Annotated in this window: 49 protein-coding genes, 2 tRNA genes and 4 pseudogenes (2 of these 55 cut by a window edge); 26 read left to right on the top strand and 29 right to left on the bottom strand. The window is 66.1% G+C overall.

Going from position 1 to position 57,152, the window contains the following annotated elements; genetic code table 11:
• Together CKW46_RS24815 and CKW46_RS24810 are read left to right on the top strand one after the other, a co-directional pair.
• Positions 1-513: the 3' portion of a DUF5642 family protein gene (locus CKW46_RS24815; RefSeq protein WP_015356991.1), read on the top strand. The gene continues 165 nt to the left of window position 1, outside the view; 513 of the gene's 678 nt are visible here — the last part of the coding sequence; its start codon lies off the left edge, out of view; the stop codon is at positions 511-513.
• Between the two features lie 27 nt (positions 514-540).
• Positions 541-1,194, top strand: a complete 654-nt coding sequence (locus tag CKW46_RS24810) for a DUF5642 family protein (RefSeq protein ID WP_015356990.1) — start codon at positions 541-543, stop codon at positions 1,192-1,194.
• Between the two features lie 25 nt (positions 1,195-1,219).
• Here the strand turns inward: CKW46_RS24810 and CKW46_RS24805 are convergent, their stop codons facing one another.
• Positions 1,220-1,816, bottom strand: a complete 597-nt coding sequence (locus tag CKW46_RS24805) for an alpha-ketoglutarate-dependent dioxygenase AlkB (protein ID WP_179953042.1) — start codon at positions 1,814-1,816, stop codon at positions 1,220-1,222.
• A gap of 79 nt (positions 1,817-1,895) precedes the next feature.
• Between CKW46_RS24805 and arcA the strand changes: the two genes are divergently transcribed.
• The gene (arcA, locus tag CKW46_RS24800; RefSeq protein ID WP_015356988.1) at positions 1,896-3,104 is read left to right on the top strand and encodes an arginine deiminase; all 1,209 of its coding nucleotides are present in this window, start codon (positions 1,896-1,898) and stop codon (positions 3,102-3,104) included.
• On the opposite strand, the gene CKW46_RS24795 is transcribed toward arcA, so the two are convergent.
• Positions 3,101-4,657, bottom strand: coding sequence for a dolichyl-phosphate-mannose--protein mannosyltransferase (locus tag CKW46_RS24795; RefSeq protein WP_015356987.1), 1,557 nt, complete (start codon positions 4,655-4,657; stop codon positions 3,101-3,103). The two genes, arcA and CKW46_RS24795, sit on opposite strands and share 4 nt — an antisense overlap.
• Positions 4,658-4,682: 25 nt before the next feature.
• On the opposite strand from CKW46_RS24795, the gene rsmI reads away from it, so the two are divergent.
• A complete protein-coding gene (gene rsmI, locus CKW46_RS24790) occupies positions 4,683-5,537 on the top strand; it encodes a 16S rRNA (cytidine(1402)-2'-O)-methyltransferase (RefSeq protein WP_020786156.1) in 855 nt (284 codons plus the stop codon).
• Between the two features lie 7 nt (positions 5,538-5,544).
• On the opposite strand, the gene CKW46_RS24785 is transcribed toward rsmI, so the two are convergent.
• The 4 genes from CKW46_RS24785 to CKW46_RS24770 all read right to left on the bottom strand — a co-directional run bounded on the left by CKW46_RS24785 (position 5,545) and on the right by CKW46_RS24770 (position 10,444).
• Complete coding sequence (locus CKW46_RS24785) at positions 5,545-6,852, bottom strand: hypothetical protein (protein ID WP_252872298.1); 1,308 nt, start codon at positions 6,850-6,852, stop codon at positions 5,545-5,547.
• A gap of 124 nt (positions 6,853-6,976) precedes the next feature.
• Positions 6,977-8,251 carry an aminodeoxychorismate synthase component I gene (locus tag CKW46_RS24780; protein WP_015356984.1) on the bottom strand — a complete coding sequence of 425 codons (1,275 nt, stop codon included), beginning with the start codon at positions 8,249-8,251 and terminating at the stop codon, positions 6,977-6,979.
• A 100-nt stretch (positions 8,252-8,351) separates the two neighbouring features.
• The gene (locus tag CKW46_RS24775; protein ID WP_117435580.1) at positions 8,352-9,263 is read right to left on the bottom strand and encodes an RNA polymerase sigma-70 factor; all 912 of its coding nucleotides are present in this window, start codon (positions 9,261-9,263) and stop codon (positions 8,352-8,354) included.
• The gene (locus CKW46_RS24770; protein WP_117435581.1) at positions 9,260-10,444 is read right to left on the bottom strand and encodes an NAD(P)/FAD-dependent oxidoreductase; all 1,185 of its coding nucleotides are present in this window, start codon (positions 10,442-10,444) and stop codon (positions 9,260-9,262) included. Before CKW46_RS24770 ends, CKW46_RS24775 begins: the two co-directional genes overlap by 4 nt.
• Positions 10,445-10,941: 497 nt before the next feature.
• Here CKW46_RS24770 and CKW46_RS24765 point away from each other — a divergent pair, with 497 nt between their 5' ends.
• On the top strand, positions 10,942-12,645 hold the full coding sequence (locus tag CKW46_RS24765) for a hypothetical protein (RefSeq protein WP_015356982.1): 1,704 nt from the start codon (positions 10,942-10,944) through the stop codon (positions 12,643-12,645).
• Positions 12,646-12,712: 67 nt separating this feature from the next.
• On the opposite strand, the gene CKW46_RS24760 is transcribed toward CKW46_RS24765, so the two are convergent.
• Entirely contained in the window at positions 12,713-13,279 is a 567-nt protein-coding gene (locus CKW46_RS24760; RefSeq protein ID WP_015356981.1) for a serine acetyltransferase, read from the bottom strand.
• Positions 13,280-13,562: 283 nt separating this feature from the next.
• Positions 13,563-15,119, bottom strand: coding sequence for a methionine--tRNA ligase (gene metG / locus CKW46_RS24755; RefSeq protein WP_015356980.1), 1,557 nt, complete (start codon positions 15,117-15,119; stop codon positions 13,563-13,565).
• Positions 15,120-15,152: 33 nt separating this feature from the next.
• Here metG and CKW46_RS24750 point away from each other — a divergent pair, with 33 nt between their 5' ends.
• From CKW46_RS24750 to CKW46_RS24730, 5 genes are all read left to right on the top strand, one after another.
• The gene (locus CKW46_RS24750; RefSeq protein ID WP_117435582.1) at positions 15,153-16,001 is read left to right on the top strand and encodes a TatD family hydrolase; all 849 of its coding nucleotides are present in this window, start codon (positions 15,153-15,155) and stop codon (positions 15,999-16,001) included.
• Between the two features lie 170 nt (positions 16,002-16,171).
• The gene (locus CKW46_RS24745) at positions 16,172-17,299 is read left to right on the top strand and encodes a resuscitation-promoting factor (protein ID WP_036426310.1); all 1,128 of its coding nucleotides are present in this window, start codon (positions 16,172-16,174) and stop codon (positions 17,297-17,299) included.
• Positions 17,296-18,228 carry a 16S rRNA (adenine(1518)-N(6)/adenine(1519)-N(6))-dimethyltransferase RsmA gene (gene rsmA / locus CKW46_RS24740; protein ID WP_036426311.1) on the top strand — a complete coding sequence of 311 codons (933 nt, stop codon included), beginning with the start codon at positions 17,296-17,298 and terminating at the stop codon, positions 18,226-18,228. Before CKW46_RS24745 ends, rsmA begins: the two co-directional genes overlap by 4 nt.
• Before the next feature lie 58 nt (positions 18,229-18,286).
• Positions 18,287-19,249, top strand: coding sequence for a 4-(cytidine 5'-diphospho)-2-C-methyl-D-erythritol kinase (locus CKW46_RS24735; RefSeq protein WP_020729723.1), 963 nt, complete (start codon positions 18,287-18,289; stop codon positions 19,247-19,249).
• Positions 19,250-19,614: 365 nt separating this feature from the next.
• Entirely contained in the window at positions 19,615-21,249 is a 1,635-nt protein-coding gene (locus CKW46_RS24730) for a fatty acyl-AMP ligase (RefSeq protein WP_117435585.1), read from the top strand.
• Positions 21,250-21,335: 86 nt separating this feature from the next.
• Here the strand turns inward: CKW46_RS24730 and CKW46_RS24725 are convergent, their stop codons facing one another.
• Together CKW46_RS24725 and CKW46_RS24720 are read right to left on the bottom strand one after the other, a co-directional pair.
• Positions 21,336-21,581, bottom strand: coding sequence for a hypothetical protein (locus CKW46_RS24725; protein ID WP_499018435.1), 246 nt, complete (start codon positions 21,579-21,581; stop codon positions 21,336-21,338).
• Entirely contained in the window at positions 21,578-22,861 is a 1,284-nt protein-coding gene (locus CKW46_RS24720) for a PE family protein (RefSeq protein ID WP_499018433.1), read from the bottom strand. Before CKW46_RS24720 ends, CKW46_RS24725 begins: the two co-directional genes overlap by 4 nt.
• Here CKW46_RS24720 and CKW46_RS24715 point away from each other — a divergent pair.
• Entirely contained in the window at positions 22,809-24,119 is a 1,311-nt protein-coding gene (locus CKW46_RS24715; protein WP_238559435.1) for a DUF302 domain-containing protein, read from the top strand. The two genes, CKW46_RS24720 and CKW46_RS24715, sit on opposite strands and share 53 nt — an antisense overlap.
• 13 nt (positions 24,120-24,132) lie before the next feature.
• On the opposite strand, the pseudogene pth reads toward CKW46_RS24715, so the two are convergent.
• The 8 genes and pseudogenes from pth to CKW46_RS24675 form a co-directional block, all read right to left on the bottom strand.
• Positions 24,133-24,707, bottom strand: a pseudogene (gene pth, locus CKW46_RS24710) (aminoacyl-tRNA hydrolase).
• 12 nt (positions 24,708-24,719) lie between these two features.
• Positions 24,720-25,364, bottom strand: coding sequence for a 50S ribosomal protein L25/general stress protein Ctc (locus CKW46_RS24705; protein ID WP_482052525.1), 645 nt, complete (start codon positions 25,362-25,364; stop codon positions 24,720-24,722).
• 229 nt (positions 25,365-25,593) lie between these two features.
• Positions 25,594-26,475, bottom strand: a complete 882-nt coding sequence (locus tag CKW46_RS24700) for an oxidoreductase (protein ID WP_482052524.1) — start codon at positions 26,473-26,475, stop codon at positions 25,594-25,596.
• Positions 26,475-27,083: an LpqN/LpqT family lipoprotein gene (locus tag CKW46_RS24695; RefSeq protein ID WP_482052523.1), complete on the bottom strand. Its 609-nt coding sequence runs from the start codon at positions 27,081-27,083 to the stop codon at positions 26,475-26,477. Before CKW46_RS24695 ends, CKW46_RS24700 begins: the two co-directional genes overlap by 1 nt.
• Before the next feature lie 44 nt (positions 27,084-27,127).
• Positions 27,128-27,496, bottom strand: coding sequence for an arsenate reductase (glutaredoxin) (gene arsC, locus CKW46_RS24690; RefSeq protein WP_015356970.1), 369 nt, complete (start codon positions 27,494-27,496; stop codon positions 27,128-27,130).
• Positions 27,497-28,477 (bottom strand): ribose-phosphate diphosphokinase, encoded by a 981-nt coding sequence (locus CKW46_RS24685; protein ID WP_015356969.1) that lies wholly within the window; start codon positions 28,475-28,477, stop codon positions 27,497-27,499. It lies immediately after the preceding gene.
• Between the two features lie 112 nt (positions 28,478-28,589).
• Entirely contained in the window at positions 28,590-30,068 is a 1,479-nt protein-coding gene (gene glmU, locus CKW46_RS24680; RefSeq protein ID WP_020786173.1) for a bifunctional UDP-N-acetylglucosamine diphosphorylase/glucosamine-1-phosphate N-acetyltransferase GlmU, read from the bottom strand.
• Between the two features lie 111 nt (positions 30,069-30,179).
• Positions 30,180-30,251 (bottom strand) — tRNA-Gln (locus CKW46_RS24675).
• 293 nt (positions 30,252-30,544) lie between these two features.
• On the opposite strand from CKW46_RS24675, the gene CKW46_RS24670 reads away from it, so the two are divergent.
• The 9 genes from CKW46_RS24670 to CKW46_RS24630 all read left to right on the top strand — a co-directional run bounded on the left by CKW46_RS24670 (position 30,545) and on the right by CKW46_RS24630 (position 41,006).
• Positions 30,545-31,138, top strand: a complete 594-nt coding sequence (locus tag CKW46_RS24670; protein ID WP_011742173.1) for a TetR/AcrR family transcriptional regulator — start codon at positions 30,545-30,547, stop codon at positions 31,136-31,138.
• Positions 31,139-31,204: 66 nt separating this feature from the next.
• Entirely contained in the window at positions 31,205-34,873 is a 3,669-nt protein-coding gene (gene mfd / locus CKW46_RS24665; RefSeq protein ID WP_015356967.1) for a transcription-repair coupling factor, read from the top strand.
• Positions 34,870-35,970, top strand: a complete 1,101-nt coding sequence (locus tag CKW46_RS24660) for a nucleoside triphosphate pyrophosphohydrolase (RefSeq protein ID WP_482052522.1) — start codon at positions 34,870-34,872, stop codon at positions 35,968-35,970. The genes mfd and CKW46_RS24660 overlap by 4 nt, the downstream gene beginning before the upstream one ends.
• A gap of 354 nt (positions 35,971-36,324) precedes the next feature.
• Positions 36,325-37,056 carry a lytic transglycosylase domain-containing protein gene (locus CKW46_RS24655; RefSeq protein WP_482052521.1) on the top strand — a complete coding sequence of 244 codons (732 nt, stop codon included), beginning with the start codon at positions 36,325-36,327 and terminating at the stop codon, positions 37,054-37,056.
• Between the two features lie 80 nt (positions 37,057-37,136).
• Positions 37,137-38,423, top strand: coding sequence for a phosphopyruvate hydratase (eno, locus tag CKW46_RS24650; protein ID WP_015356965.1), 1,287 nt, complete (start codon positions 37,137-37,139; stop codon positions 38,421-38,423).
• 33 nt (positions 38,424-38,456) lie between these two features.
• Positions 38,457-39,158 (top strand): FtsB family cell division protein, encoded by a 702-nt coding sequence (locus CKW46_RS24645; RefSeq protein ID WP_482052520.1) that lies wholly within the window; start codon positions 38,457-38,459, stop codon positions 39,156-39,158.
• Entirely contained in the window at positions 39,151-39,642 is a 492-nt protein-coding gene (locus CKW46_RS24640; RefSeq protein WP_011742167.1) for a DUF501 domain-containing protein, read from the top strand. Before CKW46_RS24645 ends, CKW46_RS24640 begins: the two co-directional genes overlap by 8 nt.
• Positions 39,643-39,661: 19 nt before the next feature.
• Entirely contained in the window at positions 39,662-40,609 is a 948-nt protein-coding gene (locus tag CKW46_RS24635; RefSeq protein ID WP_482052519.1) for a Ppx/GppA phosphatase family protein, read from the top strand.
• A gap of 103 nt (positions 40,610-40,712) precedes the next feature.
• Positions 40,713-41,006 carry a hypothetical protein gene (locus CKW46_RS24630; protein WP_011742165.1) on the top strand — a complete coding sequence of 98 codons (294 nt, stop codon included), beginning with the start codon at positions 40,713-40,715 and terminating at the stop codon, positions 41,004-41,006.
• Between the two features lie 86 nt (positions 41,007-41,092).
• Here the strand turns inward: CKW46_RS24630 and CKW46_RS24625 are convergent.
• The 7 genes and pseudogenes from CKW46_RS24625 to CKW46_RS24595 all read right to left on the bottom strand — a co-directional run bounded on the left by CKW46_RS24625 (position 41,093) and on the right by CKW46_RS24595 (position 47,288).
• Positions 41,093-41,832 (bottom strand): annotated as a pseudogene (locus tag CKW46_RS24625) (aspartate/glutamate racemase family protein).
• Positions 41,833-41,869: 37 nt separating this feature from the next.
• A complete protein-coding gene (locus CKW46_RS24620) occupies positions 41,870-43,414 on the bottom strand; it encodes a sensor histidine kinase (RefSeq protein ID WP_015356961.1) in 1,545 nt (514 codons plus the stop codon).
• 7 nt (positions 43,415-43,421) lie between these two features.
• Positions 43,422-44,186 carry a response regulator transcription factor gene (locus tag CKW46_RS24615; protein WP_012396010.1) on the bottom strand — a complete coding sequence of 255 codons (765 nt, stop codon included), beginning with the start codon at positions 44,184-44,186 and terminating at the stop codon, positions 43,422-43,424.
• Positions 44,187-44,455: 269 nt separating this feature from the next.
• A complete protein-coding gene (locus tag CKW46_RS24610) occupies positions 44,456-44,740 on the bottom strand; it encodes a WXG100 family type VII secretion target (protein ID WP_015356960.1) in 285 nt (94 codons plus the stop codon).
• Between the two features lie 38 nt (positions 44,741-44,778).
• The gene (esxM, locus tag CKW46_RS24605) at positions 44,779-45,075 is read right to left on the bottom strand and encodes a type VII secretion system effector EsxM (RefSeq protein WP_139589385.1); all 297 of its coding nucleotides are present in this window, start codon (positions 45,073-45,075) and stop codon (positions 44,779-44,781) included.
• A 146-nt stretch (positions 45,076-45,221) separates the two neighbouring features.
• Positions 45,222-46,394, bottom strand: coding sequence for a PPE family protein (locus CKW46_RS24600; RefSeq protein WP_015356958.1), 1,173 nt, complete (start codon positions 46,392-46,394; stop codon positions 45,222-45,224).
• 69 nt (positions 46,395-46,463) lie between these two features.
• The gene (locus CKW46_RS24595) at positions 46,464-47,288 is read right to left on the bottom strand and encodes a PPE family protein, SVP subgroup (RefSeq protein WP_015356957.1); all 825 of its coding nucleotides are present in this window, start codon (positions 47,286-47,288) and stop codon (positions 46,464-46,466) included.
• A gap of 359 nt (positions 47,289-47,647) precedes the next feature.
• Here CKW46_RS24595 and CKW46_RS24590 point away from each other — a divergent pair.
• Positions 47,648-47,721, top strand: a tRNA-Leu gene (locus CKW46_RS24590).
• Positions 47,722-47,881: 160 nt separating this feature from the next.
• Positions 47,882-49,413 (top strand): annotated as a pseudogene (locus CKW46_RS24585) (adenylate/guanylate cyclase domain-containing protein).
• Positions 49,414-49,551: 138 nt separating this feature from the next.
• Here CKW46_RS24585 and CKW46_RS24580 read toward each other — a convergent pair.
• The 4 genes and pseudogenes from CKW46_RS24580 to CKW46_RS24565 all read right to left on the bottom strand — a co-directional run bounded on the left by CKW46_RS24580 (position 49,552) and on the right by CKW46_RS24565 (position 52,587).
• Positions 49,552-50,256, bottom strand: coding sequence for a hypothetical protein (locus CKW46_RS24580; RefSeq protein ID WP_015356955.1), 705 nt, complete (start codon positions 50,254-50,256; stop codon positions 49,552-49,554).
• A gap of 165 nt (positions 50,257-50,421) precedes the next feature.
• A complete protein-coding gene (locus tag CKW46_RS24575) occupies positions 50,422-50,925 on the bottom strand; it encodes a hypothetical protein (RefSeq protein ID WP_482052518.1) in 504 nt (167 codons plus the stop codon).
• 774 nt (positions 50,926-51,699) lie between these two features.
• Positions 51,700-51,930, bottom strand: a pseudogene (locus tag CKW46_RS24570) (IS1380 family transposase); the annotation flags it as partial.
• 249 nt (positions 51,931-52,179) lie between these two features.
• Positions 52,180-52,587 carry a hypothetical protein gene (locus tag CKW46_RS24565; protein ID WP_252872718.1) on the bottom strand — a complete coding sequence of 136 codons (408 nt, stop codon included), beginning with the start codon at positions 52,585-52,587 and terminating at the stop codon, positions 52,180-52,182.
• A gap of 355 nt (positions 52,588-52,942) precedes the next feature.
• On the opposite strand from CKW46_RS24565, the gene CKW46_RS24560 reads away from it, so the two are divergent.
• The 4 genes in view from CKW46_RS24560 to CKW46_RS24545 are tightly spaced (at most 48 nt apart) and all read left to right on the top strand, a layout consistent with a single transcriptional unit that may run on beyond the window.
• Positions 52,943-54,112, top strand: a complete 1,170-nt coding sequence (locus CKW46_RS24560; RefSeq protein ID WP_041299581.1) for a DUF3419 family protein — start codon at positions 52,943-52,945, stop codon at positions 54,110-54,112.
• Between the two features lie 48 nt (positions 54,113-54,160).
• Positions 54,161-54,859 (top strand): iron-containing redox enzyme family protein, encoded by a 699-nt coding sequence (locus CKW46_RS24555; protein WP_117438084.1) that lies wholly within the window; start codon positions 54,161-54,163, stop codon positions 54,857-54,859.
• 7 nt (positions 54,860-54,866) lie between these two features.
• Complete coding sequence (locus tag CKW46_RS24550; protein WP_499018427.1) at positions 54,867-55,832, top strand: GNAT family N-acetyltransferase; 966 nt, start codon at positions 54,867-54,869, stop codon at positions 55,830-55,832.
• A 33-nt stretch (positions 55,833-55,865) separates the two neighbouring features.
• Positions 55,866-57,152: the 5' portion of a cytochrome P450 gene (locus CKW46_RS24545; RefSeq protein ID WP_117438082.1), read on the top strand. It continues 84 nt past the right edge of the window; 1,287 of the gene's 1,371 nt are visible here — the first part of the coding sequence; the start codon lies at positions 55,866-55,868; its stop codon lies beyond the right edge, outside the window.

The following is a 57,152-nucleotide window of genomic DNA, read 5'->3' as shown; positions in this document are numbered from 1 at the left end:
GAAGTGGGCAGTGATGTCCCCGAAGGCGCGCCACCGCGCGCGCTCTGGCATCTGGGGGCCGGTGCGACCGCCACGCCGGCGCGATGCGCGACGCTTGCCGATCCGGGCGATGGGCGCGACCAGTTCGCCCAGGGGGTGTCCGGTTCGGGCGCCGGCGGCATCGTCAATGCGGTGGTGGTCTCGGTGCCGTCGGGCCCGGTGATCGTGGACGACAGCGTGGTCGCTGAGTGTGCGCAATGGACCATGTCCGACGGGAGCACCCGGGCCAACGTCGAGCTGGTCGAAGCTCCCCGCATCGAGGGCGCCCGAACGCTGGGCATGGTTGCCAGGGTTCGGACACCGGTGGAAGCCGGCACCGAAATCGACTCGCAGACATACACGTTCACCGCCTATCTGGGCGACTACTATGCGTTCACCGCAGTGACCACCGACCCGGGTTCGGTGCTGCCGCCGCTGCCGCCGCAGTTCGCCGCGGATCTGCTGGTCAAAACGGTGGCAATGTTACGAAGCTGACCTTTCGCGTTGGGTAGGGTAGCCACGATGTCGAAGGTGGCGCTGGCGCTCGGATTGGTGTGCTTGCTTGTCGGGTGTTCGCACGGAGCCGCGCCTTCGATGACCGCCGACATCTCCCGAGTTACGGAACTCAAATCGAGTTTCGGACCGGACTTCAAAGTCAGCGAGATCCCGCCCCGGGCTATCGATCCGCAGTTCTTTGCCGCCCGCAAATTGCCCGACGGACTGACCTTCGATCCGGCCATCTGCGCGACAGCGGCCGTGGGGCCACCGCTGCCACCCGGTTTGCAGGGCAATATGGCCGCTGTCACCGCCGAAGGCAATGGCAATCGATTCGTCGTCATCGCGGTGGAGACCTCGCAGACCCTGCCGACCAATGACCCGGGTAAGGAGTGCGCCAAGATCGCTTTCTCCGGTGCCGGGGTACGCGGCGGCATTGAGGTGGTCGAAGCCCCGCACATCGAGGGGGTGCACACACTCGGTGTGCATCGCGTGCTTCAGGCCCTGGTGGACGGATCGGCGCACACCGGCGAGCTTTACGATTTCTCCGCGCAATTCGGTGACTATCAGCTCAACGTCATCGCCAATCCGCTCGTCGTCCCGGGCCAGAACGTGGCGCCGGTAGACACCCACCGCGCCCGCGACCTACTCGTCAAAGCGGTGCAAGCGGTGCGTCGTTGAGGTTGTTGAGGTTTCGCCGGCGCCGCTAGCACACGCCGCGCGGCCGAAACTGGATGCTGACCCGCGGGCCCGCCGGGGTTGATGTCTTGGGTACCGAATGCTCCCAGGTGCGCTGACATGATCCGCCCATCACCAGCAGATCCCCATGCGCCAGTGGAAGCCGCAACGACGCTCCGCCGCCGCGCGGGCGCAGCGCGAAGATGCGGGTGGCGCCAAGGCTGACGATCGCGACCATGGTGTCCTCGGTGCTGCTGCGGCCGATCGTGTCGCCGTGCCAGGCGACGCTGTCGGAACCGTCTCGATAGCAACACAGTCCGACGGTGGTGAAGGGCTCGCCCAGTTCGCCACCGTAGATGTCGTTGAGCCGCCGCCGCATCCGGGCGAGCTCGGGGTGCGGCGGCTTTTCGATCATCAGGTCATGAAAACTGACCAGCCGGGGCACCTCCACCACCCGGTCATACATCTGGCGCCGCTCGGATCGCCAAGGAACGCGCGATATCAACGCCTCCAGCAGGTCATCGCCGGCTCTGAGCCAGTTCGCGCGGATATCGATGAAGGCGCCGTCGCCGAGTTGTCTTCGCTCGTTGTGCTCGAATAGCGAGCCCTGTACCGCGAACGCCACGGCACCGAGCTTATCGCACATCAGTTCGATGGCGACGTACGGCGCGACCGGTGAAGCCGGCACCGCTACGGTTTGAGTTGTGGTTGATGAGTTGGGCTCCAATTCCGAAGTGGGAACGCTGAAGGTCGTCATCCTGCACCGCCCGGGAACCGAATTGCGCAGGCTCACCCCGCGCAACAGCGACCAGCTGCTCTTTGATGGGCTGCCGTGGGTATCGCGGGCGCAGGAGGAGCATGACCAATTCGCCGAGCTGCTGCGCTCTCGTGGTGTGGAAGTGCTGTTGCTTTCCGAGCTGCTGACCGAGGCGCTGCACAGCGGCGCCGCCCGCATGCAGGGGGTCGCGGCCGCCGTGGATTCGCGTCGGCTTGGAATACCCTTGGCGCAAGAGCTTTCCGCTTACCTGCGTGGTCTGGACCCGGTTCGGCTGTCGCATGTCCTGACCGCCGGGATGACGTTCAACGAGCTTCCGGCCGATGCCCGCACCGACGTGTCGCTGGTGGTTCGGATGCACCATGACGCGGACTTTGTCATCGAGCCCCTGCCGAATCTGCTGTTCACCCGCGACTCGTCGATATGGATCGGGCCGCGGTTTGTCATCCCGTCGCTGGCGATGCGGGCGCGCGTACGCGAGGCGTCGCTGACCGACATCATCTACGCCCATCACCCGCGCTTCACCGGAATACGCCGCGCCTACGAGTCGCGCACCGCTCCCGTCGAGGGCGGTGACGTGCTGCTACTGGCTCCCGGCGTGGTTGCCGTCGGGGTGGGGGAGCGAACCACGCCGGCCGGTGCGGAAGCATTGGCGCGGAGCCTTTTTGATGACGACCTCGCCCACACGGTGCTGGCCGTGCCGATCGCTCAGCGGCGTGCCCAAATGCATTTGGATACCGTGTGCACGATGGTCGACGTCGACAAGGTGGTGATGTACGCGAACGTCGTCGATGAGCTCACGGCCTTCACCATCGAGCGCCAGCCCGATGGCGTCACCATCAGCGATGCGGCTCCGTTCGTGGAGGCGGCCGCCCGTGCGATGGGCATCGAAAAGCTGCAGGTCATCGGGACCGGTATCGATCCCGTTGTCGCCGAACGTGAGCAGTGGGACGACGGAAACAACACACTGGCGTTGGCGCCGGGTGTCGTCGTCGCCTACGAGCGCAATGCCCAGACCAACGCGCGCCTCGAGGCGGCGGGCATCGAAGTGCTCACCATCGGCGGATCCGAGTTGGGTACCGGCCGGGGCGGGCCGCGGTGCATGTCATGCCCGGTCGCCCGAGACCCCTTGCCCTAGCGCCAGCTGGGGAGCCACATCTGCATGTCCCAGGTCTGCTGTGAGATCGGCAGACCGGTGAGCACCGGAAACAACCACGCGAAGTTTGTCGCCACCAACGCGATGTAGCAGCAGACGAAGATCAGCCCCAAGGTGTGCCGCTCCTTGCCCTGGCCGGGCTGGTGGAGGATGTCACCGAGAATCAACGCGATGGCCATCACCAAAAATGGGGCCATGGTCGCCGCATAGAAGAAGTACATCTGTCGATCGATGTCGGCGAACCAGGGCAACCACCCGGCGCAGTAGCCAACCAGGACGACCGCGTAACGCCAGTCCCGGCGCACAAACATTCGCCACGCCGCGTAGAGCAACACCGGCACGGCCAGCCACCACATTGCGGGCGTGCCGACCAGCATCTCGGCCTTGACACAGGACTGTGGACCGCAGCCGGGAACGTTCTGCTGATCGATGGCATAAAGCACCGGGCGCAACGACATCGGCCAGCTCCACGGCTTGGACTCCCATGGGTGGTGATTGCCGGCGGAATTCGTCAGGGTGGCGTGGAAGTGAAACGCCTTGGCGGTGTAGTACCAGAGCGACCGAATGGCGTCGGGCAGCGGAACCACGCTATCGGGACCGATGGTCAGGCCCACCTGGTGGCGGTCAATCGCAGTCTCCGACGCGAACCACCCCGCATAGGAGGCCAGGTAGACCCCGAACGGGATGAGCGCCAGCGCATATCCGGTGGGGATGAGGTCGCGACGCAACATCCCCAGCCATGGCCGGGGCACCCGATACTGACGCCGCGCCGCCACGTCGAACGCCAGCGACATGGCGCCGAAGAACGCGATGAAATACAGACCAGACCACTTGGTGGCGAAGGCCAGGCCCAGCAGCACTCCGGCACCGAAGCGCCACCACCGCACCCCCAGCCGCGGGCCCCAGGCCGTCTCGCCGATACGTCCCTGCAGCATGGCGACGTGCATGCGCGCCCGCACCTGATCGCGATCGACGATGAGCGCGCCGAAGGCGGCCACCACGAAAAACGTCAGGAAGCCGTCGAGCAGCGCGGTGCGGGCGGCCACGAAGCTGACGCCGTCACAGATGAGCAGTAGTCCGGCAATGGCTCCGACCAGGGTTGACCGGGTGATGCGGCGCACTATCCGCACCACCAGCGCCACCATGACCACGCCCAGCAGCGCGCCGCTGAATCGCCACCCCAATCCGGTGTACCCGAACAGGGCCTCACCGATCGCAATCATCTGTTTGCCGACGGGAGGATGAACGACCAGGCCGAACCCCGGGTTGTCTTCGATGCCGTGGTTGTTGAGCACCTGCCAGGCTTGCGGTGCGTAGTGTTTCTCGTCGAAGATCGGCGTGCCGGCATCGGTCGGCGAACCCAGGTTCAGGAACCGGGTCACCGCGGCGAGCAGCGTGATTACGCCGGTCACCACCCAGCCGCGCAACCGGTCGACCGGCCCGAAATCCGCGATCGGCACCAGCGGTCCGGGACTGACAACGGGTACCGCGCGTTCCCCGGCGACGACGGAGGTTTCTTGAGGCGGTGCGGTCATCGGTGTCGATCGTAGGCTGTCGGTCATGACCGTTGGTCGTCTGCTGCTCGGGGCAACCCCATTGGGCCAGCCCTCGGATGCGTCCGCGCGCCTGATCGATGCGCTCACCAGTGCCGATGTGGTGGCGGCCGAGGACACGCGCCGCGTGCGAACCCTGGCCAAGGCGCTCGACATCTCGATTGGCGGCCGCGTGGTCAGCCTGTTCGATCGGGTTGAGGCCTTGCGGGTGGGCACCCTGGTCGAGGCGATTGAAGCCGGCGCGACGGTGTTGGTGGTCAGCGACGCCGGAATGCCGATCATCAACGACCCCGGCTATCGATTGGTGGCGGCGTGTATCGAGGCCGGGATCTCGGTGACTTGCCTGCCCGGGCCGTCCGCGGTAACGACGGCACTGGTGGTATCCGGTTTGGCGTCGGACAAGTTCTGCTTCGAGGGGTTTGCGCCACGCAAGAGCGGGGCGCGCCGGGCCTGGCTGGCCTCGCTGGCCGAAGAGCCGCGCACCTGCGTGTTCTTCGAGTCACCGCGCAGGCTGGCGGCGTGCCTGCGCGATGCCGTCGAGCAGCTCGGGGGTTCGCGTCCCGCCGCGGTCTGCCGGGAACTGACGAAGGTGCACGAGGAGGTGCGACGCGGATCGCTCGGCGAACTTGCCGACTGGGCGGCCGACGGCGTGCTCGGCGAAATCACCGTGGTACTGGCCGGTGCTGCCCCGTTGCACGTCGACCTGCAGTCGCTGGTGGCGGAGGTGGAGAACCTCGTCGCGGGCGGCATTCGGGTCAAAGACGCCTGCAGTGAGGTGGCTACGGGGCACCAGGGCATCCGTACGCGCGAACTCTACGATGCGGTCCAGCTGGCGCGCCGCGAAACGGATGCGGCGCCGTAGCTGCCGATCAGTTGGGTGTGCAGGTGCTCCCGATGGGGCCGATTGTCGGCGTACACAGGCGCGGGGGCGAGATCTTCGGAGGCGAGATCTTCGGAGGGGCCGGTGCCGGCAGCGCCGGCAGCTGTGGCAGCTGTGGCGGCGCCGGTGGACCGCCCAATGACGGTAGACCGACCTTGGGCGCGGGCAAACCGGCCGGCAGGGCGGGTAGGCCCGCGGCCGGGAGCGCGGGTAGGCCCGCGGCCGGCAGGGCGGGTAGGCCCGCGGCCGGCAGGGCCGGCAGACCGCCCGCTGCCAGCATCGTCGGATCGCCCCCGGGCAGAATGGCCTGAAGGTTTGGCAGGCCGCCCGGCAGCTGCGGCAGTCCGCCCGTCACCATCGCCATCACATCGGTGGCCGACATGCCCGGCAGCGCGGCCTGAAGCATGGGCAGCATGGAGGCCAGCTGCGGCGCTCCGCCCATCACGGCCACCGCCAGCAGGTCGGTGGTTGACACGCTCGCCAGACCCGGCAAGGCATTGGCCGCCTCGGTCAGCAGAGTTGCTGGAGACACTCTCGACAGGGCGGGCAGGCTAAGACCCGGTATTCCGCCCATTGACGCCAGCGTGACCAGACCTGCGGGGGTCAGGCCGGGCAAGGCGGCCAGGCCCGGCGCGGCCAAGGTGGGCAGCAGCGATGATGCCGTCGCCGTGGAGGGCAGCAGCATATTGGTCACGGAGCTGATCGGTACGCTGAGGTCCGGCAGGATTCCTGCCGAGCGCAGGGTGTTGTAGGCGAGCATGACGTAGGTGACTGCCAGTGCGCCGGAAGTCACGGCGCTCGTCACTGAGCCGGTGATGCCCAGCACCGAGCCGACCACGTTCGGCACCGAGGGCACACCGATCGTGGGGAAACCAACCGTCGGAACACCCACGCTGGGAAGACCGACACCGGGGATGCCAACGCCGGGAATGCCGACGTCAGGGACGCCGGCAGGGGGCGGCAACGCGGTCAGGGCCGAGCCGCCCGCGTCCAGGCCGCCCGGTAGGCCCGATCCGCCGGGAATGCGAGCTGCTGCAGGGACCGCGGGTGGCTGCTCCAAGCCCGGCAGCATGGCCTGCGGTGCCTCGGCGGGGGTTATCTCCGCCGGTCCGGCGGGCTGTGCTGCCTCTCCGGGCGGCTTCGGTATCAGGACCGATGCCAGCCGGTCGCATTGCTGCCCCGCGGTGCATGTCCCCTGGTTAGGCGCGTGCATCGGCCCGGACATGGTCAGTGGCGAAACCGCCACCGTCCCGCCCACCATGGCCGCGGCGGCAACGCCAACGACACCGACTCTCATGAAGGTCCCCTCTCGCATTCGACCGCGGCGCGCACACGGGTCGATGCTTAGGAGCTTAGGCGTCAGCGGCCCATTGCGTGGGCGTTGGCCGAAATTCGTTGGTTATCGGGGCCTGGTTTGCTGACTAGCCCACCCTGGTGGCGGTTGTGGGCGCCGGCAAGCCAACGACGGGCGCGGCCTTATGCAGGCATTCTTCCCATTCGGCGCCGGGATCGGAGTCGGCGGTGATGCCGCCTCCCACGCCCAGTACCGCGTTGCCTATCGTGTCGAATTCCACGGTGCGGATGGCGACGTTGAGCTCGCAACCGGCGATTGGAGAGGCCAAACCAACTGTGCCGCAGTAAATTCCACGACGGCGCTGTTCCCATTGCGAAATCAATTGGCGGGCGCGGAGTTTGGGTGTTCCGGTGACCGAGGCGGGTGGGAAGGTGGCGTCCAGGAGCGCCGAGGTCGGCAACTCAACCGGGACCTGGGCCGACACCGTGGACACCAGGTGCCACACCCCAGGGGCGCGCCGCACCACCAGCAGTTCGGGCACCGTCACGGTGCCGGTAATCGCAACCCGGCCAAGGTCGTTGCGGACCAAGTCCACGATCATGATGTTTTCGGCCACCTCTTTGGGCGATGCCCGCAACGCCGACGGCCAGGCGTCCAGGGGCAGGGTCCCCTTGATCGGGCTGGATGTCACCGTGTCGCCGCGACGCTGCAGGAAAAGCTCGGGGGACAGCGATGCGATCGCGCCCCAATCGCCGGCGACATAGGCGGCCCGGGCCGGGGAAGTGCGCGCGACTCCGTCGATGAAGAAATCCAGTGGGTCCCCGGCCACCGTTCCGGTGAACTGGGTGCATACGCACGCCTGGTAGACCTCGCCGGCCGCGATCGCATCCAAGCAGGCCAGCACGCCTTCGCGGTGTGCGTGCCGGTCGGCCGTTCCCCAGTCGATCAGGCAGGTCGCCGCCGGGCGGGCGGATAGCCCCGGGGTTGCTGATAGCGCGTTGCCCAGCCAGTCCGGCATGGGCGCACCGGACAGGTTTTCGTACCACCACCGCCCGTCGCGGTCCCGGCGCAGCACGCTGTCGGTCCAGCCGCCGGCCGCTTCCGGGATTCGGCCACCGTGTCCGTCGGCGCCAGGGTCTGGATAGGACAGGTAGCCCACCCAGCCGCCACCGACCGCGCCCGGCACCGACGCCGCCGCGGTATCGGCGCCGCGCCGGATCGGGAAGGTATCTGTGCTGGTCACCGGCCGCACCGACACACTGGGGGCGATGACTGCCAGCGCGCCGAACCATTCGCCAGTGAGGGCGGCCGGCGGCGGCAGATCCAGTTGCCGGGTGGCATGGCCGACGGCGCGCAGCACCTGGGGGGCGCTGCCAAGATCGCCGAGCCGGTCGATTAACACCGCTTTAGCTTGACAGAACGATGGGTTTTCGCACGCCACGAGTCCAGCCCGGCGACGGCAGGCGGTGCGGCGGTGCCGGTGAGCGGCCGGGCCGCGACGCCTAGCCGCGGCTGATTTCGTGGGCCCGCGCCACCGCCGTCAGCTTGTCCGGATTACGCATCACATAGAAGTTGGTGATCTTGTCGCCGACGATTTCCAGCGTGATCACTCCCTCCAACTGCCCGCCGAGATAGAACAGGACCGCGGGAGCACTGTTGCACGTCACCAGCTCGACCTGCAGTTCGGTTGCTGCTTTGCGGATGAGCCCGGTGATGGCCCTGGCCACCCGTTCGGCGCCGACCACCGGCTTGCGGGCCGCAGACACCTTGCCGCCACTGTCGGCCAGCCAGGTCGCATCCGGTGCCAGCATCGCCATCAACGCTTCCACGTCGCCGCTGGCAGCGGTCTGCAGAAACTGGGCGGTGAGCTGCGCATTGCGTTGCGGGTCGACATCGCCGTACTTCTTGCGCCGCGCCTGGATGTGCGCGCGGGCCCGGTGAGCGACCTGGCGCACCGTCGGAGCGGGCTTTCCCACCGCGTCGGCGATCTCCTCATAGTCGAATCCGAACACCTCGCGCAGTACGAACACCGCGCGCTCGTCGGGGGTCAGGGTCTCCAGCAGGACCAGCATGGCCATCGACACCGATTCCGCGAGTACCAGATCAGCCGACGGGTCGCTCTCGTCGAGTAGCAGCGGCTCGGGGAGCCACGGCCCCACGTACTCCTCCTCCTCGCGGCGGCGAGCGCCGGCCCGCAATGCGTTAAGCGACTGGCGAGTTACCAGTTGGGCCAGGTAGGACTTGGTGTCGCGGACGGCCGACAAGTCGACCGCCGCCCACCGCAAATAGCTCTCCTGCAGCACGTCGTCGGATTCGGTTGCTGAGCCCAGGATTTCGTAGGCAATGGTGAACAACAGCGGGCGCAGCAGGGTGAACCGTTCGGCATGCTCGTCACTGTGCGACGGTGGTGTCATGGGAGCACAACCGGTTGCTCGGCCGACGGTTGGACGGGTCGGCTGCCGCCCTTCAGCCAGAAGTACGAGCCGGGTTTGGCGGCCTCGCGCCGCAGCGCCCACAGGGTGCCCTTGCAGATGGCTTCCTTGACTGCCGCGCCGGCACGGCCGCCGATGATCACGTTCACCGGGGTGTCGTCGGTGTGCGCGAGTTGAATCGTGCCGTAGCTGCGGCCCACGCTGATGCATTGTCCGACGAACGCCTGGTTCAGCGCGACGGGTTGATCTCCAGCGATCCGGCTCAGCACCGTGTTTGCCGCCTGGGCCCCCAGCGGCCCGGCGGCTTGGCAGCTCATCCGCAAGGGCTGGCCCGACGGCGCGACGGCGTCGCGGGCGGCAACGATGCGGTCATCGCTGACGCTGGTCAGCGTCTCATCGGTGAGCAATCGGCCCAGATCGTCGGTGCGGAGCCCGCTGCGGGCGGCCAGATCCGGGACACCGAATCCCGCCGTCCACACGGTGGCGGCGCTGGCGAGCACCGTGTCATCGGCCAGCACCACCGCATTCCACCGGACTTCGCTGACGGCCGCCGATTCCAGCACGTTCACCCCGAGTTTGCCCAGTTGCCTGGCCACCGAGCGGCGGCCGCGGTTGCTCAATGACGGCCCCAGCCTGCCGCCGCAGACCAACGTGACGCGGCGGCCACGCTCGGCAAGCTCGGCCGCGGCCTCGATGCCGGTCAATCCGCCGCCGACCACGGTGATGGCGGCGTCGGCGGGCAGATCGGCCATCGCGTGCCGCAGCCGTGTCGCGCCGTCGAGGTCGGCCACCGAAAATGCGAACTCGGCGGCGCCTGCCACGGCGGGCATCGCCGCGGTGCTGCCGACGGCGTAGATCAGGTAGTCGTAGCCCAGCTCGGATCCCGATGTCAGTAGCAACCGGTGTTCATCGGCGTCGATCCGGTCGACGGCGTCGACCACCAGGTGAATGCCGTCGCCGAGCATCGAGTCGTAGTCGACGGTGGCGGTGCCGCTGCCCGCGGCCAACTGGTGCAACCGAATCCGCTCGACAAAGACAGGACGCGGGTTCACCACGGTGATCTCCAGGTCCGCACGCGACCTCAAGTGGTTGGCGGCCATGATTCCGGCGTAGCCGCCGCCGATCACGACGACATGGTTGCGGTCCTCGGTCATCTCGCTCATCTGCTGCCTCCGTGTTGTTGCCGTTGTTGCGGACTCTTGGGGAACGCAACGGACTTGTGCCCTCAAGACACCGCAGACCGGCCTGCCGTGACAGTAAGGGCCCCGATTGTGAGCTGTCTCACTTTCGGCACGCCCGGTCCCACGGCCGGGCCTGCTTGCGCTAACCACCTCCGGTTAGCTGACCGGGCGCATCGTCACCGCATTGGGCCGTCGCGCGCCGGCTCGGCGGCGCGGCTGGACCGGGCGTGCGTGTTAGGCTCGCTTAACTAGAATCGAGCCGTGACTTTCCCGGTAGACCCGGCGGAAAACCAGGCGAACTGGGGTTTATCAATGCGCACTGGCGTGCATTCGAAAATCTGGGCTTGAACAGGCCGCTCGTCAACTGAAGGTAGTCAGCAACGCGTTGGCGGCGTTGTTATCCGCTCGTTGGATGCCGATGCCGTTGCTCGCCGACCGCGAGGCGTCGATGCTCGGCGCGATCTGGCTCGAATGTGAGAATGGTTCGGACAATTAAGAAACACACATCGATCGTTGTTGCGTGCGTGGTTCTTCTACTGGGCGGGGCACTCGACGGCTGCAGCAGAAGCCACGAAAACAACAGCCCACTGGCCGCGATAGTCAGTCCCGCGATTCCGGCAGCTTCCCAGGAGCTCCCCAACCCGCTGCGCGGCCAGTACGAAGACCTCTTGGAACCGCTGTTCCCGCAACGCGATCCCGCCCAGCAGCGGTACCCGGCTTGGCCGGCGTCGTTCGACGCCAGCTTGCGTCTCCCGTGGCGCCAGCTGCAGCCGGTGGATCCGGCCACGCTGGGGCCCAACCCTCCCGATGAACTCAAGTACGACTTCGGCCTGATCGACGACGCGCTGAGCAAGCTGGCCGATCGTCGCATGCGCTTGACCCTGCGCATCTACGCCTACAACTCCTGCTGCAACGACTCCTACCCGAACAACACCAACATCGCCGTGCCCGACTGGTTGCGCGCGATTCCGGGAACCACCACCAGCTATCCGGGGCCGGCCCACGGCGTGGGTGCCGGAGTGACGCAGGTGGTGCCGAACTTCAACGATCCCACCTATCTGCGCAGCTTCGGCGAGTTGCTGGCAGCGCTGGGCCGCCGCTACGACGGCGACGAACGGCTCAGCGTGTTCGAGTTCTCCGGATACGGAGACTTCAGCGAAAACCACATCGCCTATCTGCGTGACTCGCTAGGTGCGCCCGGTCCGGCCCCCGATGCCAGCGCCGCCGCCCTTGGTTACTACAGCCAGTTCCGCGACCAGAACATCACCACCGATTCCATTCGGCAGCTGGTCGGGGCGAACGTCAGCGCCTTCCCCCGAACCCAATTGGTGACCAGTCCGGCCAACCCGGAGATCGTTCGCGAACTCCTTGCCGACGACGTCACCAAGAAGCTTTCCGCGCCGGTCGGTATCCGGTCGGACTGCCTTGGGGTCTATGCGCCAATGCCGGCCTGGGCGGACGGCAATGGCGCTCACTACGTGCAGACCCAAGATCCCGTGGTCGGGCAGCTGCGGCAACGACTGGCCACGGCGCCGGTGATCACCGAATGGTGCCAATTGCCCGAGGGCACCACGCGGCAGGCCTACTACGAGAAGGGCCTGCGCGACGTCATGAGATACCACGTCTCGATGACATCGAGCATCAACTTCCCCGACGAGGACTCGCGCTCACCGATGGATCCCAAGCTGTACTTGCTGTGGGCCCAGGCCAATGCGACCGCGGGATATCGCTATTCGGTCGAAGCCAAACCCGGATCCCAAGGGATGGACGGCAAGGCGGCGACCATCTCGGTGGTCTGGACCAACTCCGGCTCCGCCGCTGCGACCGAGAAATGGGTACCCGGCTTCCGGTTGGTGGACTTCACCGGACAGACGATTCGCACGCTGCCATCGAGCGTGGACCTCAAATCTCTGGTTCCCGAGGCGCCCGGCGATCGCAATGCCATTGCGCCGATACCGGCGTCGGCAACCGAGACGGTACGTATCGATCTGACTGGCCTGCCGGCCGGTCACTACACGCTACGGGCTGCGATCGATTGGCAACAGCACAAACCGAATGGTTCGCACCTGGTGGACTATCCGCCCATGCTGCTGGCTCGGGACGGCCGCGACGATTCCGGCTTTTACGCCATTGCAGCACTCGATGTGCCCCGCGACGCGCAGACCTCGGTCAGCGATCAATGACACCGTAGGTTTGCTGACGTTGTGCTGAACGAGTTTCCTGTGCCGGTCGGCGATCTGGGTGCCGGACCTAGGAGCCCGGCCTCTGGGGGCGCAGGCCGCCCGGACGACGGTCCCTGACGACTCGGGCGGGAATGCCGGCGACCTCGACATCGTCAGGTACCGGCTTGATGACGACCGCGCTCGCGTAGATGACCACACGGCTGCCGACATCGGCGCCGAGCACCGTGGCTCCGACCGAGATGAAAACGTCATCGCCGATCGTCGGGTATTCGCCGGCGCGTCCTTCACCTATTGTCACGCCATGGTGGATTCGGCAATTCGAGCCGACTTTGGCGTTGCAGTTCACGACAATCGAGCCGATATGGGCGATCGAGAGGCCCGGGCCGAATACGTTGCGCGGGATGTCGAAGCCGAGGCGTTCGCCGAGGAACTTGGTTCGTAGCCGAAGATATCCGGCAAGGAGTCGGCCGGCCGGCGTCCGAGCCGAATTCGTCCAATACTCGGACTTGCGTAGCAAACGCTGAAAATGCGCGGGGCGCTGCAAGATCCGGTGCCGGAGTCGCCAGCGATCCAGGCCGTAGGCGTGTAGATCCGCGGCCAGGTATGACTCCAGGTCCTTGCGATTCTCGATCACTGCGGAAACATCCTATTGGTCCGCTTGATGCCGGGATCTAGCCTGGCGCCTGGCCGTTCGCTCTGCGAGCCCGGGAGTCTGGACAAATCCGGAATCTTGGCGTTGAAACCCCCTGCTCACCTTGAAAGCATGCCCGGCAAAACCGTTGCGCGGGAAGCGTCCTTGGCGCCACGGCGTCGACCGGCCAAGCCGAAAGTGCGGCAGTGGGGTGGGCTCCCAAAAGTGGTGCGCTCAACCGCACTACTGCCGCAGCGGTACAGGCGATCGGCCGCGCTGGTAACGCTTACCCGGTTTCGGAAGGCGGCGGCTGGTAGCGCGGGAATACACCGGTGGGCGACGGCATCGCGGTGCCCGGGACCAGGCGGGCGCCGATGGCGTTGAACGACCGCTGATCTGGCCGCTGGCCCAGCAGGTCCAACAACTTGGCGGCCGACTCCGGCATGACCGGCGCAACCAGTAGCGCCGCGATGCGCACGGCCTCACATGTGGTGTAGAGCGTCGTGCGGAACCGGGCTTGGTCGGTCTCGGACTCGCTCTTGCGCAGCACCCACGGCTGCTGGTCGGAAAAGTATTTGTTCGCATGGCCGAGCATCAGCCAAATCGCTTCCAGAGCAAGGTGCATCGACTGATTGTCGAAGTGTTCGCGCACCCGTTCCAGCAGCCCGTCGGCGATCGCCAGCAGCTCCCTGTCGGCGGCGGAGAATTCGCCGGGCTCGGGTACCGCCCCGCCCAGGTTCTTGGCGATCATCGACAACGACCGCTGGGCCAGGTTTCCCAGCTCGTTGGCCAGATCGGTGTTGATCCGGTTGATGATGGCTTCTTCGCTGTAGCTGCCGTCCTGCCCGAATGGGACCTCGCGCAGTAAGAAGTAGCGAACCTGGTCCACTCCATACGTTTCGATCAGGCCCATCGGGTCGATGGTGTTGCCCAGCGACTTGCTCATCTTTTCGCCGCGGTTGTGCAAGAACCCGTGCGCGAAAACCCGGCGCGGCAGCTCGATGCCGGCCGACATCAAGAATGCCGGCCAGTAGACGGCGTGGAACCGGATGATGTCCTTGCCGATCATGTGCAGATCAGCCGGCCAGTAGCGCAGGAAGGCCTCCGAGCCGGTATCCGGGTAGCCGGCCCCGGTCAGATAGTTGGTCAGCGCGTCGACCCACACGTACATGACGTGGTCGGGATGTCCGGGTACCGGAACGCCCCAGTTGAACGACGTGCGGGAGACCGATAGGTCTTTGAGCCCACCGGAGACGAAGCTGACCACCTCGTTGCGCCGCACCTCGGGCGCGATGAAATCCGGGTTGGCTTCGTAGTGCGCCAGCAGTTTGTCGGCGTAGGCCGACAGCCGGAAGAAGTAGGTCTGCTCCTCGGTCCAGGTCACCGGGGTTCCGGTTTCGGTGGCTATCCGGGTGCCGTCGACAACTTGGGTCTCCGACTCGACGAAGAACCTTTCATCGCGCACCGAGTACCAGCCGGAATAGCTGTCCAGATAGATGTCGCCGGCAGCATCCATGCGCCGCCAGATCTCCTGGGAGGCCTCGTAGTGGTCGGAATCGGTGGTGCGAATGAACCGGTCGAAGGAGATGTTCAACGCTTCCTGCATGCGCTGGAACACATCCGAATTGCGCCGGGCCAGCTGCGCGGTCGGGATGTCCGCGGCCGCGGCGGCTTGCGCCACCTTCAGCCCGTGCTCGTCGGTCCCGGTCAAGAAGCGGACGTCGAAGCCGTCGAGCCGCTTGAACCGGGCAATCGCGTCGGTGGCGATGTATTCGTATGCATGACCCACGTGCGGTGCGGCGTTGGGATACGCGATCGCAGTGGTGACGTAATAGGGCTTCATCTCAGAACCCACCCTATTGGTTAGTCCTATTGTGTGCGCGTGAGCTCCAACCGCGCCGCCAAACGAGAAGCACCGCCCGCCCCGCAGCCCCTGGCACCGTTGATCGACGCGCATACCCATCTCGATGCCTGCGGCGCCGCCGATGCCGCGGGAGTGATCGCCATCGTCGACCGTGCCGCGGCGGTCGGGGTGGAGGCGGTGGTGACCATCGCTGACGATCTGGAATCGGCGCGATGGGTGACCCGTGCGGCCGAGTGGGATCCGCGGGTCTACGCCGCGGTGGCGCTGCACCCGACCCGGACCGACGCGCTGACCGAGGCCGCGCGCCGTGAAATCGAAGAACTGGTAGCTCATCGGCGGGTAGTGGCGGTGGGGGAGACCGGTATGGACATGTATTGGCCGGGCCGACTGGAAGGATGTGCGGACCCCGACGTGCAGCGGGAGGCTTTTGCCTGGCACATCGACCTGGCCAAGCGGACCGGCAAGCCGCTGATGATCCACAACCGGCAGGCCGATCGCGAGGTGCTCGACGTGCTGCGCGCCGAGGGCGCTCCCGACACCGTGATCTTCCACTGTTTCTCGTCGGACGCTGCGATGGCTCGCGAGTGTGTGGCGGCCGGATGGTTGCTGAGCCTGTCCGGGACGGTGAGCTTCCGCAACGCCCGCGAGCTGCGCGAAGCGGTCCCGCTGATACCGCTGGACCAGCTTCTGGTCGAAACCGATGCACCTTTTTTGACCCCGCACCCCTACCGCGGTGCAGCGAACGAACCGTATTGCCTGCCCTACACCGTTCGGGCGCTCGCTGAGCTGCTCAATGGTAGTGCTGAGGAATTGGTCCAGGTAACGGCCAGCAATGCTCGGCGAGTGTATGGACTAGGCTAGGCCAACAGGCGATTCCCGGTCCGCGGTTGTAACACCCCGCCGCCGGAGTTGCTCAACATTGGACGGTTCGTTACCGTCTTGTTATCGAACAGGTGGGCCTCTGGGCCCATTTTGTCATTTTCAGCTGAAAAGGTCGTTGGGTTGTTGCTGAGGTCGGGGATAGACGGACGTTGAATCTGATTACGAAACTTCATCAAACTGAATCGCCCATGTTGCGCGCTGTGGTTGGCGCTCTGCTGGTGGGACTGGCCCTGGCCGGCGGCTACGCAGTTTCTGCGTCCAAGACCGTGACATTGACCGTCGATGGAACCGCGATGCGGGTGACGACGATGAAGTCGCGGGTGATCGACATCGTTCAGGAGAACGGCTACTCCGTCGGAGACGGTGACGACCTGTATCCGGCCGCCGAAGTGGCGGTGCACAACGCGGAGACCATCGTGCTGCGGCGCAGCCGCCCGCTGGAGATCTCGCTGGACGGCCACCAGGTCAAGAAGGTGTGGACCACGGCCTCCACCGTGGATGAGGCGCTGGCCCAACTCGCGATGACCGACACGGCTCCGGCCACGGCCTCTCGTGGCAGCCGGGTGCCGCTGGCGGGGATGGCATTGCCCGTCGTCAGCGCCAAGAACGTGCAGATCAACGACGGCGGTGTGGTGCGCAGCGTGCACTTGCCGGCCGCCAACGTCGCGGCGTTGCTGAGCGCGGCCGGCGCCCCGTTGCAGGGCAACGACCAGGTGGCGCCCAGTGCGGCGACTCCGATCGTCGACGGCATGCAGATCGAGGTGACGCGTAACCGCATCGAGCGGGTCACCGAGCGGGTGGAGCTGCCCCCGCCGGCGCGGCGCATCGAGGACCCCGAGATGAACATCAGCCGGGAAGTGGTGGAGGACCCGGGTGCGCCGGGAACCCAGGACGTGACCTTCGCGGTCGCCGAGGTCAACGGCGTGGTGACCGGCAAGCTGCCGGTCGCCAACGTGGTGATCACTCCGGCGCGCGAAGCGGTGGTCCGGGTGGGCACCAAGCCGGGCACCGAAGTGCCCGTGGTGATCGACGGATCCGTCTGGGATGCCATCGCGGGTTGTGAGGCCGGCGGTAACTGGGCGATCAACACCGGGAACGGCTACTACGGCGGCGTGCAGTTCGATCAGGGCACCTGGGTGGCTAACGGCGGGCTGCGGTACGCCGAGCGGGCTGACCTGGCCACCCGCGAAGAACAGATCGCGGTGGCCGAGGTGACCCGCCAACGGCAGGGCTGGGGCGCCTGGCCCGTGTGTAGTGGGCGAGCGGGGGCACACTGACCATCCGGCTGCTCGGGCGTACCGAGATCCGGCGGCTGGCCAAAGAACTCGATATCCGGCCACGCAAATCCCTTGGACAGAACTTCGTCCACGACGCCAACACCGTGCGCAAGGTCGTTGCTGTCTCCGGTATCACCCGGTCTGACCAGGTGCTCGAAGTTGGTCCCGGGCTGGGCTCGCTGACGCTGGCCCTGCTGGAGCGCGGCGCCGCCGTGACGGCCGTCGAGATCGACCCGGTGCTTGCGGCTCGGCTACCCCAAACCGTGGCCGAGCACTCCGATAGCGAGATCGGGCGCTTGACCGTCGTCCATCACGACATCTTGACGCTGCGCAGGCAGGACGTGGCCGACCAGCCGACTGCGGTGGTCGCCAATCTGCCCTACAACGTCGCGGTTCCCGCGTTGCTGCATCTACTCGCCGAGTTCCCGTCCATCCGGGTCGTGACCGTGATGGTCCAGGCTGAGGTCGCCGAACGGCTTGCCGCCGAACCAGGTGGCAAGGAATACGGCGTGCCCAGCGTCAAGGTCGGCTTCTACGGACGGGTGCGCCGCTGCGGCATGGTGTCGCCCACGGTGTTCTGGCCGATCCCGCGCGTCTACTCCGGCTTGGTCCGCATCGACCGCCACGAGACCACGCCCTGGCCCACCGACGAGAACTTCCGCCGGCAGGTGTTCGAATTGGTGGACATCGCCTTCGCACAACGGCGCAAGACATCGCGAAACGCGTTCCTGGAGTGGGCGGGCTCGGGCAACGAATCGGCCAATCGGTTGCTCGCGGCCAGCATCGACCCAGCTCGTCGTGGTGAGACGCTGTCCATCGAGGACTTCGTGCGATTGCTCACCCGCTCTGCCGACACCTCCGGTGGGCCGCCCGACGCCGGTGTGGCAGGCGATGAGGGGCAGGTGCCGGGGCCGGTTTCGGCGACCTGATCGGTGGTGGACGCACGCCGGTAGGTGTGTTCGCAGGTTGCAGCGATAGTCTGCTGCGGTGTCGAGGACGTCGGACGGAAACACCGCTGAGTTGTGGGTGCCTACCGGGTCGGCGACCGTAAGGGTCCCCGGCAAGGTCAACCTGTACCTGGCGGTCGGCGATCGCCGCGATGACGGCTATCACGAGTTGACCACGGTGTTTCACGCGGTCTCCCTGGTCGACGAGGTGACGGTGCGCAACGCCGACCTGCTGTCGCTGGAGGTCGTCGGCGAGGGCGCCGACAAACTGCCCACCGACAAACGCAACCTCGCCTGGCAGGCGGCCGAGCTGATGGCCGAACACGTCGGCCGCGCACCGGACGTGTCGATCTTCATCGACAAGTCGATTCCGGTGGCCGGCGGCATGGCCGGGGGCAGCGCCGACGCGGCCGCGGTACTGGTGGCGATGAATTCGCTGTGGGAGCTCAACCTGCCCCGGCGTGACCTGCGCATGCTGGCCGCGCAGCTGGGCAGTGATGTGCCCTTTGCGCTGCACGGCGGTACCGCGCTGGGCACGGGCCGCGGCGAGGAACTGGCGACGGTCTTGTCCCGGAATACCTTCCACTGGGTGCTGGCGTTCGCACGCAGTGGCCTGTCCACCCCGGCGGTGTTCACCGAGCTGGACCGGCTCAGGGACGTGGGGAGTCCACCTCGGCTCGCCGAGCCCGGGCCGGTGCTGGCGGCTCTGGCGGCCGGCGATCCCGAGCAGCTGGCGCCCCTGCTGGGCAACGAGATGCAGGCCGCCGCGGTGAGCCTGGACCCGGCGCTGCGCCGGGCGCTGCGTGCCGGGGTGGAGGCCGGCGCCCTCGCCGGCATCGTCTCGGGCTCCGGTCCGACGTGTGCCTTCCTGTGCCGCACGGCCGAGTCCGCGCTGGATGTCAGCGCGCAGCTGTCGGGAGCGGGCGTCTGTCGTACCGTTCGAATCGCGACCGGACCGGTGCCGGGAGCCCGGGTGGTGCCGACGCCGGGAACCCCGGAGTAGCCGGGCACGATAGTTCGCAGAGCACCGTCTGAGAAGCGGATTGTGAAATCTGCCTCAATACGCGTGAGGGTTTGGCAGTTCTTTAAGAACTGCTTAAGATAATCCGCGGTGACGAGTAGTGATGAGCAAGATGGCGCGAGATTTTTGTCCGCCCAGCGCAGCGCTGGGCGGACGCCTAGTCACCGCCGGCTCGGCTCGCCGAGCCTTGCCCTTGCCCATCACGCGACCCGGTATCGGGTCGAGGATTCATCACTGATTCGAGACCTAACCGCTCCCCAATTGTGTGCGCGCGCCTGTCGCAATGTGACATCAAGCAGGCGGAACATGAAAACCCGGACCCTGGGGCCCGAACCGAGGAGGTTGCTTTGAGCAGGTTTACCGAAAAGATGTTCCGCAACGCTCGCGAGACCACCAAGGGCATGGTGACCGGTGAGCCGCACACCCCGGTTCGGCACACCTGGGGCGAGGTGCACGAGCGGGCCCGTCAGATCGCCGGAGGGCTTGCCGCCGCGGGCGTCGGCCCCGGCGACGCGGTCGGCGTGCTGGCCGGAGCCCCGGTGGAGATCGCTCCCACCGCCCAAGGGCTGTGGATCCGCGGCGCCAGCCTGACCATGCTGCACCAGCCCACCCCGCGCACCGACCTGGCGCTGTGGGCCGAGGACACCACGATCGTCGTCGACATGATCGAGGCCAAGGCCGTCGTCATCTCCGACCCGTTCATGGCCGCGGCTCCGGTGCTCGAGGAGCGCGGCATCAGGGTGCTCACCTTCGAGCAGCTGCTGGCATCCGAGCCCATCGACCCCGTCGAAGTCGGCGAAGACGAGCTGGCGCTGATGCAGCTGACATCGGGATCCACGGGTTCGCCCAAAGCCGTGCAGATCACCCACCGCAACCTGTTCGCAAACCTCGAGGCGATGTACATCAGCGCCGAGTACGACGCGGAAACCGACGTGATGGTCAGCTGGCTGCCGCTGTTCCATGACATGGGCATGATCGGGTTCCTGACCGTGCCGATGTACTTCGCCGGTGAGCTGGTCAAGGTCACCCCGATGGACTTCATGCGGGACACGCTGCTGTGGGCCAAGCTGATCGACAAGTACAAGGGCACGATGACGGCCGCCCCCAACTTCGCCTACTCGCTGTTCGCCAAGCGGCTGCGCAAACAAGCCAAGCCGGGCCAGTTCGACCTGTCCAGTCTGCGTTTCGCGCTCTCCGGTGCCGAGCCGGTAGAGCCGTCCGATGTCGAAGACCTGTGTGAAGCCGGCGCACCGTTCGGTCTGCGGCCGCAGGCGATCCTGCCGGCCTACGGGATGGCCGAAATCACCCTCGCGGTGGCCTTCTCCGAGTGCGGCGCCGGTCTGGTGGTCGACGAGGTTGACGCCGACCTGATGGCTGCGTTGCGGCGGGCGGTTCCTGCCGCCAAGGGCAACACCCGCCGGCTGGCCTCGCTGGGCCCGCTATTGCAGGGCATCGAGGCCCGCATCGTCGATGCGGACGGCAACGTGTTGCCCTCCCGGGGTGTCGGAGTGATCGAGTTGCGCGGCGAGTCCGTCACGCCCGGTTACCTCACCATGGGCGGATTCATCCCGGCTCAGGACCAGCTCGGCTGGTATGACACCGGCGACCTGGGCTACCAGATGGAAAACGGCCACGTTGTCGTGTGCGGGCGGGTCAAGGACGTCATCATCATGGCGGGTCGCAACATCTATCCCACCGACATCGAACGGGCCGCGGGCCGCGTCGAAGGGGTGCGTCCGGGTTGCGCGGTAGCGGTGCGCCTCGACGCCGGGCACTCGCGCGAGACCTTCGCCGTGGCCGTCGAGTCGAATGCCTTCGAGGATCCCGCCGAAGTGCGCCGCATCGAGCACCAGGTGGCCCATGAGGTGGTCGCCGAGGTCGACGTGCGTCCGCGCAATGTTGTGGTGCTGGGTCCGGGCACCATCCCGAAGACCCCGTCGGGCAAGCTGCGTCGGTCCAACTCACTGACTCTGGTCACGTAGCCGCCGCGAAGAGACGGATAAAGGCAAGAAACAGGTAGAGGCCCCCGCCGCTGGCGGGGCCTCTACCTGTTGCGCGCGCAGCCAGGTCAGCCGGATGCGCCGGGTTGCCCGGACGCACCGGTAGCACCGGTTACGCCGTCGCCACCAACCCCTCCGGTCCTGCCCCCTCCACCAGCACCCGTACCCCCGGTGCCACCAACCCCGCCGGTGCCGCCGGTGCCGCCGGCACTGCCCGCCCCCGCGGTGCCCCCGGCACCCGCGGCCCCGGACTGACCAAACAGGCCCCCGGCGCCGCCGTTGCCGCCGGCACCGCCGACCCCCGGCCTGGTCACGGAACTGGTGTTATCGCCGCCATGGCCGCCGGTGCCGCCGGTAAGGCCCATCGCGCCGGGGCCGCCATCGAGGCCGTCGCCGCCGGCACCGCCGGCCCCGCCGACCCCGAACAGCAGCCCACCCCGACCACCGGCACCGCCATCGCCGCCGTGGCCGCCGGCGCCGCCTGGGGCACCGATGCCGCCGGTGCCGCCGATGCCGCCGCCGCCAGCTTGGTTAGGGGAGGTGCTGATGCCGCCGGTGCCGCCGGTGCCGCCGCCGCCAGCTTGGTTAGGGGAGGTGCTGATGCCGCCGGTGCCGCCGGTGCCGCCGCCGCCAGCTTGGTTAGGGGAGGTGCTGATGCCGCCGGTGCCGCCGGTGCCGCCCGGGGCGCCGACGCTGCTGGCGCCGCCGGTGCCGCCCGTGCCCCCTTGTTGGCCGGGGTTGCGGCGGCACCAGCTCCACCGGTCTGGGCTGCGGGGCCGCTGAGGCCATCGGTGCCGCTCGCGGCCTGAAGGTAGGGCGCGGAGGGGTTGGTACCGGCCGCGCCGACAGAGCCGAGACCCCCGTGTCCGCCGGCGCCGCCGGTACCCAACAGGTAGGCGTCGCCGCCGGCGCCGCCACTACCACCGGGTTGGCCATTGCCGAACACGTAGGCGTCTCCGCCGTTGCCGCCGGCTCCACCATTGCCAAACAGCAGCCCGCCGTTGCCGCCGTTTCCGCCGGTTGGCCCGGGCCCACCGGGGATGCCGGGACCGCCGTTACTGCCGCTACCGCCGTTGCCCAACAGCCCAGCGCTCCCGCCGCCACCGCCGGCCTGGCCCGCCCCGCCGTTGCCGCCGTTTCCGCCGTTGCCGTAGAGCCACCCGCCGGCACCGCCGGCCTGGCCCGGTCCGCCGTCGGCCCCGTTGCCGATGAGCGGGCGCCCGGTGAGCGCGAGAGAGGGCGCGTTGACCGCGGACAACACGTTCTGCTCGACGGCGCTGAACGCGGCCTGCGTCTGTTGCAGGGGTGCGGCGCTGGCGGCCTCCGCGCCCGCATATGAGCTGCCGGCCGCTGCCAGGGCGTTTTCGAACTGCTGGTGAAGCCCCGAGGCCTGAGCCGCCAGCGCCTGATATGTCTGACCATAGGTGCCGAACAACGTCGCGACCGCCGCCGATACCTCATCGCCCGCGGCCGCCACCACGGATGTGGTCTGGGCCGCCGCTGCCGTGGTGGCCGCGTTGATGGCCGACCCAATTCGGGCCGTGTCCGCGGCCGCCGCGGACAATGCTTCGGGCGTTACGAGCACAAACGACATGGCGATTCCCTCTCTTGTACAGAGCCGCATTGTGGAGACTCGTCGGACTGCCGCCCCGGGCGACATCGTCGGTACCACAAGGGCATCCGGCCCCTACTGGCGCGCGCGCTTATGCTGGCGCGTTGGCTGCTGCCAGGACATGCACGCCTGGCCGACTGATCACGGTGTTCTCTGGGCAGCGAAGCAATGGTGGAATGTTCTTGCCAAAGTGACCGCTGCCACGGCTTTGCTAGCCGAACAGCCGGCCCCATCGCGGTGTCGAAGGGAGCAGTACCTGATGTTTCGCGGATCACGATCCCTAGCGGCGCGAGTCGCCGCACGCCTTTCTGTCGTTGCCGTTGTCGTGGCCTTTTCCGTGACCGGCTGTAGCGGCGGCAACAAGATCGCTACCGAATCGCCCAGCGCTTCGGTGACCACCGGTGCAGCAAACGGGCAGCGAACCGTTTCGACGACCTACATCACCTACACCTCGAGCCAGCCGTTCGAAGCCACCGCCGATGCGCTGCGCGCCGCCGCCGCCGACAACGGGATGCTCATCGTCGGTGACATCAACCAGGATGCTGAGCTGGCGGCCAACGGCCTGCGGTTGCCGGGCGCGCATAGCTTTTTTGTTGGTAACCCGCAGATCGGTAAGACGTTTTTCGATGCGACTCAAGCGATCGGCACGGTGGTTCCGGTACGGGTGCACGTCTGGGTGGATGGCGATGGCCCGGCGCATATCAGCTACATCGACCCGGCGCCGGAGTTCACCGCCGTCGATCCGGGCCTGGCCGACGCCGGTCAGAAGATCTCGCAAGCAATCCGCACCATCGCCGCGGCCGCGGCCGCGGCCGCGGGCGGCGGCACACCTCAGGAAACCAAGGTGGAGACCAGGTTCGTCACGGTCGACACATCGACCGCTTTCGAGGCGAGCATTGATGCGTTGCACTCGGCGGCCGACCAGAACGGGATGGTGATTCTCGGTGATGTGAATCAAGCTTCCAGGCTGGAAGCGATCGGAATGCAGCTACAGCGTTCACACAGCTTCTTCGTGGGTGATCCACGGATCGGCAAGACGCTGTTCGGTACCACTCAAGCGATCGGTGCGGTGGTTCCGGTGCGGGTCCATGTTTGGGCGGACGCCCGCGGTCCGGCGCACATCAGCTACTTCGATCCAGCTCCGCTGCTCACCGCCATCGACCCCGGTCGCGCCGAGGTGGGACAGCAGCTATCGCAGGCCATCCACGCCATCGCCGAAGCCGCGGCGGCCAAGCGCTAAACCCACACCGGCCTCACCAGGCGTGGACCCGGTTTTGGGCCGGCTCCAGGCCCATTTCGACGAGCAACTCGGTGGCGTCAGCGGCCTGTTCGCAGATCGTGGGTACTTCCGGACGCTCCGGTGAGCTGAAATTCTCCAGCACGAATGTCGCCGGATCCTTGCGGCCGGGCGGGCGGCCAATGCCGATGCGCACCCGCTGGAAGTCCTTGGTGCCCAGCGCCGCGGCCACCGAGCGCAATCCGTTGTGCCCGCCTTCGCCGCCCCGAATTTGAGCCTGATGCGGCCGAAATCGAGGTCGAGCTCGTCGTGAATGACGATAAGGTCCGCCGGTGGCACCGAGTAAAACTTCGCCAGAGGTGCCACCTGGCGGCCCGACTCGTTCATGTAGCAGCGCGGTTTGGCCAGGACCACCGAGCGCTGCGCCAATCGACCCGTCACCACTTCGGCGCCGGAGCGTTTGTGCACCTTGAACTTTGCGCCCAGCCTGGCAGCAAGGAGGTCGGCAACCATGAACCCGAGGTTGTGCCGGGTACGGGCGTAGTTTTCCCCCGGGTTGCCCAGGCCGACGACCAATAACGGCTCGGCCATACTGCGAACCGCTTACTCGGACTCGGCTTCGGCTTGACCGCCCTCGCCCTCGGCTGCCGCGGACTCGGCGCTTTCTCCGCCACCCGCTTGCTCGAGGTCCTCGGCGGTCGGTGCGGTCACCACGTTCACGACCAGCATCTCGGGGTCGGAAATCAGACCGACGCCGGCAGGCAGCTCGATCTGCCCCGCGGTGAACTGGGTGCCAGGCTCCGCGCCTTCGATCGACACCGTCAGCTGCTCGGGAATCGACATGGCCTCGGCCTCGATTTCGATGGTGTTGGCCTCCTGGGTAACCAGGGTGCCGGGCGCGGCGTCGCCTTCGACGGCAACCGAGACCTCGACGACGACCTTCTCGCCGCGGCGCACCACCACCAAGTCGGCGTGCTGGATGGTGCGGCGGATCGGGTGGATGTCCAGCGCCTTGGTCAGCGCCAGCTGCTCCTCGCCCGCGATGTCGAGGGTGAGCACCGCATTGGTGCCGGAGTTTCGAAGGACCGCCGCGTAGTCGTGGGCGGGTAGCTCCAAGTGCTGCGGCTCGGCGCCGTGGCCGTACATCACGGCCGGAACCTTGCCCTCACGGCGGGCTCGCCGGGAGGCGCCCTTGCCGGTCTCGGTGCGTACGGTAACCACTAGTTGGTTGACTGCAGCTTTGGCCATTGTGTCGCTCCTCTGGGCTTGGTGCCTGGTTCATGGCACGGGCGAGGATCGCGACAACCGTCGGTCTCCGTCGATAACGGTGCTCTGATCGGCACATACCCGTCAGCCACCCTCGCCGTGACACCCGGCAAGGTTAGCGCATCCGCACCTCGGAGTGGAAATTCGCGGCGGGCGGGGGTGCCCGCCGGCTACCCCAGCGACTGGTGGGGCTGGGCCGGTGTGGTGGCGCTCAGAACGGAAATTCGGTCCCCGTGAGCTGCTCGGACAGCTCCCATAGCGCGGCGGCCGTGACTGCGTTCTTGGCGCGCCGGCTGCGGCCCACCGATCGGGTGGGACCGACGTAGCCGAATCTGGGCCCGACATAGGTGTTGCCCGGCAGATCCTGAGAGGCGGCGTACAAAGTCTGGCGGGCCCCGAAATCGGCGTCGGTGGCGATCAGCCTGGTGCCGAACGACACGACCGCATCGCCGAGCTTGCGGCCCGAGGCCCCCTGCAGGTTGGTGTGGGAAAACCCCGGATGGGCGGCCAGCGCACGCAGCGGCGAGCCGGCCGCGTCCAGGCGCTTTTGCAGCTCGCTGGTGAACAGCAGGTTGGCGAGTTTGGACTGGCCGTAGGCCAGCCAGGGGGAGTACCGCCGGGACTGGTAGTTCAGGTCGGCCAAGTTGATCCGGCCCGTCCAGTGCGCCATGGACGACACCGTGACCACCCGGTCGGTGAGTTTGGGCAGCAACAGGTTGGTGAGCGCGAAATGGCCGAGGTGGTTGGTGCCGATCTGGCTCTCGAAGCCGTCCGCGGTCAGCGAGTAGGGCGTGGCCATGATGCCGGCGTTGTTGATCAGCAGGTCGGACTTGTCGACGCCGGCCGCGAATTCGCGAACCGATGACAGATCTTGCAGATCGAGGCGGCGGACCTCGACCGGGCCGGCATTGGGGCCGGTCATCTGTTGTGCGGCGGCCTCGCCCTTGCTCGTGTTGCGCACGGCCAGGATGACCCTGGCGCCATGGCGGGCCAGCTCGCGCGCGGTGACGGCGCCCAGCCCGCTGTTTGCGCCGGTCACGATGACCGTGCGCCCGGTGAACGACGGTAGATCCGCGGCGGTCCAGTCGGCCATCACTTCACCGCAACCACGAATCCGTTGATGATCGACTCGATGTCGGATGCGCTGCCGGCGGCCTGACTGGCCAGGCTGGTGATGGTCAGTTGGACCAGATACCGCTGGTTGTCCGGCGGCGGCCCGGTGGGAATGACGATCCGATTCCAGCTGTGCATGCGGGCACCCTCGAGGTCGTAGCTGCCCTGCATCATCGACGAGGGAAAACCGTGAAAGTCTGCCGATGAGGCGTCCAGCTGTTTGAAGTTCTCGAACAGTTGCGCGTCGTCGTTGCCGCGCCTGGCGACGTCGGCGGGGTCGAAGTTCCCGCGCAGCAAGAACACGACCAGTCTGGCCGTGGGGTAGTGGCCGCCCTTGGAGATGATCACCGTTTCCGGGTTGATCTTCGGGCCCTCGTAGGGGGACCAGCCCGGTGGTGTCGGGATCGACACGGTAAGGCCTTTGAGGTTGCTCGGCGCGATCTGCTTTCCGCTGACCCCGATGCTTTCCAGGTACTGCGACAGCGGCACGGGCGGGGCGGTGGTGGCGGTGGTGCTGGTTGTTGCGCTCGTGGTCCAGATGGATTTGTAGTCAGGGGGCTCGGGTGTGCTGCAGGCAACCGCGGCCATCGTGACCGCGAGTGAAACGACGGCCGCTGCGATCCGGCGAGCTGTCACAGGATCTCGCGAACGGCCTCGACCGGCCGAGCCAGCCGGGTGCCCTTCGGGGTGACCACAAACGGCCGTTCGATGAGCACGGGGTGCTCGGCCATCGCGTCGAGCAGTTGCGCATCGGTCGCGTTGGCGAGGTTCAGCTCCTCGTACAGCCGGTCGCGTTTGCGCACGGCGGTGCGCACCTCGATGCCGGCATCGCCGATCATGCGCACCAACTCGTCCCGCGTCGGTGGTGTCTTCAGATACTGGACGACGGTCGGCTCCAGGCCCTGCTCACGCAGCAATTCCAGGGTCTTGCGCGACGTGCTGCACTTGGGATTGTGGTAGATGACGGCCTCGGGTGTGGTCCCCGCGGTTCCGGCGGCCATCTACGCGTCTCCGTCGAATAGTCCTGTGACTGAGCCGTTTTCGAATACGGCGCGGATGGTGCTTGCCAGCAGCGGAGCGATGGACAAGACCGTGAGCTGCGGAAAGCGCTTGGCCTCGGTAATCGGGAGGGTGTTGGTGACGATCACCTCGCGGGCACCGCATGCGGCCAGCCGCTCGGCGGCGGGGTCAGACAACACACCGTGGGTCGCCGCGATGATCACGTCGCCGGCGCCGTCGTTGCGCAGCAACTGCACCGCACCCGCAATCGTGCGGCCGGTGTCAATCATGTCGTCGATCAGCACGCAGGTCCGGCCGGCGACGTCGCCCACCACGCGGTTGGAGACCACCTGGTTGGGCACTCGCGGGTCGCGGGTCTTGTGGATGAAGGCCAGCGGAACGCCGCCCAGCGCGTCGGCCCATTTCTCGGCGATGCGCACCCGGCCCGAGTCGGGGGAGACCACGACCATGTTGTTGTCGGAGTAGTTGTCCCTGATGTAGCCGGTCAGCAGGTTCTGCCCGCGCATGTGGTCGACGGGTCCGTCGAAAAAGCCCTGGATCTGATCGGTGTGCAGGTCGACGGTCACGATTCGGTCGGCACCGGCGGTCTTGAGTAGATCGGCCATCAGCCGCGCCGAGATCGGTTCGCGGCCGCGGTGCTTCTTGTCCTGCCGGGCATAGGGGTAGAACGGCATGACCGCGGTGATCCGCTTGGCGCTGCCGCGCTTGAGCGCGTCGATCATGATCAGCTGTTCCATCAGCCAGGTGTTCACCGGTGCCGGGCAGGACTGCAGAACAAAGGCGTCACATCCACGCACCGACTCCTGGAAGCACACGAAGATCTCGCCGTTGGCAAACTCACGCGCGGTCTGCGCGGTCACGTGAACGTCGAGTTCTTTGGCCACCTGTTCGGCCAGCTCCGGATGGGCGCGCCCGCTGAAGAGCATCAGGTTCTTGCGGTTATCGGTCCAGTCGTGGCTCAACGCGCTGCCCTCGCCGTTTCGGGATCAAAAGTGGGATCTGAATGGGAAATCGAACGCCTCATCGTACGTAGCGAAGGGCCTGCACATGTCGCCGGGTAGCCGAGAAGCGAATTCACGGTGTCTGATCGGCGTCGGGCGGCGGTGTGGATTGTTCGGCCGAGGCCTTGCGGGCGGCCTCAGCGGACGGGGTTCCCGGACGCTTCTGCTGCACCCAGTCTTCGATATTGCGCTGCGGCCCGCCGGACACCGCGAGCGCGCCCGGTGGAACATCGTCGCGGATCACGGTGCCGGCCCCGGTGTATGCGCCGTCGCCGACATTCACCGGTGCCACGAACCTGGTGCCGGCCCCGCTGCGCACGTGCGAGCCGATGGTGGCGCGGTTCTTGGTCATGCCGTCGTAGTTGACGAACACGCTGCCCGCACCGATGTTGCTGTCGTCGCCGATGTCGGCGTCGCCGACGTAGGTCAGGTGCGGCACCTTGGTGCCGGCGCCAATGGTCGAGTTCTTGGTCTCCACGAAGGCGCCCAGCTTGCCGCCGGTGCCCAGCACCGTGCCGGGCCGCAAGTAGGTGAAGGGGCCGACCGCGGCCGCTGCGCCGATCGATGACGAGCTGCCGTGGGTGCGTACCACCGAGGCGTTGTCCCCGACGGTGACGTCGGTCAGCGTCGTGTCGGGCCCGATTTCGCAGCGGTCGCCGATCTGGGTATGGCCCAGCAACTGGGTCCCCGGCTGGATAACGGTGTCGCGTCCGATCGCCACGTCCACGTCGATCCAGGTGGTTGCCGGGTCGATCACGGTGACGCCGGCCATCTGGTGGGCGGCCACTATCCGGCGGTTCAGCTCGGCGCCCAGCTGGGCCAGCTGGACCCGATCGTTGACGCCGGCCACCAGCGCGCTGTCGTCGATGTGGCGGGCGCTGACGGTTTGCCCGTCGCGGCGCAGGATGGCGATGACATCGGGCAGGTAGAGCTCCTGCTGGGCGTTGTCCGAGCTCAGCCTGCTCAACGCGGATTGCAGTGCGGTGATTTCGAAGGCGTAGACGCCGGCGTTGACCTCGCGGATTTCGCGCTGTGAGGGCGTCGCATCGGTCTGCTCGACAATGGCCATCACGGCGTTGTCCTGGGTGCGCAGGATGCGGCCGTAGCCGTGCGGGTCGCTCAACGTGGTGGTCAGCACCGTGACGGCGGACGACGTCGCGCTGTGGGTCTCGATCAGGTCGGCCAGCGTTTCGGCGTCCAACAGCGGGGTGTCGCCCGCGGTGACGACCACGATGCCGGAGTAGTCGGCGGGAAGCGCCGACAGGCCGCAGCGCACCGCGTCCCCGGTGCCCAGCGGCCGATCCTGCAACGTCACGTTGATGGTGCGACCGAGGGATTCGGCCAGCTCGTCGACCAGCGGGGAGATACGTTCGTGGCAGTGGCCGAGCACCACCACCAGGTGCTGCGGTGCGAGCTTGGCCATCGCGTGCAGTGAGTGGGACAGCATGCTGCGCCCGGCCAGGGTGTGCAGCACCTTGGGGGTGTCTGATCGCATCCGGGTGCCAGCCCCAGCCGCCAAGACCACGACCGCAGTGTCACCACGAAACGTCATCGACTCTCCTTTATTGGCTTTTTCTCACGCAAGCTAGGGGTCGGCGTGATGACACGCCCTCCAGGGTGTCATTTCACGTGGAGGTGGGCTAGATGGTGCCACCCAAACAAGCTCCGTCGCCAGGACTCGAACCTGAACTATCTGAACCAAAATCAGAGGTGCTGCCGATTACACCACGACGGACTGCCGGTCGACGGCGAGCATTTCGCCCGCTCGCCACTATGAAACTCTAACGGGTGGGTGGGCCGATTCCCGAGCCCGCCATATCCTGCCGACATCGTCGGCGCCCCATCCACGGTGCAATCCGGGCGCCCAGCGTGCGTGTGGGGCGCGAATATCGCCACCGAAGCGCACTGGAGACACAGTCGGCGCCCGGCCCACACGCTGGGCGCCGCGGGCCGGAAAACAGATACCCTGTTGGCGTGGCAGGGCCGGAGAAAATGCCGGAAAAAGAGGCAAAGGCGCCGCGCGCCCGGATGACGGGCAGCGAACGCCGGCATCAGCTGATCGGCATCGCGCGATCGTTGTTCGCCGAACGCGGCTACGACGGGACCTCGATCGAGGAGATCGCCCAGCGTGCCAACGTCTCCAAGCCGGTGGTCTACGAGCATTTTGGCGGCAAAGAGGGCCTGTACGCGGTGGTGGTCGACCGCGAAATGTCGGCCCTGCTGGACGGCATCACCTCGTCGTTGACCAACAACCGATCGCGAGTGCGCGTCGAGCGGGTCGCCCTGGCGTTGCTCACCTATGTCGAAGAACGCACCGACGGCTTTCGCATCATGATCCGCGACTCACCGGCGTCGATCAGCTCCGGAACCTATTCCAGCCTGCTCAACGACGCCGTCAGCCAGGTCAGCTCGATCTTGGCCGGCGACTTCGCCCGCAGGGGTCTGGACTCCGAGCTGGCCCCGCTGTATGCCCAGGCCTTGGTGGGTTCGGTGTCGATGACCGCGCAGTGGTGGCTCGACGCCCGCGAACCCAAAAAGGAAGTCGTCGCCGCGCACCTGGTCAACCTGGTCTGGAATGGGCTGACCCACTTGGAAGCCGATCCGCAGCTGCAAGACGAGTAGTCCGATCCGCCCATCGGCCGCCGGGCTCGATATCGAGAAACGACCGCGCCCTAGAATGGCCGCATCATGACCGCACCGGGGGCTGCTAGCCCAGATACCCCGATCGCGGGGCTCGTCGACTTGGCGCTTACCGCGCCGACTTTCCAGCAACTCATCGCGCGTGCCTCCGATCGCCCTGATGAATTGACGTTGGTCGGCCCGGCCAGCGCGCGCTCCTTCGTCGCCAGCGCACTGGCCCAACAGGGACCGCTGCTCGTGGTCACCGCCACCGGGCGTGAGGCCGACGACGTAACCGCGGAACTGCGGGGATTCTTCGGCGAAGCCGTGGCGTTGTTCCCGTCCTGGGAGACCCTTCCGCACGAGCGGCTCTCACCCGGTGTCGACACGGTCGGCGCCCGGGTGCTGCTGCTGCGCCGGCTGGCTCATCCCGACGACACCCGGCTGGGCCCGCCGTTGCGCGTGGTGGTGACCGCGGTGCGCTCGCTGTTGCAGCCGATGACGCCGCAACTGGGCCGGCAGGAACCGGTCAGTCTGAGTGTCGGACAAGAAATCGGATTCGATGAAGTCATCGCCCGGCTGGTCGAGCTGGCCTACACCCGGGTCGACATGGTGGGCCGGCGGGGCGAGTTCGCCGTCCGCGGGGGCATTCTGGACCTCTTCGCGCCGACCGCCGAGCACCCGGTGCGGGTCGAATTCTGGGGCGACGAGATCACCGAAATGCGCATGTTCTCGGTCGCCGACCAGCGCTCCATTCCCGAGATCGAGGTCAGCACGCTGGTCGCGGTGGCCTGCCGGGAGCTGCTTCTGACTGAAGACGTACGGGCGCGAGCCGCGGCGCTGGCCGCCCAGCACCCGGCTTCGGAGAACACCGTGACCGGCAGCGTCATCGACATGCTGGCCAAACTGGCCGAGGGCATCCCGACCGATGGGATGGAAGCGCTGCTGCCGGTGTTGCGCCCCGATGACCATGCGCTGTTGACCGATCAGCTTGCCGAGGGCACTCCGGTGCTGGTGTGCGACCCGGAGAAGGTGCGCACCCGGGCCGCCGATTTGATCAAGACGGGCCGCGAGTTCCTCGAGGCCTCATGGTCGGTCGCGGCGATGGGAACCGACGCGCCCGTCGACGTCGAAGCCCTGGGTGGGTCCGGCTTTGCCGAGCTGGAGCAGGTGCAGACCGCGGCGAGCAGTTCCGGGCACCCGTGGTGGACGTTGAGCCAGCTGTCCGAGGAATCGGCGACGGAGCTGGAGGTCCGCGCGGCGCCCTCGGCTCGTGGGCACCAGAAGGATATCGACGACATCTTTGCGATGCTGCGCGCGCACGTCTCGACCGGCGGGTACGCGGTGATGGTGGAGCCCGGGACCGGCACCGCCCATCGCATGGTGGAGCGGCTGGCCGAATCCGACATTCCCGCCGCCATGCTGGAACCCGGCGCCGCACCCAAGTTGGGCGTGGTGGGCGTGCTCAAGGGGCCGCTGCGCGACGGCGTCATCGTCCCCGGCGCCAACTTGGTCGTGGTCACCGAGACGAATCTGACCGGCAACCGGGCCACGGCGGTCGAGGGCAAGCGCCTGGCGGCCAAGCGGCGAAACACCGTCGATCCACTGGCCCTGACGGCCGGCGATCTGGTGGTGCACGATCAGCACGGCATCGGCCGGTTCGTGGAGATGGTCGAGCGCACCGTCGGGGGTGCCCGGCGCGAGTACCTGGTGCTCGAATACGCCTCCGCCAAGCGGGGCGGTGGTTCCGACAAGCTGTATGTCCCGATGGATTCGCTGGACCAGTTGTCGCGATATGTCGGTGGGCAGGCGCCAGCACTGAGCCGGCTCGGCGGCAGTGACTGGACCAACACCAAGACCAAGGCGCGCAAGGCGGTGCGGGAAATCGCCGGCGAACTGGTGGCGCTCTACGCCAAGCGGCAGGCCAGCCCCGGGCATGCGTTCGCCCCTGACACACCGTGGCAGGCCGAGATGGAGGACGCGTTCGGTTTCACCGAAACCGTCGACCAGCTCACCGCGATCACCGAGGTCAAGGGCGACATGGAAAAGTCCATCCCGATGGACCGGGTGATCTGCGGTGATGTCGGCTACGGCAAGACCGAAATCGCGGTGCGGGCGGCGTTCAAGGCCGTTCAGGACGGCAAACAGGTTGCCGTGCTGGTGCCCACCACGCTGTTGGCCGACCAGCATCTGCAAACCTTCACCGACCGGATGGCCGGGTTCCCGGTCACGGTCAAGGGTCTGTCCCGCTTCACCGACCCCGCCGAGTCACGCACGGTGATCGAGGGCATGGCCGACGGATCGGTCGACGTGGTGATCGGCACGCACCGGCTGCTGCAGACCGGCGTGCGCTGGAAAGACCTGGGCTTGGTCGTGGTCGACGAGGAACAGCGGTTCGGTGTCGAGCACAAGGAGCACATCAAGTCGTTGCGCAGCCACGTCGACGTCTTGACGATGAGCGCCACCCCCATTCCGCGCACGCTGGAGATGAGCCTGGCCGGTATTCGGGAGATGTCGACCATCCTGACGCCCCCCGAGGAGCGCTACCCGGTGCTGACCTACGTGGGACCCCATGACGACAAGCAGGTCGCCGCGGCGCTGCGGCGCGAGCTGCTGCGCGACGGGCAGGCGTTCTATGTGCACAACCGGGTCAGTTCCATCGACGACACCGCCGCGCGGATTCGCAAACTCGTGCCCGAGGCGCGGGTGGTCGTCGCGCATGGGCAGATGCCCGAGGATCTGCTGGAACGCACCGTCCAGGGATTCTGGCAGCGTGAATTCGACATCTTGGTCTGCACCACGATCGTGGAGACCGGCTTGGACATCTCCAACGCCAACACGCTGATCGTCGAACGGGCCGACACCTTCGGGTTGTCTCAGCTGCACCAGCTGCGCGGCCGAGTGGGCCGTAGCCGTGAGCGCGGTTACGCCTACTTCTTGTACCCGCCGCAGGCGCCGCTGACCGAGACCGCCTACGACCGGTTGGCGACCATCGCGCAAAACAACGAGCTTGGCGCGGGCATGGCGGTCGCGCTCAAGGACCTGGAGATCCGCGGCGCGGGCAACGTGCTCGGCGTCGAGCAGTCGGGGCACGTCGCCGGAGTCGGCTTCGACCTCTATGTGCGTTTGGTGGGCGAGGCCGTCGAGGCGTATCGGGCCGCCGCCGACGGCAAGATGGTGACCACTCCCGAGGAGCCCAAGGATGTGCGGATCGACCTGCCGGTCGACGCCCACCTGCCACCGGACTACATCGGCAGCGATCGCCTGCGGTTGGAGGCCTACCGGCGGCTCGCCACCGCCACCTCCGACAGTGCCGTCGCGGCCGTGGTGGACGAACTCATCGACCGCTACGGGGCTTTGCCGGAGCCGGCACTGCGGCTGGTCGCGGTGGCGCGGTTGCGGCTGCTGTGCCGGGCCTCGGGCATCACCGACGTGTCGGCGCCGTCTTCGGCGACAGTTCGGCTGGCACCGATGGATCTGCCCGATTCCGCCCAGGTGCGGCTCAAGCGGATGTATCCGGGAGGCCACTACCGGGCTACGACGTCCACCGTGCAGGTACCCATCCCGCGTGACGGTGGCGTCGGTGCGCCGCGCATCCGGGATGTGGAATTGGTGCAGATGGTGGCCAATCTGGTGACGGCATTGGCAGGCAAGCCGCAACAAGATATTGGTAGAACCAGTTTGTCCGAAGACGATGCGGGCGCCACCGCGTCGGGTAAGGAGCGGCAAGCGCGATGATTGTCGTCCTGGTCGACCCCCGCCGTCCGTCGCTGGTGCCTGTCGAAGCCATCGAGCTGCTCGGGGGCACCGTGCAATACACCGAGGAGATGCCGATCGCCGTGCCCTGGTCACTGCCCGACGCGCATCCGGTGCACGTGGGCGAGGAGGCGCCGGTGCTGTTGTCGTCCGACCCGAACCACCCCGCGGTGTTGGCGAGGCTGGCGGCAGGGGCCAGGCTGATCGCGGCGCCGGATCGCCGGCGCGGGGAACGCCTGCTCGATGCCGTGGCGATGATGGACAAACTGCGCACCGACGGGCCGTGGGAAAGTGAGCAGACCCACGACTCGTTGCGGCGCTACCTGCTCGAAGAGACCTACGAGCTGCTCGACGCGGTACACAGTGGCAGCGTCGACCAGTTGCGCGAGGAGCTTGGGGACCTGCTGCTTCAGGTGCTTTTCCATGCCCGCATCGCTGAAGATGCGGCATTGCTTCCGTTCACCATCGATGACGTCGCCGACACGCTGATGCGCAAGCTCGGCAACCGGGCACCGGGAGTACTTGCCGGCGAATCGATTTCGCTGCAAGAGCAGATGGCCCAGTGGGAGGAAGGCAAGGCGGCGGAAAAGGCGCGCAATCCACGCGAGTCGGTATTGGACGACGTTCCCACCGGTCAGCCCGCGTTAGCGTTGGCGCAGAAGGTGATTGCGCGGGTCTGCAATGCCGGCCTGCCGGTGCAGCTGATCCCCGCCGAAATCACCTCGATTGCCGTGTCGGCGGATATCGACGCGGAAAACTGCTTGCGCGCCGCGGTTTTGGACTTCTCGGATAACGTCCGCCGCGCCGAGCGGGCGATTGTGGCCGCCCGGCGCGGCGACGCCGTGGCAGAGGAACTCGACATGGCGCCGGTCGGGACGATCACCGAGCAGGAGTGGCTGGTGCACTGGCCGTCTGGCAGCGCGGGGGCCGATGTGGCGCCGGAGCCCGTGGTCGACGAAGAACCGCCGCAAGAACCAGCAGAGCCCGAAGAACAAGTCGAGGCGCCTGCCGAAGGCGAGACCCCCAAAGAATCCCGGGAATCCCGCGGCGGCAGCAAGAAGCGGAAGGGCAGGCGCTAGGACGAGTCGTCCGCGCACTAGCGGGGACTTCGGAGGCGCTTGAGCCGGTTCTCGCCAACTTTGCGGGGACTCAGAGCCGCTCCATATCAAGCGACCTTTATGAAGTTTGCTGAAATAGCTGTTTTCCAGATAGAAGCTAAAAATTGTGCTTGCTGGCCTGATCGTCGGCTAACCAATTCCAGTACCAGGATGCACTCCTGGCCGTGTGCTGGATGAGAACTGCGACGGGGTAACTCTCAAACCCATGGGACGATGATTTAGGTCGTAGCGGCCGCCAAGTCGGAACGTGAGCGCGCGGACGGCGAAGTGGCCCAACGGACGCGTAGAGCGCCAGCAGTAGCCAAAGGGAGGATTGTGTCGCCAAGACGTTGGTTGCGCGCGGCCGCCGTTATTGGCGCGACCGCGATGCTCTTGGCGTCAAGTTGCACCTGGCAGCTCAGCTTGTTCATCCCCGAAGGGGTGCCGCCGCCACCGGGTGATCCGGTGCCGACGGTGGACACCTACGCCAGCGGTCGGCCCGCCGATCAGCTGCGGGAATGGGCCGAGCAACGCGCCCCGGCGCTGGAGATGCCGGTGATTGCGCTGGAGGCCTACGCCTACGCCGCTCGGGTTGCGGAGGTCGAGAACCCGAAGTGCCATATCGCGTGGACCACGCTGGCGGGCATCGGGCAGGTGGAAAGTCACAACGGCACCTATCGGGGCGCGACCATAGCGCCCAACGGGGACGTGCGGCCTCCCATTCGCGGCGTGCGCCTGGACGGAACCGGCGGCACCCTGCGCATCGTCGATAGCGAGCGTGCCAACTTCGACGGTGACGACGGCGTGGAGCGTGCGATGGGGCCGATGCAGTTCATCTCCGAAACCTGGCGGCTCTACGGGGTGGATGCCAACAATGACGGCATCGTCAGTCCGGACAACATCGACGACGCCGCGCTTTCGGCGGCCGGATATTTATGCTGGCGCGGTAAAGATCTCGCGACTGCGCGGGGATGGATCACCGCTTTGCGCGCCTACAACAACTCCGGCGTCTACGCTCGGGCGGTGCGCGACTGGGCGACCGCTTACGCGGCGGGCCACCCGCTGTAGAAAGATGGAACGCTGACCCAGGCTTTACGCTAAAGGCTGCCGGGGACCTCAACGAACGCCAGGACACAAAGGAGAACCCAGTGCCGATAATCGAGCAGGTCGGGGCCCGCGAGATCCTCGATTCCCGCGGCAACCCGACCGTCGAGGTCGAGGTGGCTCTGATCGACGGAACCTTTGCCCGGGCCGCGGTGCCGTCGGGCGCGTCGACCGGTGAGCATGAGGCCGTCGAACTGCGCGACGGTGGCGATCGCTACGGCGGCAAGGGCGTCAAGAAGGCAGTGGAAGCCGTGCTCGATGAGATCGGCCCGGCGGTCATCGGACTCAACGCCGACGACCAGCGCTTGGTCGATCAGGCCCTGGTTGATCTCGATGGCACGCCCGACAAGTCCCGGTTGGGGGGCAACTCGATCCTCGGCGTCTCGCTGGCGGTGGCCAAGGCGGCTTCGGAATCGGCCGAACTGCCGCTGTTCCGCTACATCGGCGGGCCCAACGCCCACATCCTTCCGGTGCCGATGATGAACATCCTCAACGGCGGCGCACACGCGGACACGGGCGTGGACATTCAGGAGTTCATGGTGGCCCCGATCGGTGCGCCCAGCTTCAGTGAGGCATTGCGCTGGGGCGCGGAGGTGTACCACGCGCTCAAGGCGGTGCTCAAGAAGGCCGGGCTGTCCACCGGTTTGGGCGACGAGGGTGGTTTTGCTCCCGATGTGGCCAGCACCACCGCGGCACTCGATCTGATCAGCCAGGCCATCGAGGCGGCGGGCTTCAAGCCCGGTGTGGACGTGGCTTTGGCGCTCGATGCGGCCGCCAACGAATTCCACGCCGACGGCAGCTACACCTTCGAGGGCACGCCCCGCACCGCCGCGCAGATGACGGAGTTCTACGCCGGGCTGCTCGGCTCCTATCCGCTGGTCTCCATCGAAGATCCGCTCTACGAGAACGATTGGGACGGGTGGGCCGCACTGACGGCCGAGATCGGTGACCGGGTACAGATCGTCGGCGACGACGTGTTCGTCACCAATCCCGAGCGGCTCGAAGAGGGCATCGACCGGGGCGTGGCCAATGCGCTGCTGGTCAAGGTGAATCAGATCGGGACGCTGACCGAGACGCTCGACGCGGTCGCGCTGGCACACCACAGCGGCTACCGCACGATGATCAGCCACCGCAGCGGTGAGACGGAGGACACCATCATTGCCGACCTGGTGGTGGCCGTCGGCAGCGGCCAGATCAAGACGGGCGCACCCGCCCGCAGCGAGCGTGTGGCCAAGTACAACCAGCTGCTTCGGATCGAAGAGGCTCTCGGTGACGCGGCCCGCTACGCCGGCGATCTGGCCTTCCCCCGATTCGTTGCGGACCCGAAATAGGCCGACGGCCGACGGAAACGTGGCTGAAGCTTCATGGCCGACGCGAAACGTCCCGATCCGAAGCGCCGATCCCCGGCATCGCGCCCGGGTAAAGCCGGCGAGTCGGCGCGCGGGCGTCGCACCACTTCGGTGTCCAGGCCCACACAAGCGGCCAACACCGGGCCGGCCGCCAGTCGCAACACCGCCCGAACGCTGCGTGAACATGTCGTCGAACCCATCAAGCGCTCATTCACCGAATCGGTGGAGCAGCGATCCGACCAACGTTTGGGTTTCACCGCCCGGCGTGCGGCCGTGCTGGTCGCGGTCGTCTGCGTGTTGACCCTGACCATCGCCGGGCCGGTTCGGACCTACTTCGCCCAGCGCACCGAAATGGAGCAATTGTCCGCAACCGAAGCGGCGCTGCGCCGCCAGATCGCCGATCTCGAGCAGCGCAAGGGCCAACTGGCCGACCCGGCCTACATTGCGGCGCAGGCCCGTGAGCGCCTTGGCTTTGTGATGCCGGGGGACATTCCATTTCAGGTCCAGCTGCCGCCCGGGGCGGTGGTGGCCCCGCAACCGGGCACCGATGCCGCCATGCCCACGAAGGGTGACCCTTGGTATACGTCGCTTTGGCACACCATTGCCGACGCGCCGCACCTTCCGCCCGCCGCCGCTGAACCTCCCGCCCCGGAGCCCGAACCTGAGCCCGGACTGCCCGCACCCGTACGGCCCGAGCCGACGGCCCCCGTTGGTTGATCCCGCGGACCTGGAGGCGGTGGCGCGTCAGCTCGGCCGCGAGCCGCGTGGGGTGCTGGAGATCGCCTACCGATGCCCCAACGGCGAACCCGGCGTGGTCAAGACCGCGCCCAGACTGCCCGACGGCACACCGTTTCCCACGCTCTACTACCTGACGCATCCGGAGCTCACGGCGGCCGCCAGCAGGCTCGAGACCACCGGTCTGATGCGCGAGATGACCGAGCGGCTGGGCGACGATCCCGAACTGGCCGCGGCGTATCGGCGGGCGCACGAGTCCTATCTGGCCGAGCGTGACGCGATCGATCCACTGGGAACCAAGGTTTCGGCTGGCGGCATGCCCGATCGGGTCAAGTGCCTGCATGTGTTGATCGCGCATTCGTTGGCCAAGGGGCCCGGGGTTAACCCGTTTGGCGATGAGGCGGTGGCGTTGCTGGCCGCCGAGCCGGGCGCGGCGGCGAACCTGGTGGCGGGACAGTGGCTTTGAAGGGGACGATGGGGACGTGATGAGCCGGGTCGCCGCGATCGACTGCGGTACCAATTCGATTCGGTTGCTCATCGCGGACGCCGGCGGTGGGCAGCTCAATGACGTGCACCGAGAAACGCGGATAGTCAGGTTGGGCCAGGGTGTCGACGCGACCGGTCAGTTTGCGCCGGAAGCGATTGCCCGGACCCGGGCCGCGTTGACTGATTACGCGGCCCTGCTGAAGGTGCACGGCGTCGAACGGGTACGGATGGTCGCCACGTCGGCCACCCGTGACGCCGCCAACCGGGACAGCTTCTTTGCCATGACCGCCGAGGTGCTCGGTGCGGTGCTGCCCGGCGCGATCGCCGAGGTGATCACCGGGGCCGAAGAGGCGGAGCTGTCGTTTTCCGGCGCGGTCGGCGAACTGGACAGCGCCGGAGCGTCTTTCGTGGTCGTCGATCTCGGCGGCGGATCCACCGAGATCGTGCTCGGCAAGGCGGGCAACGAAGTCACCGCGAGTTACTCGGCCAACATCGGCTGTGTTCGGCTGACCGAACGCTGCCTGCACTCCGATCCGCCGACGCCCGATGAGGTGGCCGCCGCCCGCCTGGTGGTGCGCGAAGAGCTGGAACCCGCGTTGCGTGCGGTCCCCGTCGAGGAGGCCCGGACTTGGGTCGGCCTGGCCGGAACGATGACCACGTTGTCCGCCCTGGCCCACAACATGACTACCTATGATGCTGCGGCCATTCATGTTTCGCGAGTCGCCGGCGCTGATCTGCACGCGGTGTGTGACCGGCTGATAGCGATGACGCGCGAGCAGCGTGCCGCACTCCCACCGATGCATGAGGGCCGGGTCGACGTGATCGGCGGCGGCGCGATCGTGGTCGAAGAACTGGCTCGCGAGTTGCGCAGCCGCGCCGGCATCGACGAGCTGACCGTCAGCGAGCACGACATCCTGGACGGCATCGCCCTGGTGCTCTGCGACTAGGTCACATCTGCCACACCGGTCCCGGCGGGCGAGTGGCACTCTTTTTGCCCGCCTCGCAGCGACAAGCTCGGTTGATGTCATACCCGCGTGCGACCGTTCCGCAATGAGCTACCTACTTGCCGGCATCGAGCTTCGATACGTGCTGACTATGCAGTTGTCCCAACACGGGCCAGCGACCATCGCCGAAATGATCGACGCGCTGGACTGGCACCACTTTTCGGTCCGCGGCAGGGCATCCAAGGCGCTGTCAGATGCGTTGCGCTGGGAAATCGGACGCGGCAGGGTGCGCCGACTCGGACGCGGTCGCTATGGCCCGGCCGAAATTCCGCGGGGGACCGAACACCGGATCCACCGGCGGGTGCTGGCTTTGCGCGCGGCAGCCAGGCTGTCGCTGTGAGGCGGGCAAAAATTGTGTTGCCTCAAGCGGTGACTCCTGTGGCAGAAGTGGCGTACGCCTGCAGGCGGTAGCCACGTCGGCTCCGGTTATTTCTTTGGCGGGCTTGCGTATTCACCGTGCTTGGCCGTACGCAAACCCAATGTCACGAGTGACTGCACCAGCACCGTGGCGGCGCTGACCCCGTCCACCACGGGAACGCCGATCTCCTCGGAGATCGAATGGCATATGTCGGCCATTCCCGCGCAGCCCAGCACGATGCTGTCGGAGCGATCCACCTTGATGGCGGTGCGACACGCGTCGGTGACGATCGCGCGCGCCCGTGAGTCCGTCTCGAGGTCGAGCACCGGGATTTCGCAGGCGTGGACGCCCAGGCAGAACCGGTCCATGCCGTAGCGTTCGGCGAGCTCCGCGGCGCGTCCCGTGGTGCGAGCCAGGGTGGTGACCACCGAGAATCCCCGGCCGAGATGGCTGGCGGTATGCATAGCCGCTTCGGCGATCCCAATCACAGGCCCCGAGCCAGCTCCCGAGCGGCGTCGAGGCCGGGGTCGCCGAAGCAGGCGATCACGTAGCCGTCAGCTCCCGAATGCTCACCTTGCTCGATGGCCTGCAGTAGGCCGGGGACGCTCATGGCCTCGTCGTAGTGACTTTCAATCGACGGCGGACCAATCGGGGAGGTCACCGCCGTGATTTCGGTGCCGGGGCCGGCCACCGCCCGCGCGCAGCGGCCGATCGCGGTGGTCATTGATTCGGTGGTGTTCGGGTTGATCACCCAGATACGGAGCACAGCCAATCTTGCACCAAGGCACCGGATAGGGGTGATGCGCATCCCGGACCTATCGGGGCGAGCCGCCCTAGCTGTGCGTTCAGTAGTCGCTCGGCTGCCTCGGCCGGCCGGGGGCGGATGCATTGAGCGGCGCGTCGATCAGCGGCAGCCTGATCCGGAATACGGTTTGGCCAGCGGCGGATTCGGCGGTCACCGAGCCGTCATGAGCTTTCACGATCGAATTGACGATGGCCAGGCCCAATCCGTGGCCCGGCGCGCTGGATCGCGACTTGCTGGAACGGACAAATCGCTCGAACAAATGAGGCAAGACCTCGGGGTCGATGTCGGGGCCGTCGTTGCTGACCGTCAGCTCGGTGTAGGGACCGTTGGGGTCATCGGGGTAGTTGGTGATCCCGGTCTTCACCGTGACGCCGGGCGGCGTGTGCACCCAGGCATTGGTGAGCAGGTTGCTGACCAGCTGGTGCAGACGGGCGTGGTCACCGTTGACCCACACCGGTTCGTCGGGCAGGTCCTTGATCCAACGGTGGGTGGGCGCTGCCACGGCGGCGTCGTTCACGGCGTTCATCACCAGGTCGGTCAAGTCGAGGTGTTCGGTCTCCAGGTCCTCGCCTTCACCCAGGCGTGACAGCAGCAACAATTCGTCAACCAGGGAGGCCATCCGCCGCGCTTCTGACTCGATGCGGGCGAGCGCGTATTCGGTAGTCGGCGGTAGGTCCGAGCTGTCCTGGCGGGTGAGTTCGGCATACCCCTGAATGGCCGCAAGCGGGGTGCGCAGCTCATGGCTGGCGTCGGTGATGAATTGCCGCATCCGCAGATCGGAAGCCACCCGATGTTGCAGCGCGCTGTCGACGTTGTCCAGCAACCGGTTCAGCGTGTGCCCCACGATGCCGACTTCGTTGTCGGGGTCGGTGTCCTCGGGGCGAACCCGCACGCTGATCTGGTGGTCGTCGCCGGCGAGTGGCATCGCGGCGACGGTCGCGGCGGTTGCGGCGACCCGCCGCAGCGGGCGCAGGGTAATACCGACCACCCACACGGTCAGGGCCGCCGTGATCACCAGTGCGGTCGCGACAAGCACGCTGGTCGTGATTTGTTTTCGGGTGATGATGCGGTCCGCGATGCTCAGCGAAACCCCGACGATCAGGCGGTCGGATCCGGCGGCGCGGCTGTCGACTTGATAGGAACCCAGGCTGCCCAGCGTTTCGACACGTGACGGTTCGTCGGTCCAGTGTTGGGTCTCGATGGCGTGGATGACATCCGGTGGTGCCGGGCGGGGCGCGTCTTCGGAAAAGACCGCCGAACCGATGACGACACCATCGCGCATCACCGCGATGAGGTTCCCGGGCGTCTGGCCGGTGAACTCGAGCAGGGCTTGGGACACCGGGGGAGTGCCGGTGTGGATCGAGGTGTGTTCGCCGTTGCGGTAGCGGGCATAGGCGTGGCTGAACGCATGCATGGACTCGACGACTTCGGCGTCGTTCATCGCGGTCACGTAGCCGCGCAGGCTGAGCACCGAGACCCCGCCCACCGCGACCAGCACGATCGTCACCACGGCCAGCACGCCAAGCAGCAGCTGCCAGCGCAACGAACGAGGAAGCCGGCGAGGGGTGTTCCGGTGGCCCGTCATTTCGGGCTCATTCCGCTGGTCGTAGCATGTATCCAATCCCGCGGACCGTGTGAATCATCGGCTCTCGGTCCGCGTCGATTTTCTTTCTCAAGTACGAGATGTAGAGGTCGACGATGCTGGTGCGCCCGGCGAAGTCGTAGTTCCAGACCCGGTCGAGGATCTCGGTGCGGCTCAGCGCGCGGCGCGGGTTGCGCATCAGGAATCGAAGTAGCTCGAACTCGGTCGAGGAAAGCGAGATCGGGGTGCCGCCGCGAGTGACTTCCCGGCTGGCTGCGTCGAGCTTGAGGTCACCAACCTTCAGGGACTCGTCGGCGGGCGGCGCCAGATGACTGGAGCGGCGCAACAGTCCGCGCAGCCGCGCCACCAGCTCTTCGAGGCTGAACGGCTTGGTCATGTAGTCGTCGGCGCCGGCCGTCAGTCCGGTGACACGGTCCATCACCGAATCGCGTGCCGTGAGGAACAGCGTGGGTGTGTATGCGTCGGAGTCGCGCACCCGCTGCAGGATCTGCAGGCCGTCGACGTCGGGCAGCATGATGTCGAGGACCAACACGTCAGGACTGATCTTGTCGAACTTGGATATGGCCTCGCGCCCGTTGTGGGCGATCTCGACGTCCCAGCCTTCGTAGTGCAGGGCCATTTTGACCAGATTGGTCAGCGCAGGTTCGTCGTCGACAAGGAGCACCCGAATGGGTGATCCGTCGGCACGGTGAATTCGGGGCAGCTGCCCCAAAATCGCCTGCCGTGGACGTTGAGTGCGCGTGGATCCGGTCATTGCTTTCAATGGTCCTACACACCTCCCGGCGCATATGCAGTCGTCAGGGACCTCATATCAACCTCAAATGTAACCGTGAAGTGCGGCCCCGGCTATGACCGCTTGTTGCTGGGGGCTGTGGGCTGACCGCGCACGATTGAGTTGTTTTGGTCCGCAAGCGATTAGGGGGCAGAGGTCGCTGCCCCGCTATTGGTGCACAGCACGGACCGGCGCAAAGCGCAGTGGCCGCGCACCTTGCGGTGCGCGGCCACTGTTGTCCTGCTCTTGTATCAGGCCCAGCTGGAGCCGACGGCGCTGTCGGTCTGCGCCATGTTGTTGCCGGCGGCCTGAACCTTCTGGCCGTGCGAGTTGGCCTGCTCGTAGATCACCTGGAAGTTGCGACCCAACTGGGCGATGAACTCCTGGCAAGCCACCGAACCGGCGCCGCCCCAGAAGTCACCGGCAGCCAGCACATCGCGAACGATGGCCTGGTGCTCGGCCTCCAAGGAGGCGGCCTGGGCGCGGATGAGCGCGCCGTGGGCGTCGACATCGCCGAACTGGTAATTGATGGTCATTGGTTTTGTCCTCCTGAGTCGAAAGTGTCGGGCCGGTGCTAGCTGCTGAGGATCTGCTGGGAGGCCTGCTCTTGCTGCTCGTAGTTGTTCGCGTCGCGAACGAGCCCGTCGCGCACCCCGTGCAGCATGTTGACGATGTTGCGGAAGGCGGTGTTCATCTGGCCCATGGTGTCCAGTGAGGTTGCCGAGGCCATACCGCTCCAGCCCGCGCCGGCGATGTTCTGCGAGGACGCCCACATCCGGCGGGCCTCGTCCTCGACGGTCTGGGCGTGCATTTCGAAACGGCCCGCCATGTCCCGCATCGCGTGCGGGTCGGTCATAAAGCGTGTGGCCATGATTCCTGTCTCCTTATGTTGAAGTCCGCATTTGTATGATTTCTAGCACCTGGACTGCTTCGGTGGTAGCCGAATCGCGGATAGATTACGACCCGCCGGTTAATTGCTGTCCTCAAACGAGTGACATGTTCCCCCTTTTTCCGGCGTCACACGACGACCTGTTTGGGCATGACGATCGGCTTGAAGCCGTAACGCGGTCCCGCATACGCACCGGCGCCCTTGGCGGCTGCGGCCATGCCCGGCACCCCGGCCACTCCGGAAACCGGGGCAGCTTCCTCGGGAACCGTCCAGCCGCTTCCGCCCAGCGCACCGGTGGTCGCAGCTGTCTCCGGAAGGGCACTCGACCAGCTGGTGGGTACGGCCAGCTTGCCGACCAGGGTCGCCTCGCCCAAAGCCGCGCCAACGCCGGTGGGCGTCACCGTGTTCGCCAGCCCTGCGGTGGCGGCAGCCGCACCTTCGGCAGCCTCGATGGCGCCTTCGGCAGCAATTACCGGTGCACCGGTATCGAGAGCGTTTGCCAGGAAAATCGCGGTGGGAATAGTGGCCGTGGTGTACCAAGCCGCGGTGTTAACCGCACCGTTGATGACGTTGGCGACAAACGGAATGCCGAGGAAGTCCTCGATGTCCTGAATGATTCCGCCCAGTCCCGTCGCGTCGATAGCCGACGTTATCGGCGAGGCGAGTCCCATGATGGTGTTGGGCAGGTTGCTCAGCAGGCTGGTGATGCCGTCGGTTGCCGCGGCGGATGCGGCGGCCTGACTAACCGCCGCCGACTGTGCGGCGAGCCCGCCCGGGTTGCTGGTCTGCTGCGGTGTACTCAGCGGCTGCAGGGATCCCGAGGTCGAGGAAGCGGCCGCGTAGCCGTACATCGCCCCGGCGTCCTGCGCCCACATCTCGGCGTAGAGCGCCTCGGTTGCCATGATCGCCGGGGTGTTGATGCCCAGGAAGTTCGTCGCAACCAGTGCCGCCAGCAGCGATCGGTTGGCGGCGACCACCGGCGGCGGCACCGTCATCGCGAACGCTGCCTCGTAGGCGGCCGCCGATGCCGCGGCTTGCGCCCCGGCGTGCATCGCCGCTTCCGAGGTGTAGGTCAACCACGCCAGATACGGCTGAGCGGCGGCGATCATCGCCATCGACGCCGGGCCCATCCAAGACTCGGTGGTCAATCGGGTGATCACCGATTCGTAGGAGGCGGCCGTTGTGCCCAACTCGACGGCTAGGCCATTCCATGCGGCGGAGGCGGCCATCATGGGGCCTGCCCCGGCACCGGCGTACATGCGTGCGGAGTTGATTTCAGGAGGTAAGGCGCCAAAATCCATTGCTGTATCCCTCTTTTAGTGAAAGTTGTGGTGTTTTATCGATGTGGGAGACGTGTTGCCCAATGGCGCCTAGACCGCGGCCGGCTTTGGCATGACGATTGGCTTGACGCCGTAGCGTGGCGCACCAAATCCGGCGCTGTTGCGTGCGGCCGAACCCAACCCGGCCGGCACGCCCATGAACGTTCCCGGGGCGGCCGTCGGCGCGGCGGCTGTCCAGCCGGCGCCGGCCAGCGGGGTCGTGCTCGATACCAAGGTGGCCGATCCGGCCCAGGTCGGGGGCACCGAGAGCATGCCGACCGCGGATGCCCCGCCAATGCCAGCGGCGATGGGCGCACCCAGGGCGGCCTCGGCTCCTCCGAGCTCACTGAGCGCACCCAGCCCGGCTTCTGCTCCCAGGCTGACGTCGGCTTCGGCGGCTTCCTCGGCGGGAAGCAGACCGCCACCCGCCAGACCCATCAGAGTGGATGAGGCCGAGGCCCAGTTCCCAACGCCGATGTTGGTGAGGTTGCCGATGTTGCTCGACCAGGAGTCGGGAATTATCGAGCCGGTGTTTTGGATGAAGCCGCTGATTCCCGAGGTAATGCCGTCCAGAGGTGAAGCGGCCGCTGCGGAGTTGAGGTTTTCGGTTGCGCCGTATGTCCCGGCGCTGGCCCCCAGGGTGTTCACGAACATGTCGTGCATGGCCTGTGCATCCGCGCTGACCTGCTGGTAGTAGGTGCCATACGCGGTGAAGAGTGCGGCCTGCAGTGCCGATACTTCATCGAGGGCGGCCGGAGCGATTACGGTGGTCGGAGCTGCCGCGGCGGCATTTTGCGCCGACATAGAGCTACCGATGGTCCCCAGCTGCGCGGCCGCGGCCGTCAACTCTTCAGGCACTGTTTTAAGGAATGACATCCAATGCTCCTTGCTTATGAGCTCCCCGCCCCTGGCCACCCGAGCTGAATCTGTGGGTAGGCATAAGGGCCCCTGTGTGTTGGCGTAACGCTAGCCACCCACGTGTCCACATTCGCGATTGAATGACGTAGGGTGAAAGCTTGTTTACGGCTTTTTAACGAAGGCGCCGACAGTTTTTACAAGCTCTTGTCGGCCGACATAGTCGTGTCATCTGGCCTCAGACGGGCGACACAGTAGTCTGGCGCGCGGCGCGCGGATGTTACGCGCATCACGGCTGGGACGCACGTCGGTGTTGGGGGCGATTTCCACAGGGGAGGGGCGTCTCGAGCCCGGCGGGTACGCGATAGATTCGCCGGCGGGCCCCCATAGCCCAATTGGCAGAGGCAGCGGACTTAAAATCCGTCAAGTGTCGGTTCGAGTCCGACTGGGGGCACAGGCCCGTATGGCCAGTGGCGGCCATTTTTGCGATTGACACTGCGTTGATCAGGATTGCGGCTCGCCTAGGCGCAACGCTGCCTGCCCTTACCCGCTAGCGATGGCTCCGATCGGGCAAATATCCGCAGGTCGGTGGGCGTTGCGTCTACTGTCCCGCTATGGAACGCGTTTGGCAGTGGGCCTGGGATCGGTGCGGGGCAAGATATTCGTGGGCGATTTGTGTAGTCACGTTCGCCGTGGTGCTGCCGGTTTATCTTTTGCTGTCTTTTTGGGTCGTCGCCTTCGAGAACTCGGGTCACTACATTGAGGCGGCGGTGGTCACCGTTGCCGTCGTATCGCTCGGATTGTGGGTGATCTTTCTTCCCAGCGTCGTGCGGCGCCGCCTCCCAGAGAAGTGGGCCGCCGATCATGACGTCGATCGGCTCAGCGCATTGGAAGCGACCTATGTGTACGGCCGGGGTGCGGTGGTCCGGGGGCTGGGCAGCAATGTTGTCTTGGGAGCATTCAACCTGGTCGCTGTCGGCGCCGTCGCCGGAGCAAGTGGGTCGCGGCTGGTTCAGTACGGGATCGTGGGCGCCGCCACCGGGATTGGAATCCAGCTGATCGCTATTCACAGTTTCGTAGAGGCGGCGCTGCGCCCCGTCCGGGTGGCGATCATCGGCGATACGGCGATCGGCGACTCGCTGCCTCGTTCTCGCCCCACTTTCGCGGCGTGGTCGAACCTGTCCGTGTTTGGAGTCGCGTTCAATTTCGCCATTGTGGGCGCCATGTTGGCGGGTCTGATCAGCCAGGCGCATACGGTGCCGCTCGTTTCTCTGGTGATCGGTGCCGGTATGGCGGTTGTCTTTGGAGTGCCGGTCATCGTTGCTCCGTCGTTCTCGCCGTCGATGCAGCCGATTAGGGATCTTGCCGCCGGGACCGAACGTGTCGCGGCCGGTGACTACAGCCGGCGCCTCCCGGTGGTTCAAGACGATGACCTCGGCGCGCTGGCCGCGTCGTTCAACCACATGCAGGCCGGTTTGGTTGAGCGGCAACGACTTCAGGCAGCATTCGGGACGTATGTCGATCCCGGTCTGGCGGCGCGGCTACTGGAGCAAGGCGACGATGTCTTCACCGGTGAGCGTCGCCAGGTCACCGTGATGTTCGTCGATGTGCGTGACTTCACCCCGTTCGCCGAAGCCCACACCGCCGAGGACACCGTCTCGCGCCTCAACGAGTTGTTCGAGATCGTGGTGCCCACCGTCGTGGACGCTGGGGGCACGTCAACAAGTTCCTCGGTGACGGGGCGCTGGCCGTCTTTGGCGCCCCCAACGACCTTGCGGACCACGCCGATGCCGCTGTCGCCGCCGCTGTTCTGATTCACCGCCGTGTCGTTGAGCGATTCGGCGAGGAGTTTCGCATCGGCATCGGAATCAATACCGGGGTTGTGATCGCCGGAACCATCGGCGGCGGCGGCAAACTCGAGTTCACCCTCATCGGTGACACCGTCAACGTCGCAGCTCGGGTCGAGCAACTGACCAAGGCCACCGGTGACGCGATCCTTCTCACCCAGCAGTGCGTCGATGCGCAGGGGTCACGCCCCGCTGGACTCATCGACCGTGGACTGCATGTGCTGAAAGGAAAATCGGCCGCCATCCAGGTGTTCGGCCTTCACCAAGAGAGCGACATGCGGGCTGACCTCACCCACTAAGCAGCGGGCATATCAGGGTCTGTCGCCTCACCATCGAGGTCCGCCAATTCCGTTACTGCAGAACGTATTATCGGCCACCTCGATACGGAAAGCGGATGTGTGCACAAGTCTCCGTAACTCGCACAATCGCACCAACGCTTACGCGCAGGAGCGGTTTGATGTTGCCGCCGGGGCCGACTGACTGCCGATGCCGCGGGGGGTGAGTAGTTCGTCCAGCCCGTACTGGCTCACCAGATCGATGTGCTCCGGCGCGGCTTCGGGCGATGAGCGCCGCTCGGACCGGGGGGCCTGTCCGAGGTAGAGCTCCGTGGCGGCCTTGGCCTGAAACATTCCGATGACGGCCTCGTTGTGTCGGTCCGTGCCGAACTGTGTCAACGCGGTGGTGAGCTTGGCGTCGACGTAATCCAGCGTGTACTCGATCTGGTGCAGCGCTCTCGTCTCCTCGCGGGCATTTTCGCGCTGCGCCTGGGACTTGCGACGATCGGCCAGGAACCGCATGGTGGTGGCGCCGATCGCGGCCGACAGCATCGGGATGAACACCACTATGGACGCCACGCCGAGCGAGCCCTTGAAGGTCAGCGCGGCGACGATGCTCGATGCCAACAACACCGAGAGCAGCGCGAGCAGCAGCGTGGTGGGAGATGCTGCGGCCACCCGATCTCCGGCTCGGCGCACGACTGGGCTGAGCTTGGCCGACACCGTCGCCGCCTGCTGGGCCAGGGTGTGGCCCCACTGTTGTTTCGGGCGCGATGTCGCCGGTGTTGCCGCTGGCGCATCGGCCGCGGGCACCGACTCGGGGCGCGCTTCGTCAGCGGGTGGCGGGGTCTCGGAGGGTTGGGCCATGGGGCCATTGTGGCCTGAGTGGTCTGTGATTCGGGGGAAGTGATCCGGCCCGTCCAGATCTTCTTCCAGCCCCGTCCTGTTGAGCGAACACCACCAGCGCGAAGCTACGGCAGGCTGTCGCAGTGTGAACGCGACGCCAAGTCGGGCAGGGGTGGGTTCGCGCTTTCAGTGTCCGGCCAGAACGTTCTTCACCACCGCGATGGCGGTCGCGAGAATGAGCACCACCAGTCCGTAGACGGTTGCCCGGAGGCGGCCCGCGCCGCCGCGGCGCGCTACCGCGTAGCCGCTGACCGCGATGAACCCGGACAGGCCGAACTCGGCGGCGTGGTACTCCAGATGAGCTGGCAACACGAGGATGGTGACCGACGCCAGGGCGGCGACCACGGCGGCGCCGACCAATTGTGCGCCGGCCGCCTCGATGTCGCGAGCCTGGACTTTGCCGGCCCCGATGAGGCGCGCCGAGATTTTGAAGGCGAAGAAGTGGGCGGCAGCCAGCCCGATGGTGATGCCCCAGATGAGACTGATCAGGTGGTGGCGGGCGGCCTCGGGCAGCGCCAACAGCGCGGCAAGCAGGCAGACGGCCACATACAGGGCCATCGTGTAGCTCTCCTTGCGCAGTTCGGCGGCGTCCTCGCCGCTTTTCGCCCTCGCGGAAGCACCTTCGGCCATGTTGCTCATCGTGACACAACGGCCGACGGTGGTCTGCGCCGAAACAGCCCGGCCCGATGCCGGTCGATCCGCGGGGGCGATACCCGAGGCGGGTAGCGCCAAGCACCCTCTTTCGACGATGACGACACCGCGCATTCCTTTTACCGAATCGAATGGTGCGGGACAGGAGCGGTGAAATCGCGAACGGCCTAGCGGGAATATCGGAGATTCCTACCGAACGTGCCACTTGAGGAGTACATCTTTTTACTACGCGATGTCTACTTGACGCGCGATTTGGTGCCGTGCTTGGAGTGGCTGGCGGTGTGCGAAGTGTTGTCTAACGCGGGCGTGGTTCAGTTTCGGGTGCTGGCAATTACGTGTGTAATGGGGCTTCTCTTCGCGCCAGCAGTAAACGCCGAACCGGGCGTTGCGCCGATCCCGCGACAACCAAGCTCATCGTGTGACCCGAACTACTCCGGTGCCTGCGTCCCGATCGCCAGTGATGTCGACTGCGCTGGCGGTAGCGGAAATGGTCCGGCCTATGTGGAGGGCCCGGTAATTGTCATCGGACGCGACATCTACGGCCTTGATCGAGACGGCAATGGAATTGGGTGCGAATAAAGCCCGTGAACTGGCGGGCCAAGAGTCTGCGTCAGGCAGTTTGGGGAATACGTACTAGCCTCGATTCTTCGTGCCGGCGGGGTTCGGTGGTGTTGGATCATGAAAATCGCTCAGTGATAGCGATTTTGGGTTTGGGGTGTGTTTGACTGCCCCGTGGCGCCCGGGTTGGGCGGGCTTTCCCGGGGCCGGTGGGCAGTCCGCTCCGTCGGCTACCGCCGCGGCCAGATCGGTGAACACCGCACCCGGGGCATACACTCACGACCCCTTGTAGGTGTCGGCCAATGCCGCGGTGACCTGCTCAGACAACCCGGTCTGATCGGCGAGCTCGCGCAACAGCCCCATCCCGGAATGCGACACCACACCATGGCCGTCCGCCGATACTTTCGCCCGCGAGGCGCCTTCCAGTCGAGATGGTTGAACCGTAGAGAAGTCCAATCATTCTTTACAGGACAGGCACTTTCGCGCTTCAACACCCAGATGCATCGGCATCCCGCGAAGAATCGAGGCTAGTGCCTGAAGAGCCGTATTGGCCATGCCCGATCTCATTTCGGCCCCCGGCTGGGCCCCATTGAAGCATTGGCAACATCGGCAATGAAACCGAAATTGGGGCTAGTTGCTGACACTCCTAATACGTTGGTATGACGAAACATTCGGTTAGGTCGATACTTCGACACAGTTCTTCGAAGCGGGGTCATCCCCACGCGGGCGGCTAGTACCGTTGCGCCTGGCCTCGACGAACAATATGCGGCTGTAGGCGAAGTTGCTTGCGATGCCAATGATAAGACTCGGTGCGATTGTCACCAGGATATTCGATGTGCCCGCTATCAGGTGGCCGATGACCAGCCAGGATGCCGTGAGCATGGAATTCACCACCGCGGCCATCCAAAAGCCCCGTCGGGGGTTTGCTGGCCAGCGGACTAATCGTCCGAGCGTCAGTGCCAGCACGAGAGTCGCAGACAGGCTGAGTGCCGCTTGGGTCAAGCCGGCGTGCAGGGCGACGATCACGCCGGAGCGATAGTGCGTGACGGCAGCCGAACATCCGTAGCTCATGGCCGCCCACATTGCGAGCAATGCTGGCCGTGCATTGGTCCGTAGCCACCGAAAGTCGGCGCTGTTGCGTATTGGTCTCATCGGAAGCATCCGCGTTAACTTATGGCAATGAGAAATCTAAGTGAATCCGATGGCTAGGGGACATCTCTTGTCCCCTAATCGGGGGACAAGAGATCTTCGTGACGGGACAGCGGACGTACGGATAGCACCCCTACAACGACGCAGCATGCAATCATAGATATGGGTTATTGATCGTTAAAATTTCTTTATGATTCTAAATTTGCACAGCTCAAACCCCTTGTAGTAGACGATATGTTCGAACTCCCCCCTCGGAGTCGAGGTGGTTTGGAGCCGACATGGGTGTTACGTGCTAGCAAGAATTGAGATTGAGGAATCAATTATTTCTGAGATTGAGGAATTCATCATTTCTGAGGTGGCGGCGCCGCGGCTGGAATTGTTGGCGCAGGCGCACCATTTGTCGGTGGGATTTGCTCAGGTCCGTGAGGACGCGTTGCAGGACGTGTGGCTTGCGTCGCGGCAATACCGGACGCGGGGTAGGCCGTTGCGCGTCGCGTTGACGGCCTCCGGTGGGTGTACCGCCGCTGCCTTGGCGGCGACTGCGGGTGTGGGTTTGCTGCATCTGATCGACGCCAATCCGGCGCAACTGGCGTTGACGCGGCTCAAGTTGCACCTGCTGGAGACGGTCGGTAGCCCAGAGCGGATGTGTTTGCTGGGACACGAGTGGATGCCTGCGTCGGAACGTCACGCCGCATTGGAGCCGGTCTTTGCGGCATTGAACATCGCACCGGACGCAGTGGGCCCGGTACCGGAGGTTGCTACCTGGGGCCCGGATTTCTGCGGTCGCTACGAGTGGCTGTTCGCCGCGTTGCGTCATGAGCTTGCGGACTGGCAATACGAATTGAATGGTGTCCTAGGGCTGCGGAATCCGGCAGAGCAGTCGCGAAGGGTTGCTCGTGGCACGGCTCTCGGTGCGGCGTTGGATCGCGCCTTCGATGCGGCCTTCGACCTGGACATCCTGGTGAATTTGTTCGGTGAGGGGGCGACGGCCAACCGTGTCGAACCGTTCGCCCGGCACTTCGCCCGCCGGACCCGACACGTGCTCGCGACCCAACCCGCGGCCGACAATCCCTACCTGTGGCAACTATTGGCCGGGCGATACCCCGGCGTCACGGTGCCTTGGCTTGCCCACAAGGCGCCAGTAGTCGACTTACCGGAGATCACATTCACGCAAAACACAATGGACGCGGCCCTCGGAGTCCTGCCGCGCGGCGGGTTCGACATCGTTCACCTGTCGAACATCCTTGATTGGCTCACTCCCGAGGAGGCTCTTATCACGCTGGCGCGTGCTTACCACGCCCTGCGGCCGGGCGGCATTGTCGTTGTGCGCCAGCTGAACTCAACGTTGGATGTGCGCGGCTGCGGCCCGGATTTCCGATGGGATCCGGCTGCGGACGAACTACATAGCCGGGACCGCAGCTTCTTCTATCGAGCCTTGCACGTCGGTGTCAAGCCCTGATCGCTACCGAATCAACTTCCCTTCATCCACCACCCCGATTGGAGCACGATGTCTACTATCGTATGCCTCACCAAGGCCGCGCGTGTCACGAAAAGGGCCGAGCAGATTCTTGACGGCATCGGGATCATGGCTAACCCGTACCTCACCACACTGACCGACGGCAGCATGCCGCTGGAGCGCTTCCGCGCCAGCCAGGAGCAGTTCGGCTTCGCCGTCACCTACTTCGCCCGGCCGATGGCCTCACTGATTTCCCGGATGGATCTACCCGGCCGGCGGCTCGGCATCTTGAGCAACATCGTCGAGGAGCATGGCGACTTCAAACCTCATTTCTTCCACCACGCGACCTTCCGGCAGTTCCTAGCCAGCATCGGCAGCGATGCCGAGCGACTGGACGCCCTGGCGCCAGCCCCCCAGGTGGATGCCTTCAACAGCGTTCTGACCTCCGTCTGCACGATGGAGGACATGGCGGTGGGGATCAGTTGTCTGGGCATCATCGAGCATGCTTTCGCCGGCATCTCGGCAACGATCGGTTCCGCGGTGGTGGAGCGGGGTTGGGTCGCCCAAGACGATCTGGTGCACTACGCGTTGCATGCCGAGATCGACGAGCAACACGCTGAGGACTTCTTCGTCCTCGTCGAGGACACCTGCGACGACTCGCGCACCAGCTGTGCGGTAGACCGCGGCCTGCGACTCGGCGGATACGTGTTTAACCGCCTGTACACCGACCTGTATCAGCTCGGCGGCTGAGCCAGGAGTGACAACCGTCCACATGCTTCAGGGCCCGCCGCCTTCCGGCCTGGCGCGAGCCTTGGAGACTTTCGAGCAGCAGTTCACCTACCCGCTGGGGCCCGGCCGTAGCTTCCGCATCTCCCATGGCGCCGACTACACGCGGTTCTACCGGGCGATGGGCGAGGTGGCCAGGGTGTTCGTGGCCGAGCGAGACGGCCAGGTGATGGGCACAGTGGCGGCTGCAGTGCGACCACTGCGGACCCCCGAGGGGCGCGAGCAGCACAGCGCCTACATCGGGGACTTGAAGATCCTGCCGGCCGAGCAGGGCGGACGGACCATTTTGAGGCTTGGCATCGCCTTTCTGAAAGAAGCAAGAAAGCATAGCCACGCCGAGAGCAGAGGGTTCGGCGTGGTGATGGATGGCACCGCCAAAACGCCGTCGGAGTATTCCGGGAGGCTGGGATTTCCCAACGGTACCGAGGTCGGCCACATCAGCGTGCTGCGCATCCCCACCTGCCAAGGCTCCGATGCCACCGCGGCACACACCGCCTACCTGGTGCCCCCGGCAGCGGCCGCGCAGGCCTACCGGCGCTGGACGCAGGGCCACTACGCGGTGCCCGCGGGCGACGCGACGTTACGCTCCGAGCTAACCCCAACCACATTCCTGCTGCCCGACGACTCGGCGTGCGGGCTGCTGGAAGACACCCGCCAGGCCAAACGCTTGCTCACTGAGGACGGTGAGCTGCGCAGCGCGCATCTGTCCGACTTCGCCTACCGCAACCCGGCGTGTGGAGCCGCACTGCTGCAGTCCGCGCTGCCGTTGGCCGCTAAGCATGGCAACCCGGCGCTGTTTGTCGCCGTCCCGGCTTCGGATACCGACGCGTTCCTGGCGCATCTGGACATCCCGCAAACGGTGGTGGCCCCGGCGACGATCTACGGCACGAGGCTGGCCGCCGCGCCGCGATGGACCGTCAACACCGCAGAGATCTGACATCTCTATCACCTGTCAAGAGAGGACATTGCAATGGCGGAAGCCACAACTGGCCCGATTCGGCTGCCGCCGGGGCCGAATGCGTCGAAGCTGACTCAGACATTGGTATACGTTTTCGCCAAGGCGCGCGCCCGGACGCGGTTGACCAACCGGTATGGCTCTGGGTACTCCCTCAATCTACCAAAATACGGCCCCACGCTAGTCATCAGCGATCCGGCGATGTTGAAGGAACTTTTCACTTCCGGCAACGATTTAGTCACTCGGCCAACGACTCTCGGCAAGCTGCTGGGGCCGGGCTCGATACTCAGCATGATCGGCGTCGAGCATCGTCAGCGTCGCAAGCTAATGGTGCCACCATTTAACGGCAGGCGCATCGACGCGTACGTCAAGATCGTCGAAGAGGAGTTCCTGCGTGAGGCTCAAACCTGGCCTGAGGAAGCAGAATTCGAATCCCTGCAAGCGTTGGTGAATATTACCGGCAGCATAGTCTTGCGCACGATCCTGGGTGCGCACGGGGCGATCTTCGAAGAGCTCCAGTACTTGGGGCCACGGACAATTGTGCTCGCCGCTAGCATGATTGCCTTACCAGAGTGGTTGCGGCGTGATCTTGGCCCCTGGAGTCCATGGGGCAAGATTCAAGCGGCTCGAAGCCGATTTGACGAACTGGTCGCCCAGCTGAACGCTGAAGCACGGGCAGATCCGAACTTTGAGACACGGACCGACATGCTGGCGATGATGCTGCAGGCGCGCTATGACGACGGCTCACCCATCACCGACGCTCACATCAGCGATGAAATGCTGACGATGATCGTGGCCGGACACGAAACGACGGCCACCACGTTGGCATGGGCCATCGAGCGTTTACGTCGCAGCCCCAGTTTCGTGGCGCAACTCGTCGATGAGATCGACAGCGGCGGAACCGCGCTGATGCAGGCTACGGTCTGGGAGGTGCAACGTACCCGGCCGGTATTGGATTTCATCGCTCGGCGAGTCGAAACGCAGCTACGACTGGGCCCATGGGTGCTTCCGAAGGGTCATATGATCGTTGGCGATGTTTGGGCTGATCAACACGCGTCGAGCAGTTTCAAGGACCCAGAACGGTTTGACCCGACCCGTTTCGCCGATGGACCACCAGAGAGCTATGCGTGGATACCTTTCGGCGGCGGCATACATTGGTGTATCGGCGCCGCCTTTGCGAACATGGAGATGACAACCGTCCTGCGAACCCTCCTGCGCAAGTTCGAACTTGTTCCGACCGATGCTCCCGCCGAGCCGATCCGTTCTCGCGGTATCACCAACGCGCCGGGCCATGGCGGGCGC

Origin of the sequence: Mycobacterium liflandii (genome assembly GCF_022354805.1) — a bacterium.
In the GTDB taxonomy this organism is placed as follows: Bacteria; Actinomycetota; Actinomycetes; order Mycobacteriales; family Mycobacteriaceae; genus Mycobacterium; species Mycobacterium marinum.
The sequence above is the reverse complement of the archived record's forward strand: the minus strand, read 5'-3'. Positions and strand labels throughout refer to the sequence as shown.

What these genes read in the sequence shown, in the direction of transcription:
- CKW46_RS24810 (WP_015356990.1), top strand. Translation starts at nt 541, where the DNA reads ATGTCGAAGGTGGCGCTGGCGCTCGGATTGGTGTGCTTGCTTGTCGGG.
- CKW46_RS24795 (WP_015356987.1), bottom strand. Translation starts at nt 4,657, where the DNA reads ATGACCGCACCGCCTCAAGAAACCTCCGTCGTCGCCGGGGAACGCGCG.
- rsmI (WP_020786156.1), top strand. Translation starts at nt 4,683, where the DNA reads ATGACCGTTGGTCGTCTGCTGCTCGGGGCAACCCCATTGGGCCAGCCC.
- CKW46_RS24785 (WP_252872298.1), bottom strand. Translation starts at nt 6,852, where the DNA reads ATGAGAGTCGGTGTCGTTGGCGTTGCCGCCGCGGCCATGGTGGGCGGG.
- CKW46_RS24775 (WP_117435580.1), bottom strand. Translation starts at nt 9,263, where the DNA reads ATGACACCACCGTCGCACAGTGACGAGCATGCCGAACGGTTCACCCTG.
- CKW46_RS24770 (WP_117435581.1), bottom strand. Translation starts at nt 10,444, where the DNA reads ATGAGCGAGATGACCGAGGACCGCAACCATGTCGTCGTGATCGGCGGC.
- CKW46_RS24765 (WP_015356982.1), top strand. Translation starts at nt 10,942, where the DNA reads ATGGTTCGGACAATTAAGAAACACACATCGATCGTTGTTGCGTGCGTG.
- metG (WP_015356980.1), bottom strand. Translation starts at nt 15,119, where the DNA reads ATGAAGCCCTATTACGTCACCACTGCGATCGCGTATCCCAACGCCGCA.
- CKW46_RS24720 (WP_499018433.1), bottom strand. Translation starts at nt 22,861, where the DNA reads ATGTCGTTTGTGCTCGTAACGCCCGAAGCATTGTCCGCGGCGGCCGCG.
- CKW46_RS24705 (WP_482052525.1), bottom strand. Translation starts at nt 25,364, where the DNA reads ATGGCCAAAGCTGCAGTCAACCAACTAGTGGTTACCGTACGCACCGAG.
- CKW46_RS24700 (WP_482052524.1), bottom strand. Translation starts at nt 26,475, where the DNA reads ATGGCCGACTGGACCGCCGCGGATCTACCGTCGTTCACCGGGCGCACG.
- CKW46_RS24695 (WP_482052523.1), bottom strand. Translation starts at nt 27,083, where the DNA reads ATGGCCGCGGTTGCCTGCAGCACACCCGAGCCCCCTGACTACAAATCC.
- arsC (WP_015356970.1), bottom strand. Translation starts at nt 27,496, where the DNA reads ATGGCCGCCGGAACCGCGGGGACCACACCCGAGGCCGTCATCTACCAC.
- glmU (WP_020786173.1), bottom strand. Translation starts at nt 30,068, where the DNA reads ATGACGTTTCGTGGTGACACTGCGGTCGTGGTCTTGGCGGCTGGGGCT.
- CKW46_RS24670 (WP_011742173.1), top strand. Translation starts at nt 30,545, where the DNA reads ATGACGGGCAGCGAACGCCGGCATCAGCTGATCGGCATCGCGCGATCG.
- mfd (WP_015356967.1), top strand. Translation starts at nt 31,205, where the DNA reads ATGACCGCACCGGGGGCTGCTAGCCCAGATACCCCGATCGCGGGGCTC.
- CKW46_RS24660 (WP_482052522.1), top strand. Translation starts at nt 34,870, where the DNA reads ATGATTGTCGTCCTGGTCGACCCCCGCCGTCCGTCGCTGGTGCCTGTC.
- CKW46_RS24645 (WP_482052520.1), top strand. Translation starts at nt 38,457, where the DNA reads ATGGCCGACGCGAAACGTCCCGATCCGAAGCGCCGATCCCCGGCATCG.
- CKW46_RS24635 (WP_482052519.1), top strand. Translation starts at nt 39,662, where the DNA reads ATGAGCCGGGTCGCCGCGATCGACTGCGGTACCAATTCGATTCGGTTG.
- CKW46_RS24630 (WP_011742165.1), top strand. Translation starts at nt 40,713, where the DNA reads ATGAGCTACCTACTTGCCGGCATCGAGCTTCGATACGTGCTGACTATG.
- CKW46_RS24620 (WP_015356961.1), bottom strand. Translation starts at nt 43,414, where the DNA reads ATGACGGGCCACCGGAACACCCCTCGCCGGCTTCCTCGTTCGTTGCGC.
- CKW46_RS24615 (WP_012396010.1), bottom strand. Translation starts at nt 44,186, where the DNA reads ATGACCGGATCCACGCGCACTCAACGTCCACGGCAGGCGATTTTGGGG.
- CKW46_RS24610 (WP_015356960.1), bottom strand. Translation starts at nt 44,740, where the DNA reads ATGACCATCAATTACCAGTTCGGCGATGTCGACGCCCACGGCGCGCTC.
- esxM (WP_139589385.1), bottom strand. Translation starts at nt 45,075, where the DNA reads ATGGCCACACGCTTTATGACCGACCCGCACGCGATGCGGGACATGGCG.
- CKW46_RS24600 (WP_015356958.1), bottom strand. Translation starts at nt 46,394, where the DNA reads ATGGATTTTGGCGCCTTACCTCCTGAAATCAACTCCGCACGCATGTAC.
- CKW46_RS24595 (WP_015356957.1), bottom strand. Translation starts at nt 47,288, where the DNA reads ATGTCATTCCTTAAAACAGTGCCTGAAGAGTTGACGGCCGCGGCCGCG.
- CKW46_RS24580 (WP_015356955.1), bottom strand. Translation starts at nt 50,256, where the DNA reads ATGGCCCAACCCTCCGAGACCCCGCCACCCGCTGACGAAGCGCGCCCC.
- CKW46_RS24575 (WP_482052518.1), bottom strand. Translation starts at nt 50,925, where the DNA reads ATGGCCGAAGGTGCTTCCGCGAGGGCGAAAAGCGGCGAGGACGCCGCC.
- CKW46_RS24565 (WP_252872718.1), bottom strand. Translation starts at nt 52,587, where the DNA reads ATGTGGGCGGCCATGAGCTACGGATGTTCGGCTGCCGTCACGCACTAT.
- CKW46_RS24555 (WP_117438084.1), top strand. Translation starts at nt 54,161, where the DNA reads ATGTCTACTATCGTATGCCTCACCAAGGCCGCGCGTGTCACGAAAAGG.